At 63.5% G+C, this 56,918-nt stretch carries 50 protein-coding genes; 33 read left to right on the top strand and 17 right to left on the bottom strand.

The features are described from left to right. Window positions 1-12: 12 nt before the first annotated feature. The gene (locus CAG34_RS13140) at window positions 13-1,395 is read right to left on the bottom strand and encodes an amino acid permease (RefSeq protein WP_025339914.1); all 1,383 of its coding nucleotides are present in this window, start codon (window positions 1,393-1,395) and stop codon (window positions 13-15) included. Window positions 1,396-1,650: 255 nt separating this feature from the next. Here CAG34_RS13140 and gcvA point away from each other — a divergent pair, with 255 nt between their 5' ends. After that, window positions 1,651-2,547, top strand: coding sequence for a transcriptional regulator GcvA (gene gcvA, locus CAG34_RS13135; protein WP_015271044.1), 897 nt, complete (start codon window positions 1,651-1,653; stop codon window positions 2,545-2,547). Window positions 2,548-2,782: 235 nt separating this feature from the next. Next, on the top strand, window positions 2,783-4,036 hold the full coding sequence (locus CAG34_RS13130; protein WP_085590433.1) for an aspartate aminotransferase family protein: 1,254 nt from the start codon (window positions 2,783-2,785) through the stop codon (window positions 4,034-4,036). A gap of 13 nt (window positions 4,037-4,049) precedes the next feature. Here CAG34_RS13130 and CAG34_RS13125 read toward each other — a convergent pair whose 3' ends face one another. After that, window positions 4,050-4,352, bottom strand: coding sequence for a hypothetical protein (locus CAG34_RS13125; RefSeq protein ID WP_013973376.1), 303 nt, complete (start codon window positions 4,350-4,352; stop codon window positions 4,050-4,052). 245 nt (window positions 4,353-4,597) lie between these two features. Here CAG34_RS13125 and CAG34_RS13120 point away from each other — a divergent pair, with 245 nt between their 5' ends. Together CAG34_RS13120 and fusA are read left to right on the top strand one after the other, a co-directional pair. After that, the gene (locus CAG34_RS13120; protein ID WP_039613107.1) at window positions 4,598-5,023 is read left to right on the top strand and encodes a hypothetical protein; all 426 of its coding nucleotides are present in this window, start codon (window positions 4,598-4,600) and stop codon (window positions 5,021-5,023) included. Between the two features lie 73 nt (window positions 5,024-5,096). Next, entirely contained in the window at window positions 5,097-7,208 is a 2,112-nt protein-coding gene (fusA, locus tag CAG34_RS13115) for an elongation factor G (protein ID WP_085590431.1), read from the top strand. Between the two features lie 112 nt (window positions 7,209-7,320). Here the strand turns inward: fusA and CAG34_RS13110 are convergent, their stop codons facing one another. Further along, window positions 7,321-8,763 (bottom strand): SulP family inorganic anion transporter, encoded by a 1,443-nt coding sequence (locus CAG34_RS13110; protein WP_025339918.1) that lies wholly within the window; start codon window positions 8,761-8,763, stop codon window positions 7,321-7,323. Window positions 8,764-8,847: 84 nt separating this feature from the next. Continuing rightward, complete coding sequence (locus CAG34_RS13105; protein WP_085590429.1) at window positions 8,848-10,554, bottom strand: S8/S53 family peptidase; 1,707 nt, start codon at window positions 10,552-10,554, stop codon at window positions 8,848-8,850. 155 nt (window positions 10,555-10,709) lie between these two features. Here CAG34_RS13105 and CAG34_RS13100 point away from each other — a divergent pair, with 155 nt between their 5' ends. Together CAG34_RS13100 and aceA are read left to right on the top strand one after the other, a co-directional pair. Further along, window positions 10,710-11,480, top strand: a complete 771-nt coding sequence (locus CAG34_RS13100; protein WP_178080882.1) for a secretin N-terminal domain-containing protein — start codon at window positions 10,710-10,712, stop codon at window positions 11,478-11,480. Window positions 11,481-11,969: 489 nt separating this feature from the next. After that, on the top strand, window positions 11,970-13,295 hold the full coding sequence (gene aceA, locus CAG34_RS13095; RefSeq protein ID WP_013973380.1) for an isocitrate lyase: 1,326 nt from the start codon (window positions 11,970-11,972) through the stop codon (window positions 13,293-13,295). A 246-nt stretch (window positions 13,296-13,541) separates the two neighbouring features. Here aceA and CAG34_RS13090 read toward each other — a convergent pair whose 3' ends face one another. Both CAG34_RS13090 and CAG34_RS13085 read right to left on the bottom strand, forming a co-directional pair. After that, window positions 13,542-13,805: a DUF3077 domain-containing protein gene (locus CAG34_RS13090; RefSeq protein ID WP_023660664.1), complete on the bottom strand. Its 264-nt coding sequence runs from the start codon at window positions 13,803-13,805 to the stop codon at window positions 13,542-13,544. 155 nt (window positions 13,806-13,960) lie between these two features. Continuing rightward, window positions 13,961-14,203 carry a hypothetical protein gene (locus CAG34_RS13085; protein WP_085590426.1) on the bottom strand — a complete coding sequence of 81 codons (243 nt, stop codon included), beginning with the start codon at window positions 14,201-14,203 and terminating at the stop codon, window positions 13,961-13,963. Between the two features lie 494 nt (window positions 14,204-14,697). On the opposite strand from CAG34_RS13085, the gene CAG34_RS13080 reads away from it, so the two are divergent. The 14 genes from CAG34_RS13080 (at window position 14,698) to nuoN (ending at window position 30,709) form a co-directional block, all read left to right on the top strand. Further along, window positions 14,698-15,360, top strand: a complete 663-nt coding sequence (locus CAG34_RS13080; protein WP_085590424.1) for a lysoplasmalogenase — start codon at window positions 14,698-14,700, stop codon at window positions 15,358-15,360. 383 nt (window positions 15,361-15,743) lie between these two features. Further along, on the top strand, window positions 15,744-16,157 hold the full coding sequence (locus CAG34_RS13075; protein WP_003251427.1) for an NADH-quinone oxidoreductase subunit A: 414 nt from the start codon (window positions 15,744-15,746) through the stop codon (window positions 16,155-16,157). Between the two features lie 9 nt (window positions 16,158-16,166). Then, window positions 16,167-16,844 (top strand): NADH-quinone oxidoreductase subunit B family protein, encoded by a 678-nt coding sequence (locus CAG34_RS13070; RefSeq protein ID WP_003251429.1) that lies wholly within the window; start codon window positions 16,167-16,169, stop codon window positions 16,842-16,844. Window positions 16,845-16,922: 78 nt separating this feature from the next. Beyond that, window positions 16,923-18,704 (top strand): NADH-quinone oxidoreductase subunit C/D, encoded by a 1,782-nt coding sequence (gene nuoC, locus CAG34_RS13065; protein ID WP_085590422.1) that lies wholly within the window; start codon window positions 16,923-16,925, stop codon window positions 18,702-18,704. A gap of 2 nt (window positions 18,705-18,706) precedes the next feature. Then, the gene (nuoE, locus tag CAG34_RS13060) at window positions 18,707-19,204 is read left to right on the top strand and encodes an NADH-quinone oxidoreductase subunit NuoE (RefSeq protein WP_003251433.1); all 498 of its coding nucleotides are present in this window, start codon (window positions 18,707-18,709) and stop codon (window positions 19,202-19,204) included. Beyond that, entirely contained in the window at window positions 19,201-20,565 is a 1,365-nt protein-coding gene (gene nuoF, locus CAG34_RS13055; protein WP_025339923.1) for an NADH-quinone oxidoreductase subunit NuoF, read from the top strand. The genes nuoE and nuoF overlap by 4 nt, the downstream gene beginning before the upstream one ends. A gap of 133 nt (window positions 20,566-20,698) precedes the next feature. Beyond that, window positions 20,699-23,413 carry an NADH-quinone oxidoreductase subunit NuoG gene (gene nuoG / locus CAG34_RS13050; RefSeq protein ID WP_075045810.1) on the top strand — a complete coding sequence of 905 codons (2,715 nt, stop codon included), beginning with the start codon at window positions 20,699-20,701 and terminating at the stop codon, window positions 23,411-23,413. Beyond that, entirely contained in the window at window positions 23,410-24,417 is a 1,008-nt protein-coding gene (nuoH, locus tag CAG34_RS13045) for an NADH-quinone oxidoreductase subunit NuoH (RefSeq protein WP_003251440.1), read from the top strand. Before nuoG ends, nuoH begins: the two co-directional genes overlap by 4 nt. 11 nt (window positions 24,418-24,428) lie before the next feature. Then, the gene (nuoI, locus tag CAG34_RS13040) at window positions 24,429-24,977 is read left to right on the top strand and encodes an NADH-quinone oxidoreductase subunit NuoI (RefSeq protein WP_003251442.1); all 549 of its coding nucleotides are present in this window, start codon (window positions 24,429-24,431) and stop codon (window positions 24,975-24,977) included. A 10-nt stretch (window positions 24,978-24,987) separates the two neighbouring features. Continuing rightward, the gene (nuoJ, locus tag CAG34_RS13035; protein WP_003261007.1) at window positions 24,988-25,488 is read left to right on the top strand and encodes an NADH-quinone oxidoreductase subunit J; all 501 of its coding nucleotides are present in this window, start codon (window positions 24,988-24,990) and stop codon (window positions 25,486-25,488) included. Window positions 25,489-25,491: 3 nt separating this feature from the next. Continuing rightward, window positions 25,492-25,800 carry an NADH-quinone oxidoreductase subunit NuoK gene (gene nuoK / locus CAG34_RS13030; RefSeq protein ID WP_003251446.1) on the top strand — a complete coding sequence of 103 codons (309 nt, stop codon included), beginning with the start codon at window positions 25,492-25,494 and terminating at the stop codon, window positions 25,798-25,800. Beyond that, window positions 25,797-27,650 carry an NADH-quinone oxidoreductase subunit L gene (gene nuoL / locus CAG34_RS13025; RefSeq protein ID WP_025339925.1) on the top strand — a complete coding sequence of 618 codons (1,854 nt, stop codon included), beginning with the start codon at window positions 25,797-25,799 and terminating at the stop codon, window positions 27,648-27,650. The genes nuoK and nuoL overlap by 4 nt, the downstream gene beginning before the upstream one ends. 49 nt (window positions 27,651-27,699) lie before the next feature. Continuing rightward, a complete protein-coding gene (nuoM, locus tag CAG34_RS13020) occupies window positions 27,700-29,232 on the top strand; it encodes an NADH-quinone oxidoreductase subunit M (RefSeq protein ID WP_015271056.1) in 1,533 nt (510 codons plus the stop codon). Between the two features lie 7 nt (window positions 29,233-29,239). Then, a complete protein-coding gene (nuoN, locus tag CAG34_RS13015; RefSeq protein ID WP_085590420.1) occupies window positions 29,240-30,709 on the top strand; it encodes an NADH-quinone oxidoreductase subunit NuoN in 1,470 nt (489 codons plus the stop codon). Window positions 30,710-30,787: 78 nt separating this feature from the next. On the opposite strand, the gene CAG34_RS13010 is transcribed toward nuoN, so the two are convergent. After that, a complete protein-coding gene (locus CAG34_RS13010) occupies window positions 30,788-31,051 on the bottom strand; it encodes an ogr/Delta-like zinc finger family protein (protein ID WP_023662582.1) in 264 nt (87 codons plus the stop codon). A 200-nt stretch (window positions 31,052-31,251) separates the two neighbouring features. Here CAG34_RS13010 and CAG34_RS13005 point away from each other — a divergent pair, with 200 nt between their 5' ends. Further along, on the top strand, window positions 31,252-31,644 hold the full coding sequence (locus CAG34_RS13005; RefSeq protein WP_085590418.1) for a helix-turn-helix domain-containing protein: 393 nt from the start codon (window positions 31,252-31,254) through the stop codon (window positions 31,642-31,644). On the opposite strand, the gene CAG34_RS13000 is transcribed toward CAG34_RS13005, so the two are convergent. The 3 genes from CAG34_RS13000 to CAG34_RS12990 are packed head-to-tail and all read right to left on the bottom strand — an operon-like array spanning window position 31,641 to window position 32,603. Next, window positions 31,641-32,003, bottom strand: coding sequence for a hypothetical protein (locus CAG34_RS13000; protein ID WP_075045812.1), 363 nt, complete (start codon window positions 32,001-32,003; stop codon window positions 31,641-31,643). The genes CAG34_RS13005 and CAG34_RS13000 overlap by 4 nt on opposite strands. After that, on the bottom strand, window positions 31,996-32,343 hold the full coding sequence (locus CAG34_RS12995; protein ID WP_085590416.1) for a head completion/stabilization protein: 348 nt from the start codon (window positions 32,341-32,343) through the stop codon (window positions 31,996-31,998). The genes CAG34_RS13000 and CAG34_RS12995 overlap by 8 nt, the downstream gene beginning before the upstream one ends. A gap of 11 nt (window positions 32,344-32,354) precedes the next feature. Beyond that, the gene (locus CAG34_RS12990; protein ID WP_075045814.1) at window positions 32,355-32,603 is read right to left on the bottom strand and encodes a helix-turn-helix domain-containing protein; all 249 of its coding nucleotides are present in this window, start codon (window positions 32,601-32,603) and stop codon (window positions 32,355-32,357) included. Between the two features lie 220 nt (window positions 32,604-32,823). Between CAG34_RS12990 and CAG34_RS12985 the strand changes: the two genes are divergently transcribed. Next, the gene (locus tag CAG34_RS12985) at window positions 32,824-34,890 is read left to right on the top strand and encodes a TonB-dependent receptor domain-containing protein (protein WP_085590414.1); all 2,067 of its coding nucleotides are present in this window, start codon (window positions 32,824-32,826) and stop codon (window positions 34,888-34,890) included. Between the two features lie 187 nt (window positions 34,891-35,077). Here CAG34_RS12985 and chrR read toward each other — a convergent pair whose 3' ends face one another. Continuing rightward, complete coding sequence (gene chrR / locus CAG34_RS12980) at window positions 35,078-35,638, bottom strand: class I chromate reductase ChrR (RefSeq protein ID WP_085590412.1); 561 nt, start codon at window positions 35,636-35,638, stop codon at window positions 35,078-35,080. A gap of 157 nt (window positions 35,639-35,795) precedes the next feature. Between chrR and CAG34_RS12975 the strand changes: the two genes are divergently transcribed. After that, window positions 35,796-36,014, top strand: a complete 219-nt coding sequence (locus CAG34_RS12975; protein WP_003261019.1) for a hypothetical protein — start codon at window positions 35,796-35,798, stop codon at window positions 36,012-36,014. Here CAG34_RS12975 and CAG34_RS12970 read toward each other — a convergent pair. From CAG34_RS12970 to CAG34_RS12955, 4 genes are all read right to left on the bottom strand, one after another. Continuing rightward, a complete protein-coding gene (locus CAG34_RS12970) occupies window positions 35,998-38,247 on the bottom strand; it encodes an Orn/Lys/Arg decarboxylase N-terminal domain-containing protein (protein ID WP_085590410.1) in 2,250 nt (749 codons plus the stop codon). The genes CAG34_RS12975 and CAG34_RS12970 overlap by 17 nt on opposite strands. A gap of 174 nt (window positions 38,248-38,421) precedes the next feature. Further along, a complete protein-coding gene (gene dnaQ, locus CAG34_RS12965) occupies window positions 38,422-39,180 on the bottom strand; it encodes a DNA polymerase III subunit epsilon (protein WP_085590408.1) in 759 nt (252 codons plus the stop codon). Window positions 39,181-39,231: 51 nt separating this feature from the next. Beyond that, window positions 39,232-39,678, bottom strand: coding sequence for a ribonuclease HI (gene rnhA / locus CAG34_RS12960; RefSeq protein ID WP_003261021.1), 447 nt, complete (start codon window positions 39,676-39,678; stop codon window positions 39,232-39,234). A gap of 13 nt (window positions 39,679-39,691) precedes the next feature. Next, entirely contained in the window at window positions 39,692-40,465 is a 774-nt protein-coding gene (locus CAG34_RS12955; RefSeq protein WP_085590406.1) for a class I SAM-dependent methyltransferase, read from the bottom strand. A gap of 85 nt (window positions 40,466-40,550) precedes the next feature. Between CAG34_RS12955 and gloB the strand changes: the two genes are divergently transcribed. The 7 genes from gloB (at window position 40,551) to CAG34_RS12920 (ending at window position 50,453) form a co-directional block, all read left to right on the top strand. Continuing rightward, window positions 40,551-41,330: a hydroxyacylglutathione hydrolase gene (gene gloB / locus CAG34_RS12950; RefSeq protein ID WP_085590404.1), complete on the top strand. Its 780-nt coding sequence runs from the start codon at window positions 40,551-40,553 to the stop codon at window positions 41,328-41,330. A gap of 100 nt (window positions 41,331-41,430) precedes the next feature. After that, window positions 41,431-42,861 carry a lytic transglycosylase domain-containing protein gene (locus CAG34_RS12945; RefSeq protein ID WP_025339937.1) on the top strand — a complete coding sequence of 477 codons (1,431 nt, stop codon included), beginning with the start codon at window positions 41,431-41,433 and terminating at the stop codon, window positions 42,859-42,861. A 222-nt stretch (window positions 42,862-43,083) separates the two neighbouring features. Beyond that, window positions 43,084-44,913 (top strand): extracellular solute-binding protein, encoded by a 1,830-nt coding sequence (locus tag CAG34_RS12940; RefSeq protein ID WP_218191907.1) that lies wholly within the window; start codon window positions 43,084-43,086, stop codon window positions 44,911-44,913. Further along, on the top strand, window positions 44,910-46,745 hold the full coding sequence (locus CAG34_RS12935) for an extracellular solute-binding protein (RefSeq protein ID WP_085590400.1): 1,836 nt from the start codon (window positions 44,910-44,912) through the stop codon (window positions 46,743-46,745). Before CAG34_RS12940 ends, CAG34_RS12935 begins: the two co-directional genes overlap by 4 nt. A gap of 1 nt (window position 46,746) precedes the next feature. After that, window positions 46,747-47,820 (top strand): microcin C ABC transporter permease YejB, encoded by a 1,074-nt coding sequence (locus CAG34_RS12930; RefSeq protein ID WP_085590398.1) that lies wholly within the window; start codon window positions 46,747-46,749, stop codon window positions 47,818-47,820. A 1-nt stretch (window position 47,821) separates the two neighbouring features. After that, window positions 47,822-48,841: an ABC transporter permease gene (locus CAG34_RS12925; protein WP_085590396.1), complete on the top strand. Its 1,020-nt coding sequence runs from the start codon at window positions 47,822-47,824 to the stop codon at window positions 48,839-48,841. Window position 48,842: 1 nt separating this feature from the next. After that, window positions 48,843-50,453, top strand: coding sequence for an ABC transporter ATP-binding protein (locus tag CAG34_RS12920; RefSeq protein ID WP_038409989.1), 1,611 nt, complete (start codon window positions 48,843-48,845; stop codon window positions 50,451-50,453). 483 nt (window positions 50,454-50,936) lie between these two features. Here CAG34_RS12920 and CAG34_RS12915 read toward each other — a convergent pair whose 3' ends face one another. Together CAG34_RS12915 and CAG34_RS29450 are read right to left on the bottom strand one after the other, a co-directional pair. Beyond that, window positions 50,937-51,461, bottom strand: coding sequence for a hypothetical protein (locus tag CAG34_RS12915; protein ID WP_371858043.1), 525 nt, complete (start codon window positions 51,459-51,461; stop codon window positions 50,937-50,939). A 50-nt stretch (window positions 51,462-51,511) separates the two neighbouring features. Continuing rightward, entirely contained in the window at window positions 51,512-51,649 is a 138-nt protein-coding gene (locus CAG34_RS29450) for a hypothetical protein (protein WP_371858042.1), read from the bottom strand. A 181-nt stretch (window positions 51,650-51,830) separates the two neighbouring features. On the opposite strand from CAG34_RS29450, the gene CAG34_RS12910 reads away from it, so the two are divergent. From CAG34_RS12910 to CAG34_RS12900, 3 genes are all read left to right on the top strand, one after another. Then, complete coding sequence (locus CAG34_RS12910) at window positions 51,831-54,761, top strand: aminotransferase (protein ID WP_085590394.1); 2,931 nt, start codon at window positions 51,831-51,833, stop codon at window positions 54,759-54,761. Window positions 54,762-54,835: 74 nt separating this feature from the next. After that, complete coding sequence (locus CAG34_RS12905) at window positions 54,836-55,741, top strand: LysR family transcriptional regulator (protein ID WP_025339945.1); 906 nt, start codon at window positions 54,836-54,838, stop codon at window positions 55,739-55,741. A gap of 122 nt (window positions 55,742-55,863) precedes the next feature. Then, window positions 55,864-56,817 carry a hypothetical protein gene (locus tag CAG34_RS12900; protein WP_085590392.1) on the top strand — a complete coding sequence of 318 codons (954 nt, stop codon included), beginning with the start codon at window positions 55,864-55,866 and terminating at the stop codon, window positions 56,815-56,817. The last annotated feature ends 101 nt before the right edge of the window (window positions 56,818-56,918 follow it).

Below are 56,918 nucleotides of genomic sequence, written 5' to 3'. Positions count from 1 at the left end.
AAAGCAGAAACATCAGGCCGTCTGGGCAACTACCCTGGCGCGCCGCTGGGTCAGCGAAACCAGCAGGATGAACGCGGTCACCCCGGCGGTCATCAGCGTCTCGTAGCGGTAGGCATCGCTGAACAGCATGTAGCCCAGCACCATGACGATGGTGCCGATCACCAGCCAGGTCAGCCATGGGAACAGCCACATCTTCAGCTCCAGCGGCCGCCCTTCACGCTCGGCACGAGCCCGCATGCGCAGCTGCGAAACGGCAATCACCAGGTACACCAGCAAGGCGATGGCGCCGGTGGTGGACAGCAGGAAGCCGAATACCTTGCCCGGGAACACATAGTTGACGAAGCACCCGGCAAAGCCGGCCAGGGTCGAGAAGATGACCGCCACGGTCGGTACGCCAGAGCCGGAGATACGCTTGGTAACGCTCAGCGCCTGGCCGCGGGCACCCAGCGAATAGAGCATGCGCGACGCAGTGTACAGGCCCGAGTTCATGCAACTGGTCACGGCCACCAGCACCACGATATCCACCAGCAGCTTGGCGCCCGGCACGTTCAGCACTTCCAGCACGCGCTGGAACGAGCCCACTGCTTTCAGGCCCGGGTCGTTCCATGCCACCAGCGATACCACCAGGAAGATCGACGCCAGGTAGAAGATGGCGATGCGGTACACCACCAGGTTGGTAGCGCGGCGGATCTTGTCTTTCGGGTTGGCGGTTTCGTCAGCGGCAATGGTGACGATTTCGGCACCGAAGAACGAGAAGATGGTGATCAGCACGCCACCGAGCACGGTGCCGAAACCGTTGGGCATGAAGCCGCCGTTATCCCACAACCGGCTGACCCCGGACACCTCGGCCAGCGGCCAGACGCCAAACACCGCCAGGCTGCAGACCACGATGAAGGCGATGATCGCCACCACCTTGACCAGCGCGAACCAGTACTCGAACGCACCGAAGTTCTTCACGCTGATCAGGTTGGTACCCGACAGCACCAGCATGATCAGGAAGGCGAACAGCCACGACGGCACGCCAGGGAAGTAGGCATGCAGGATGTCGGCGCCGGCAATGGCCTCGACCGGAATGATCAGTACCCAGAACCACCAGTACAGCCAGCCGATGGTAAAGCCTGCCCAAGGGCCGATGGCTTCGGAGGCATAGGTGGAAAACGAGCCGCTGTTGGGGTTGGCGATGGCCATTTCGCCCAGCATGCGCATCACCAGCAAGACCAGCAGCCCGGTCATGGCGTAGGAGATGAGGATGGCCGGGCCGGCGGTGGCAATGGCGTTGGAGGAGCCGATGAACAGGCCGGCACCGATGATGCCGGCGATGGAGATCATGGATACCTGACGGGACGTCAGACCGTGCTGCAGGGAGCGCTGTTTGTTGTTGTGTAGCGAAGCCATGAAGAACCCTCGAATGGGTCGGCCGCAGCGGGGCGGCTGAAGACTGGAGCAGAATTCTTATAAATTTCTGATGTTCGTTGTTGTTGTTTTGCAGATGCCGGAAGCGGGTACTGACCTCCTCTTCGCACGACCGGTTGTAATCGTTGATCCAGGTCAGTATTAATCTATAGGCCGGGGTCAACAAACGACCTTTTCGAAACACATGATTCCGTTATGGAATGAACTCCTTCCTTTTTTGCTCGGTATTTGCCCGTCATGTCCAAACGCCTGATGCCTTCGACCACCGCCCTTCAGTGCTTCGAAGCGGCCGCCCGCCACCTCAGCTTCACCCGCGCGGCCCAGGAACTGCACCTGACCCAGAGCGCCGTCAGCAAGCAGGTGGCGCAGCTCGAGGACATGCTGTCGCACTCGCTGTTCCAGCGTATTCGCCGGCGCCTGCACCTGACCCCGGCAGGCGCGCTGTACCTCACCGAAGTGAACAAGATCCTCACCCAGATCGACATTTCCAGCCGCTACATCCTCAGCTACGGCGACGAGACCGAAGTGCTGCGCATCGCCACCCAGCCCACCTTCGGCGCGCGCTGGCTGGTACCCCGGCTGAAGGGTTTTGGCGACCGCTACCCGCGCATTCACCTGGATATCCGCAATGAGCTGGAGCCGTTCGACCTGGTGCAGGCCAAGGCCGACATTGCGTTTTTCTTCGGCCAGGGCACCTGGCCCGGGGCAACCTGCATCGAGCTGTTCAGCGAGGAAGTGGTGCCGGTGTGCAGCCCGCAGCTGCTGGCCAACCACCGGTTCGACAGCGCCCAGGCGCTGACCGAACACCGCCTGCTGCAGTGCGTGTCGCGCCCGGAGGCCTGGCACGAATGGTTCCTGGGGCTGGGGCTGCATAGCCAGAACAGCTACCACGGGCCCCGCTTCGACACGTTCTACCTGTGCATCCGCGCGGCCATTGCCGGCTGCGGTATCGCCCTGATTCCGCGCTACCTGGTGGCCGAAGAGCTGAGCGAGGGCAAACTGGTGGTGGCCTGGGACCACCCGGTGGCGAGCAATGGCCGGCACTTCATCGCCCATGCCGAGCATGCGGCCGAAGTGCCCAAGGTCAGGGCCTTCGTGCAGTGGATTCGGGAGCGGGTGGCCGAGGGGGATTGATTCCTCCTGCACTGGCCCTATCGCCGGCAAGCCAGCTCCCACAGGTACGGCAGAGGTCTTGATGGCTGTGGAGTACTTGTGGGAGCTGGCTTGCCGGCGATAGGGCCGGAATGGCAGATACAAAAACCACCTAGTTCAAGAATCCAGGGAATGACCGCAATCGAATAATTCGTTTGCGGAATAACCTGCCAACACGCTTGGATAATAAGAAACTCGAACAAAGGTCCGCGTGCCCATGAACCAGGAAAGTATCAGTCAATCCATTGCCATCGTTCACCCGATCACACTTTCCCATGGCCGTAATGCCGAAGTCTGGGACACCGACGGCAAACGTTACATCGACTTCGTCGGCGGTATCGGTGTACTCAACCTGGGCCACTGCAACCCGGCCGTGGTCGAGGCGATCCAGGCCCAGGCCGCTCGCCTGACCCACTACGCCTTCAACGCAGCCCCCCACGGCCCATACCTGGCGCTGATGGAACAACTGAGCCAATTCGTACCGGTCAGCTACCCATTGGCCGGCATGCTCACCAACAGCGGTGCGGAAGCTGCGGAAAACGCCCTGAAAGTGGCCCGTGGTGCCACCGGCAAACGCGCCATCATCGCCTTCGACGGCGGCTTCCACGGTCGCACCCTGGCCACCCTGAACCTCAACGGCAAGGTCGCCCCGTACAAGCAGCGGGTCGGTGAACTGCCGGGGCCGGTGTACCACCTGCCCTACCCCAGCGCCGACACCGGGGTTACCTGCGAACAGGCCCTCAAGGCCATGGACCGCCTGTTCAGCGTCGAGCTGGCAGTGGAGGACGTGGCGGCGTTCATCTTCGAACCGGTGCAGGGCGAAGGCGGCTTCCTCGCCCTTGACCCAGCCTTCGCCCAGGCCCTGCGCCGCTTCTGCGACGAGCGCGGCATCCTGATCATCATCGACGAGATCCAGTCGGGCTTCGGCCGCACCGGCCAGCGCTTCGCCTTCCCGCGTCTGGGCATCGAGCCCGACTTGCTGCTGTTGGCCAAGAGCATTGCCGGCGGCATGCCGCTGGGTGCGGTGGTCGGGCGCAAGGAGTTGATGGCAGCACTGCCCAAGGGCGGCCTGGGTGGCACCTACTCAGGCAACCCGATCGCCTGCGCAGCGGCCCTGGCCAGCCTGGCGCAGATGACCGACGAGAACATCGCTACCTGGGGTGAGCGCCAGGAGCAGGCAATCGTGCGCCGCTTCGAGCGCTGGAAAGCCTCGGGCCTGAGCCCGTTCCTCGGCCGCCTGACCGGCGTCGGCGCCATGCGCGGGATCGAGTTCGTCAATGCCGACGGCAGCCCGGCACCGGCGCAACTGGCCAAGGTGATGGAAGCGGCGCGGGCCAAGGGCCTGTTGCTGATGCCCAGCGGCAAGGCGCGGCACATCATCCGCCTGCTGGCACCGCTGACCATCGAGGCCGCAGTGCTCGAGGAAGGCCTGGATATCCTCGAGCAGTGCCTGGCGGAGCTGGGCGCCTGAGAGGAACGGGGGCTTAAAGACCCAGTTCCTGCGGGGTGAGCATGTCGGACTCGAAGGCAATCCAGCCGCCTTCGAGTTCGGCGTGGCCGTTGACGATCGGGCCGTAGTAGGTCAGGCCGTTCTCCAGGGTCACGCAGATGTGCGTGGCGTTCTTTTCGGGGGCTGCGAGCGTACCGACGAAATGCACCTTCTTCAGCGTTTCGGTCACCGCTTCCAGGCCAACGCGCATGTTGGGGTTTTCCGAGGCCTCGGCGTCGCCGCCGCGGTCTTCGGCGCTGACGGTGATGGTGGCGATGTACGGGTACTTGGTGCTCAAGCGGGTTACCTCTGTGGGTGTGTAGGCGTATGGGCGCGTAGAGTACGGCAGGTGATCTCTATTGTCTCTACCGGCCTCTTCGCGGGCACGCCCGCTCCCACAGGGATCGCATGTTGCTCAGGTTGTGCACAGCACCTGTGGGAGCGGGCGAGCCCGCGAAGAGGCCGGGCCTGCAAAAGGTGATCTGAAGGGCCCGATCTGTTAGGGTGCCCGCCGATGCACGCCACACCACACGAGGATCCCGAGTGAGCGCCGAAGAACCCCTTATCGCCGACCTGTTCGAGGTCGACAAACGCCTGTCCCTCAAGCCCGTGGTGGACTTCAACAGCTACCTGCGCAACGCCTTCGGCGAAGGCCCGTGCCGTTGCCATCGCTGCACCGAAGGTGGCGACCAAGGCACCTACAGCCACGCCCACACCTTCACCTTCGACGGCCGCCAATGGCACCGCCGCTTTGCCAGCACCTCCGGCAGCGACGTCGCCCAGGCCCTGAAAAAGGCCTGGCTTTCGTACACCAAGGCCGATCTCAACCTGATCGGCGCACTGGACCTGGCCACCCTCAAGACCTTCACCGAAGCCGCCCTGCACACGCGCCTGCTGGCCCTGCTGCCTGCCAGCGGCCTGGCCCGCGAAGTGGATGGCCAGTGGCTGCTGCAAGCCCAGGCCGACTGACGGCCCGGCGGTAAAGCAGGATTCTCCCGTTCTGCTACCGTGGGAGAATCCGCTCATCCGCAGGTAGTCCGCCATGGCCCGTACAACGCCCATCGAGCTGTACCGCAATATCGGTATCGTCGCCCACGTGGACGCCGGCAAGACCACGACCACCGAGCGGATCCTGTTCTACACCGGGGTCAACCACAAGATGGGCGAAGTGCACGATGGTGCCGCGACCATGGACTGGATGGCCCAGGAGCAGGAGCGCGGCATCACCATCACCTCGGCGGCGACCACTGCCTTCTGGCAGGGCTCGACCAAGCAGTTCGCCCACAAGTACCGCTTCAACATCATCGACACCCCGGGCCACGTCGACTTCACCATCGAGGTGGAGCGCTCACTGCGCGTGCTCGATGGCGCGGTAGTGGTGTTCAGCGGCGCGGACGGGGTCGAACCGCAGTCCGAAACCGTATGGCGCCAGGCCAACAAGTACCACGTGCCGCGCCTGGCCTACATCAACAAGATGGACCGGCAGGGCGCCGACTTCCTGCGCGTGGTCAAGCAGATCGACCAGCGCCTGGGCCACCACCCGGTGCCGATCCAGCTGGCCATCGGCAGCGAAGAGAACTTCATCGGCCAGATCGACCTGGTGAAGATGAAGGCCATCTACTGGAACGATGCCGACCAGGGCACCAGCTACCGCGAAGAAGACATCCCTGCCGAGCTGCAGGCGCTGGCCGACGAGTGGCGCGCGCACATGATCGAGGCCGCCGCCGAAGCCAATGACGAGCTCACCATGAAGTTTCTCGATGGCGAGGAACTGAGCATCGACGAGATCAAGGCCGCACTGCGCCAACGCACCATCGCCAATGAAATCGTCCCGACCATCCTCGGCTCGTCGTTCAAGAACAAGGGCGTGCCGCTGATGCTCGACGCGGTCATCGACTACCTGCCCGCCCCGTCGGAGATCCCGGCCATCAAGGGCACCGACCCGGATGACGAAGAAAAGCACCTGGAGCGCCACGCCGACGACAGCGAGCCGTTCTCGGCCCTGGCATTCAAGATCGCCACCGACCCGTTCGTCGGCACCCTGACCTTCGCCCGGGTCTACTCCGGCGTGCTCAGCTCCGGCAACGCGGTACTCAACTCGGTAAAGGGCAAGAAGGAACGCATCGGCCGCATGGTGCAGATGCATGCCAACCAGCGGGCTGAAATCAAGGATGTGTGCGCCGGCGACATCGCCGCGCTGATCGGCATGAAGGACGTGACCACCGGCGACACCCTGTGCGACATGGACAAGCCGATCATCCTCGAACGCATGGACTTCCCCGACCCGGTAATTTCCGTGGCGGTGGAGCCCAAGACCAAGGCCGACCAGGAAAAAATGGGCATCGCCTTGGGCAAGCTGGCCCAGGAAGACCCGTCATTCCGCGTGCGCACCGACGAGGAGACCGGCCAGACCATTATCTCGGGCATGGGCGAGTTGCACCTGGACATCATCGTCGACCGCATGCGCCGCGAGTTCAACGTCGAGGCCAACATCGGCAAGCCGCAGGTGGCCTACCGCGAGAAAATCCGCAATACCTGCGAGATCGAGGGCCGCTTCGTCCGCCAGTCCGGCGGCCGAGGCCAGTACGGCCACTGCTGGATCCGCTTCGCCCCCGGCGACGAGGGCAAGGAAGGCCTGGAGTTCATCAACGAGATCGTTGGCGGCGTGGTCCCACGCGAATACATCCCGGCTATCCAGAAAGGCATCGAGGAGCAGATGAAGAACGGCGTGCTGGCCGGCTACCCGCTGATCAACCTGAAGGCGGCGGTATTCGACGGCTCGTACCACGATGTCGACTCGAACGAAATGGCCTACAAGATCGCCGCCTCGATGGCCACCAAGCAGCTGTCGCAGAAAGGTGGGGCGGTGTTGCTGGAGCCGGTGATGAAGGTGGAAGTGGTGACCCCGGAGGAGTACCAGGGTGACATCCTCGGCGACCTGAGCCGGCGCCGCGGGATGATCCAGGACGGTGACGAAACGCCGGCCGGCAAGGTGATCCGTGCCGAGGTGCCGCTGGGCGAGATGTTCGGCTACGCCACCTCGATGCGCTCCATGACCCAGGGCCGGGCCAGCTTCTCGATGGAGTTCACCCGTTATGCCGAGGCACCGGCGAGCATTGCCGATGCCATCGTCAAGAAGAACCGCGGGGAATAAATCCTTCTCCTGCACTGGCCTCTTCGCGGGCATGCCCGCTCCCACAAGGGTTATGCGATCCCTGTGGGAGCGGGCGCGCCCGCGAAGGGGCCGGCACAGGCAACAACCCTTCTCAGTGCTGCTCCCCAGCCCGCTTCAGCAGCTTCTTGCAGCGCTCGGACAGATGCACCACCCGCAACTGCTTGCCCGCCCTCGCATACCGCTCCCGCAAGGTCTTCAACGCCGCAATCGCCGAATAATCGACAAAGCTCAAATGCTGGCAATCCAGGGTCACCTTGGCCGGGTCGTTAGCCGGGTCGAACTGGTTCAGGAACACCGTAGTCGAGGCAAAGAACAGCGTGCCATGCACCTGGTAATGCTTGCCCTCCTCTGCATCCTCATGGCTGTCGGCATACAGCTCCCGCGCATGCTGCCAGGCAAAGTTCACCGCCGCGATGACGATGCCGAACAGTACCGCCACCGCCAGGTCGGTGAGCACCGTTACCACGGTCACGGCAATGATCGCCAGCACATCGCTCAGCGGCACCTTGTGCAGCACCCGCAACGACGCCCAGGCAAAGGTCTGCTGCGCCACCACGAACATCACCCCGACCAGCGCCGCCAGCGGAATACGCTCGATCAGCGGCGACAGGAACAGCACGAACAGCAGGACCATCACCCCGGCCACCACGCCTGACAGCCGGCCACGGCCATTGGAGCTGAGGTTGATCACCGTCTGGCCGATCATCGCGCACCCCCCCATGCCGCCGCACAGGCCGGAAACCATGTTGGCCGCACCCAGTGCCACGCACTCGCGGTCCGGGTAGCCACGGCTCTCGGTGATTTCATCGGTCAGGTTGAGCGTAAGCAGGGTTTCCAGCAGGCCGACCATGGCCATCAGCACCGCGTAGGGGGCGATGATCTTCAGGGTCTCGAGGTTCCACGGCACGTCCGGCAGGGCCAGCTGCGGCAGGCCGCCGGCGATGCGCGCCATGTCGCCCAGGGTGCGCGTGGGCAGGCCGAGCAGGTACACCAGCAAACCAACGCCAAGGATCGCCACCAGCGCTGGCGGCACCGCACGGGTCAACTTCGGCAGCACGTAGACCACCGCCATGGTCAGCGCCACCAGGCCGATCATCAGGTACAGCGGCGTACCGCCGAGCCAGTGCCCGCCCTCTTTGAAGTGCTCCAGCTGGGCCATGGCAATGACGATCGCCAGGCCATTGACGAAGCCGAGCATCACCGGGTACGGCACCAACCGCACCAGCTTGCCCAGGCGCAGCAAGCCGAACAGGATCATCACCACGCCGCCCAGCAAAACCGTGGCCAGCAGGTACTGCGCACCGTGCTGCACCACCAGCGCAACGATTACCACCGCCATCGAGCCGGCGGCACCGGAAATCATCCCCGGCCGACCACCGAACAGCGCCGTCAGGGTGCAGATGATGAAGGCGCCATACAGGCCCATCAGCGGGTTGAGGTGAGCCACCAGGGCAAAGGCGATGCACTCGGGCACCAGGGCGAATGAGGTGGTCAGGCCGGCGAGCACGTCGGCGCGAAGTCGGGCGGGTTTCATGGGCATCCTGTGGTGCAGTCCGGATGGACGGATCGAAAACAAGCGGGCGCGATGTTACGGAATTTGTCTGGCAGCGGCCACCGTTCAGCGCACCCGCTCCCGGCTTTGCACGGCCAGGTCCAGAGCGCGCTGCATGTCCAGGCGCGCCGAACGCCCCAGGTCGGGGTGGTTCAGTTGGCCGCCACGCTCAGACGGCAGGATCGGCGCCGTCAGGTCCTCGGCGTCCATCGCTTCGAAATCCTGCTCGGCGCCCAGGGTCAAGGCGCTGCGCCGCAACAGCATGCGCACCTGTTCGGGGGTCAGCGCCGGGTTGATCGACAGCATCGTCGCCACGGTTGCAGTCACCAGCGGTGTTGCGTACGACGTGCCACAATGCGCAGCGCCCGCACCCGGGCGAATGCAGGCCGCCGCACTGACATCCACACGCATGTCGATGTTGGAGCTATGGCGCTTGCGCACATGGCCAGGGTGTTCGACCGCCACTGACTTGTCACTGCGCTGGTGCCCGCCCACCACCAGCAATTGTTCGGTGATGAACGACGATGGCAGGCGATATTCATCGGTACCCGACCAGGACGCACCATTACCCGCCGAGTTGACCACCACCACATCAGGGTGCTCGGCGCGCAGCCACAGGAAGAACTCCTCGAGCAGTTCCTCATAGCCACTCATGGCCAGCCCGGAACGCACCAGCGAATCGACTTCGTCACCTTTGACATCGCGCGCCCCTACCCGATGGATGCCCCAGCTCCAGTTCAACACCCGCACCCCATCCTCGACCAGGTTCACCGATGCAGCGATGTTGGCGGTGATACCGGCATCCGAGTTGCGCTCGACAATCACCTCGAAGCCAGGACTGTGCTTGCCCAGCCTTGGCAAAAAGCCTTCATCCGGGTTCGCCAGGATACCGGCCACATGGTTTCCGTGGCTGCCTGGGCGGTCACCGTCGCGCGCATACAGGCACGTCTGCGCCTGCTCGCAGCGCCCTCGATAATGGCTGAAGCCTGGCGCGTCGAAGTCCACCTCTCGCTCGATCACCCCGACCCGCACCGGTTGCACCGGCAAGCTGGAAGCGGCAATTCGCCGCTGGTAGTAGTACAGCGCGTCCATGAAGCGGTTGGCGGCCCATTCATCCGCCTGATCGATGGCCAGGGCGTCGCGCCCGCTGCCTTCCTCGCCACGCTCCGGGGCAGTCTCCTCGACAATCACTGCATCCACGCTGACTTCACTGCCCATGCGCAGGATCATCGCGTCGCGCTGCACCAGGTCGCCCACCGGCAAGCGCAACTGGTAGACATTCAGCGGCGGTATGGCACCCACGACCTGGGCGCCGTACTTCCCGGCGATCCGTCGGGCTTCGCCGAGGCCATCATGTTTTTCCTCGATCAAAAGGCTTACCAGGTCCACATAGGTGGTGAGGCCATCCATGTTCTTCGCCACTTCATCAGGCCCGGCGGCCACAACATGGCTGCGCTGGCGGGTCAGCCAAACCGGGTTGCTGGTGCGCTCGCCGTCCTCCAGCCACAGCGGAGCACTGCGCAGGGCTTGTTTGGCCAATTTCAGCGTAAGCCGGTCACCTTGCCGCTCGAAATCGGCTGTCGGCAGCCGCACACCACCGAGCCAGACCGTCGGCAGCTGCGCCCCAAGCCCCTCGGCGCGCAGGCACCATTGCTGCTGGCCATCGCCAAACAGGTCGCCACAACGCTGCAGCTGTTTGATGCGCAACGAATCAGCTGCAGCCTCGGCACCAAGGCTGCAAAGCCATAACAACAGGATCAGACCACGCTTCATGCCATCAGCCCCACTCACTCCCTGTGAATGCGACTGACGGGAAAGATCAAAGGTTCAGCTATGGCGGACAGCCGTCTCGCCCCAGGTGCTTTCGTAGCCACTTCCCCATCATCGACATGATCCAGACCCGGCAGGAAGTCAGTAAATTTGCCATCATGTCCATTCCACCTGCGGAGATCATGGACATGCCGCTACGCCCCCTATTCGCCGCCTTGCTGCTGGCCGCCAGCCTCACCGCCCAGGCCGCCACCGAGGTATTGCCGCTACAACACCGCAGCAGCGCCGAACTGCTGCCCGCCGCCCAGGCATTCATCGGCAAGGACGGCACGGTCAGCGCCTTCGAGAACAAGCTGATCGTCAACGCCAGCCCCGAGCGCATCGACGACCTGCGCACCCTGCTGCAACAGCTGGACACCGCACCCAAGCGCCTGCTGATCAGCGTCGACAACAACGACAGCAACTTCCAGGACAACCGTGGCAACGCACGTGTCATTCACTACGGCACCAGCAACCGTGACGGCGGCATGCAGCAGATTCAGGCCAGCGAAGGCCAGCCGGCGCTGATCCAGGTCGGCCAGAGCATCCCGATCACCAGCACCAGCACCAGCACCGACGGCTACGGGCGCATCCAGAGCAATACCGAATACCGCAACGTGACCCAGGGTTTCTACGTCACGCCCAGCTTGAGCGGCGATACGGTTCGTCTGCAAATAAGCACCAATAATGACCGCATCAGCCAGGAACGTGCTGATGTAGTGAAAGTGCAAAGCACCGACACGACAATCACCGGCAAGCTCGGAGAATGGATCACCCTGGCCGGCTACAACCAGCAGAGCCAAGCCGACCGTAGCGCGTCAAGCCACAGTTACAGCACCCAACGGGGTGAAAACATGACTTTGCGTGTCAAAGTCGACCTTCTCGACTGATCCCAGGCAATTCAAGGCCTCGACCAAAGGCCTTGAAACTGACTGCCAAGTCGCATTAGACCAAAGATGTAGTAAGTGAAAAAAACCACTACAAAACATTTGACAGGGTCTTTTTCCCAAGGGCATGATGGCCTCGCTCCCGCTAATCAGGGGCCCTGGCAAGGGCCTTCGAGGCGCACTCCTCCCACCCCTGGAGGCGTCTCGTGTCTATACGGCCCACAAGGCGGTTCGACGGGATTGCGACTGCAACGAAGAAGTTGTCCCGAGGGACGGAAGCGCATCACCGCAGTACTGGCAATCGCGTAGCACCGCAGCAAGGCAACCACGAGCCAACCTGCCGGAGCGCCCTTTCGCCTGGCCTGCACACCCTTCCCCTTCGAGCCTTCGCGTTCGCCGCCGCACTCCTGCGAACAGGACAGCCGCCAGCTCCTGATCTGCTCCGAGCATCAGCACAATTACCCCAAGATCGATGCGACGAGGTTTATTTCCATGGCACTGACACGCGAACAGCAAATTGCAGCCCTCGAGAAAGACTGGGCCGAGAACCCGCGCTGGAAAGGCGTGACCCGTACCTACACCGCCGCTGATGTCGTTCGCCTGCGTGGCTCCCTGCAGCCGGAGCACACCCTGGCCCGCCTGGGTGCAGAAAAACTGTGGAAGCTGGTCACCGAAGGTGCCCACCCGTCCTTCCGCCCAGAAAAAGATTTCGTCAACTGCATGGGCGCCCTGACCGGCGGCCAGGCAGTGCAGCAGGTCAAGGCCGGCATCCAGGCCATCTACCTGTCCGGCTGGCAGGTTGCCGCCGACAACAACTCCGCCGAGTCCATGTACCCTGACCAGTCGCTGTACCCGGTCGACTCGGTACCGACCGTGGTCAAGCGCATCAACAACGCCTTCCGCCGCGCCGACCAGATCCAGTGGAAAGCTGGCAAGAACCCGGGCGACGATGGCTACATCGACTACTTCGCACCGATCGTGGCCGACGCCGAAGCCGGTTTCGGCGGCGTACTGAACGCCTACGAGCTGATGAAGAACATGATCGAAGCAGGCGCCGCCGGCGTGCACTTCGAAGACCAGCTGGCCTCGGTGAAAAAATGCGGCCACATGGGTGGCAAGGTACTGGTACCGACCCAGGAAGCCGTGCAAAAGCTGGTGGCCGCGCGCCTGGCAGCTGACGTATCGGGCGTGCCGACCATCATCCTGGCCCGTACCGACGCCAACGCCGCCGACCTGCTGACCAGCGACTGCGACCCGTACGACCAGCCGTTCGTGATTGGCGAGCGCACCCGTGAAGGCTTCTACAAGGTACGCGCCGGCCTCGACCAGGCCATCGCCCGCGGCCTGGCCTACGCGCCGTACGCCGACCTGATCTGGTGCGAAACCGCCAAGCCGGACCTGGACGAAGCCCGCCGCTTCGCCGAAGCGATCAAGAAGGAGTACCCGGACCAGATCCTGTCGTACAACTGCTCGCCTTCCTTCAACTGGAAGAAGAACCTGGACGACGCGACCATCGCCAAGTTCCAGCGCGAACTGTCGGCAATGGGCTACAAGCACCAGTTCATCACCCTGGCCGGCATCCACAACATGTGGCACGGCATGTTCAACCTGGCGCACGACTACGCCCGCAACGACATGACCGCCTACGTGAAGCTGCAGGAGCAGGAATTCGCTGACGCCAACAAAGGCTACACCTTCGTGGCGCACCAGCAGGAAGTAGGCACTGGCTACTTCGACGACATGACCACCGTGATCCAGGGTGGCGCATCGTCGGTGACTGCACTGACCGGTTCGACCGAGGAAGAGCAGTTCCACTGATAGTGGGTTGCTGCTGAAGAAAGGCCCGAGGCTTGTTGAAGCCCCGGGCCTTTCTTTTTGGTCTGTACCACACCCTTCAAGGACAACAGGTTAGCGCCGAACATGTGGGAGCGGCCTTGCGTCGCGAAAGGGCCGCAAAGCGGCCCCGGCAATCTTGCGATGATGCACAAATTCCGGGGGCGCTTCGCACCCCAATCGCGACGCAAGGCCGCTCCCACAGGAGAAATCGCGCCTGTCGGTAGCACCTCAGTGCTTCATGCCCAGCTCCGCATCATCCATCAGCGCCTTAGCCATCGCGCTCAGATAGTGGGCGGCCCAGATCATCATCGGTTTCTCATCCATCAGGCCGGTGATGGTCAGTTCGCGCACATAGCCCATCAGCTCCGAGGACTGCTCGCGGGCATCCCGACAAGGAATGCCGGGCTCGATGCGGAACAGTGGGTGAGTACCGTTTTCACCTTGGTAGAAGGTGGTTTTGCCGACGGTGAACTGGGTATCTTCTGTTGTCATTGATCATTCCCCTGAAAACTCTCGACTGCCAGGGCCGGCCTCTTCGCGGGCTCGCCCGCTCCCACAAGTACCGTGCAAATCTTGAAGACTGCGGTGATCCTGTGGGAGCGGGCATGCCCGCGAAAGGGGCGGCCCGGGCAACGCATTAATCAGCCTTAGTGCAAAGTCCTGGGCTCGCCGGGCATCTGCACCTGAATCAATGCCGACTCAAGCAAAGCCCGCAGCGCCTCAAGCTCGTGCATCGAGGTCATCATCAGGATCGAAGCCGGGGATTTGGGCTGCAGCAGCAAGGCCTGATGCACCACGGTCGCCGCGCACAGCGCGTAGTCGGTGGCCTGGATCAGGGTGTCTTCGAGGGAATGGGGGTTGTGGGGTGGATCGGGGACAACTTTTAGCATGACTCGCTCCTTTCTTTCCTGTTTGGCCACCATCCGCCCGCTGTCAAACGGTTGGGTGGCAGCTATGCGCGGGTTGACAGACCGGTGGAAAGAAAGAAAGACCGGCGCACGCGAACGTGCCCACACGCACAGCCGCCATTGAGGCAAAGCGAGTGCACCTTCTTTCAATTCCGGCCTGTCAAAGCCGTGTCGTTGATGTGCAACGACACGCCGAGACTAGAGCGCTGCCACAGCAGCCGCAACGGAAAAAAGGCGGCAAGAGTATGTTTGGGAAATGGCCTACATGGAAGGGGACAAATCTGTTTTATGCCGCACTTCAGCAGCGCCTGCACCGGCCTATTCGCGGGTAAACCCGCCCCCACAGGGACTGTGCAAGTCTTGAAGACTGTGGTGATCCTGTGGGAGCGGGTTTACCCGCGAAAGGGCCGGTACAGGAGGAAGCAAAACCGGGGATCAGGTCTATGCTTGAGGCAGCACAGCCGCAAGGACCGCCCATGCTTCGTCCAAGCCACCTGATGATTCTCGCCCTGGTCGCCGCCGCCCTCTATATATATGCACTGGCCAGCGACAACACCCTGCTCGCCCTGCTGGCGAAACCGTTCCCGGTACTGGCCCTGATCGCCTGGCTGCGCAGTGCTCCCGCCACACCTTATCGCCGCTGGATCACCCTCGGCCTGGCATTCTCGGTACTCGGCGACATCCTGCTGGCCATCCCCGCCGACCTGTTCGTGTTCGGCCTGGCCGCCTTCCTCTGCGCCCACCTGGCCTACCTGCGCGCCTATTGCAGCCAGACCCTGCGCCCAGCCCTGCCCGCACTGCTGCTGAGCGCCATCACCGGTATCACTCTGCTCGGCGTACTGGCCAGCCACGGCCTCGGCCCGCTACTGATCCCGGTCGTGCTCTATGCCTTGGCCATCAGCGCCATGCTCTGGCGCGCCCTGGCCTGCGGCGGGCTCGCCGCGCTCGGCGCCTGCCTGTTCGTGCTCTCCGACAGCCTGATCGGTATCGACCGCTTCGTCAGCCCGTTCGCCGCCGCGCCGTACCTGATCATCCTCACCTACTGGCTCGGCCAGTGGGCGATCGCTTCATCAGCCAGTCATCGCTCAATCGATAAAGTATTGACCCAGAGCGGGGCAAGCGGCGTCGGAAGCTGCTAGAACAGGCGTTTTTCGCATTTGCAAGTAGGGGGAATCGCCAGATGAACTTTACAAGACGCAGAACAAGGGAAATATCAGGCATCAGGTCAAATGATATCAATTATCATTACGAAACTTGCAATTCGTTACCCGTCGCAAGAAACATAATTAACAAAACCGCACGCAATGCCCGAATCTCAAGGCTTTCAGCCAGTTACAAGCGGCTTTTGTACTTAATCCTACGAATAAATTTGCGACAGAAATTTTACTTGCACGGGGTTTACCCATAAAATCAGCGCGATTGATTCAGCTGCGACATTTGGTCACTGCATGTGCGACACCAAGTCGCCGCTCTACACTTATTTCAGACTGCAGAGCTGGGTCTCTGTATAAGGATCTCTAGCATGTCCGATTCGGCAGGACTCATCGCCCACAACTGGGGCTTTGCCATCTTCCTCCTGGGTGTCGTCGGCCTGTGCGCCTTCATGCTCGGCCTGTCCAGCCTGCTCGGTAGCAAGGCCTGGGGCCGCGCCAAGAACGAACCCTTCGAATCCGGCATGCTGCCCGTCGGCAGCGCCCGCCTGCGCCTGTCCGCCAAATTCTATCTGGTCGCGATGCTGTTCGTGATCTTCGATATCGAAGCCCTCTTTCTCTTTGCATGGTCTGTGTCCGTCCGCGAAAGCGGCTGGACCGGATTCGTCGAAGCACTCGTTTTCATAGCAATTCTGTTGGCTGGTCTTGTCTACCTATGGCGCGTCGGGGCACTTGATTGGGCTCCCGAAGGTCGCCGCAAGCGGCAAGCGAAGCTGAAACAATGAGGCTTTGGCATGCAATACAATCTCACCAGAATCGATCCGGATGCGCCCAACGAGCAGTACCCGGTCGGTGAACGGGAAACCGTCACCGATCAACTGCTGGAGGACCAGGTCCACAAGAACATCTTCATGGGCAAGCTTGAAGATGTGCTGCGTGGCGCGGTCAACTGGGGTCGCAAGAACTCCCTCTGGCCGTACAACTTCGGCCTGTCCTGCTGCTACGTGGAAATGACCACGGCCTTCACGGCACCCCACGACATCGCCCGCTTCGGCGCCGAAGTCATCCGGGCATCGCCGCGTCAGGCCGACTTCATGGTCATCGCCGGTACCTGCTTCGTCAAGATGGCGCCGATCATCCAGCGCCTGTACGAGCAGATGCTCGAGCCGAAATGGGTCATCTCCATGGGTTCGTGCGCCAACTCCGGCGGCATGTACGACATCTACTCGGTCGTTCAGGGGGTCGACAAGTTCCTCCCCGTGGACGTCTATGTGCCTGGCTGCCCGCCACGCCCTGAGGCTTTCCTGCAAGGCTTGATGCTGCTGCAGGAGTCGATCGGCCAAGAACGACGCCCGCTTTCCTGGGTTGTTGGTGATCAAGGTATTTACCGTGCCGAGATGCCAGCCCAGAAAGACCTGCGTCGTGAGCAGCGCATTGCAGTAACCAACCTGCGCAGCCCCGACGAAGTCTGATCCAGCGACCTGCCGCCCGCTCCCCTGGAGCCGGCGGCCTGGCTTCATTCTTAACGTTGACCCAAAGCGACCGAGACCATGACAGCGGACAACGCTATTTTCATTCCGCCCTACAAGGCTGACGACCAGGATGTGGTCGTCGAACTGCACAACCGTTTTGGCGCCGAAGCATTCGTCGCCCAGGAAACCCGCACCGGCATGCCCGTGCTGTGGGTCAAGCGCGAGCAGCTCAAGGAAGTGCTCAGCTTCCTGCGCGGCGTGGCCAAACCGTACAGCATGCTGTACGACCTGCACGGCGTCGACGAGCGCCTGCGCACCCAGCGCCGCGGCCTGCCAGCTGCCGACTTCAGCGTGTTCTACCACCTGCTGTCGATCGAGCGTAACAGCGATGTGATGATCAAGGTGTCGCTCAGCGAAGGCGACCTGAACCTGCCGACCGTGACCGGTATCTGGCCGAACGCCAACTGGTACGAGCGCGAAGTCTGGGACATGTTCGGCATCGACTTTGCCGGCCACCCGCACCTCAGCCGCATCATGATGCCGCCCACCTGGGAAGGCCACCCGCTGCGCAAGGACTACCCGGCCCGCGCCACCGAGTTCGATCCCTACAGCCTGACCCTGGCCAAGCAGCAGCTTGAAGAGGAATCGGCACGCTTCAACCCGGAAGCCTGGGGCATGAAGCGCCAGGGCGCCAACGAGGACTACATGTTCCTCAACCTCGGCCCCAACCACCCTTCCGCGCACGGTGCGTTCCGTATCGTCCTGCAGCTGGACGGTGAAGAGATCGTCGACTGCGTACCGGACATCGGCTACCACCACCGTGGCGCCGAGAAAATGGCCGAGCGCCAGTCCTGGCACAGCTTCATCCCCTACACCGACCGTATCGACTACCTCGGCGGGGTAATGAACAACCTGCCGTACGTGCTCGCGGTCGAGAAGCTGGCCGGCATCAAGGTGCCACAGAAGGTCGACACCATCCGCGTGATGCTGGCCGAGTTCTTCCGTATCACCAGCCACCTGCTGTTCCTGGGTACCTACATCCAGGACGTCGGCGCCATGACCCCGGTGTTCTTCACCTTCACCGACCGCCAGCGCGCCTACACCGTGATCGAAGCGATCACCGGTTTCCGCCTGCACCCGGCCTGGTACCGCATCGGTGGCGTCGCCCACGACCTGCCGCGCGGCTGGGACAAGCTGGTCAAGGACTTCGTCGAATGGCTGCCCAAGCGCCTCGACGAGTACGAAAAGGCTGCCCTGCAGAACAGCATCCTCAAGGGCCGTACCATCGGCGTTGCCGCGTACAACACCAAGGAAGCCCTGGCCTGGGGTACCACCGGTGCCGGCCTGCGTGCCACCGGTTGCGACTTCGACCTGCGTAAAGCCCGCCCCTACTCCGGCTACGAGAACTTCGAGTTCGAAGTACCGCTGGCCCACAACGGCGATGCCTACGATCGCTGCATGGTCCGTGTCGAGGAGATGCGCCAGAGTATCCGCATCATCGACCAGTGCCTGCGCAACATGCCGGAAGGCCCGTACAAGGCGGATCACCCGCTGACCACGCCGCCACCGAAAGAGCGCACCCTGCAGCACATCGAAACCCTGATCACGCACTTCCTGCAAGTCTCGTGGGGCCCGGTCATGCCGGCCAACGAGTCGTTCCAGATGATCGAGGCGACCAAGGGCATCAACAGTTACTACCTGACGAGCGATGGCGGCACCATGAGCTACCGCACCCGGATCCGCACCCCGAGCTACCTGCACCTGCAGCAGATCCCTTCGGTGATCAAAGGCAGCATGGTCGCCGACCTCATTGCGTACCTGGGCAGTATCGACTTCGTTATGGCTGACGTGGACCGCTAAGCATGAACAGCACGCTTATCCAGACAGACCGTTTCGCCCTGAGCGAAACCGAGCGCTCGGCCATCGAGCACGAAATGCATCACTACGAGGACCCGCGCGCGGCGTCCATCGAAGCCCTGAAGATCGTTCAGAAGGAACGTGGCTGGGTGCCGGACGGCGCCATCCACGCCATCGGCGAAGTACTGGGCATCCCGGCCAGCGACGTCGAAGGTGTCGCCACCTTCTACAGCCAGATTTTCCGTCAGCCGGTCGGCCGCCACATCATCCGCGTGTGCGACAGCATGGTCTGCTACATCGGCGGCCATGAATCCGTGGTCAGCCAGATTCAAAGCGAACTGGGCATCGGCCTGGGCCAGACCACCGCCGACGGGCGCTTCACCCTGCTGCCGGTATGCTGCCTGGGCAACTGCGACAAGGCCCCGGCGCTGATGATCGACGACGACACCTTCGGTGACGTGCAGCCGGCTGGCGTTTCCAAACTGCTGGAGGGTTACGTATGACCATTACTTCCTTCGGCCCGGCCAACCGCATCGCGCGCACGGCCGAAACCCACCCGCTGACCTGGCGCCTGCGTGACGACGGCGAGCCGGTCTGGCTTGCCGAGTACGAATCGAAGAACGGCTACGCTGCCGCCCGCAAGGCGCTGGCGCAGATGTCGGCCGACGACATCGTGCAAAGCGTCAAGGACTCCGGCCTCAAGGGCCGCGGTGGTGCGGGCTTCCCCACTGGCGTGAAGTGGGGCCTGATGCCCAAAGACGAATCCATGAACATCCGCTACCTGCTGTGCAACGCGGACGAAATGGAGCCGAACACCTGGAAGGACCGCATGCTGATGGAGCAACAGCCCCATCTGCTGGTCGAGGGCATGCTGATCAGCGCCCGCGCCCTGAAGGCCTACCGTGGCTACATCTTCCTGCGTGGCGAATACACCACCGCAGCGAAAAACCTCAACCGCGCCATCGAGGAAGCCAAGGCCGCCGGCCTGCTGGGCAAGAACATCCTCGGCAGCGGTTTCGATTTCGAGCTGTTCGTGCACACCGGTGCCGGCCGCTACATCTGTGGTGAAGAAACCGCACTGATCAACTCGCTGGAAGGCCGCCGCGCCAACCCGCGCTCCAAGCCGCCCTTCCCTGCCGCCGTTGGCGTGTGGGGCAAGCCGACTTGCGTGAACAACGTCGAAACCCTGTGCAACGTCCCGGCCATCGTCGCCAACGGCAACGACTGGTACAAGTCGCTGGCCCGCGAAGGCAGCGAAGACCACGGCACCAAGCTGATGGGCTTCTCCGGCAAGGTGAAGAACCCGGGCCTGTGGGAACTGCCGTTCGGCGTCACCGCCCGCGAACTGTTCGAAGACTATGCCGGCGGCATGCGCGACGGCTTCAAGCTCAAGTGCTGGCAGCCAGGCGGCGCCGGTACCGGCTTCCTGCTGCCCGAGCACCTCGACGCGCAGATGTACGCCGGCGGCATCGCCAAGGTCGGCACCCGTATGGGTACCGGTCTGGCCATGGCGGTGGACGACAGCATCAACATGGTTTCGCTGCTGCGCAACATGGAAGAGTTCTTCGCCCGCGAGTCGTGCGGCTGGTGCACTCCATGCCGTGACGGCCTGCCGTGGAGCGTGAAGATGCTGCGCGCACTGGAAAAAGGCCAGGGCCGCGCCGAAGACATCGAGACGCTGCTGGGCCTGGTCAACTTCCTCGGCCCTGGCCGTACCTTCTGTGCTCACGCACCAGGTGCCGTCGAGCCGCTGGGCAGTGCCATCAAATACTTCCGCTCGGAATTCGAGGCAGGTGTCGCTCCAGCTGGTGCTGGCGATGCGCTGCGTCCGAACCTGGCGAAGCCGATCGTGGTCGGCGCATAACAAGATGATTAAGGCGGGTGGTCCGTGCCACTCGCCAGCTTGCCGGCAGGCCCGAGAAATCGTGGCGTGTCGCAAGCTCACCGATTTCCATTAGCCACGCCCGCTCACGCGGGCCAACGAAGAACTTTGAACAATGGCCACTATCCACGTAGACGGCAAAGCGCTCGAAGTCAACGGTGCAGACAACCTGTTACAGGCCTGTCTGTCGCTCGGCCTCGACATCCCTTATTTCTGCTGGCACCCGGCGCTTGGTAGCGTTGGCGCCTGCCGGCAGTGCGCGGTCAAGCAGTACACCGACGAGAACGACACCCGCGGTCGTATCGTCATGTCCTGCATGACCCCTGCCTCCGACGGCACCTGGATCTCCATCGACGATGAAGAGTCCAAGGCGTTCCGCGCCAGCGTCGTCGAATGGCTGATGACCAACCACCCGCACGACTGCCCGGTGTGCGAGGAAGGCGGTCACTGCCACCTGCAGGACATGACGGTAATGACCGGCCACAACGAGCGCCGCTACCGTTTCACCAAGCGTACCCACCAGAACCAGGACCTCGGCCCGTTCATCGCCCATGAGATGAACCGCTGCATCGCCTGCTACCGCTGCGTGCGCTACTACAAGGACTATGCCGGTGGTACCGACCTGGGCGTTTACGGCGCCCACGACAACGTGTACTTCGGCCGCGTCGAAGACGGCGTGCTGGAAAGCGAATTCTCCGGCAACCTGACCGAGGTCTGCCCGACCGGCGTGTTCACCGACAAGACCCACTCCGAGCGCTACAACCGCAAGTGGGACATGCAGTTTGCCCCGAGCATCTGCCACGGCTGCTCCAGCGGCTGCAACATCAGCCCGGGCGAGCGCTACGGCGAACTGCGTCGGGTGGAAAACCGCTTCAACGGTTCGGTCAACCAGTACTTCCTGTGCGACCGTGGCCGCTTCGGCTATGGCTACGTCAACCGCAAGGATCGCCCACGCCAGCCACACCTGGCCGACGGCACCAAGCTGGGCCTGGACGCCGCCCTGGACAAAGCCGCCGACCTGCTGCGCGGCCGTACCATCGTCGGTATCGGCTCGCCACGCGCCAGCCTGGAAAGCAACTACGGCCTGCGTGAGCTGGTCGGTGCCGAGTACTTCTACTCGGGCATGGAAGCCGGTGAACTGGCCCGCGTACGCCTGGCCCTGAACGTGCTGAACAACAGCCCGCTGCCGGTCCCGACCCTGCGCGACATCGAAGACCACGACGCCGTGTTCGTGCTCGGTGAAGACCTGACCCAGACCGCTGCCCGCGTCGCCCTGGCCGTGCGCCAGGCCACCAAGGGCAAGGCCGAGGCCATGGCCGAAGCGATGAAGGTGCAGCCGTGGCTCGACGCCGCCGTGAAGAACATCGGCCAGCACGCGCTGTACCCACTGTTCATCGCTTCGCTGGCTGAGACCAAGCTGGACGACGTTGCCGAAGAATGCGTGCACGCCGCCCCGGCCGACCTGGCCCGCATCGGTTTCGCCGTGGCCCACGCCATCGACCCGAGCGCCCCTGCCGTAGAAGGCCTGGACGCCGAAGCGAAAGCCCTGGCCCAGCGCATCGCCGACGCCCTGGTCGCAGCCAAGCGCCCACTGGTCGTGGCCGGTACCTCGCTGGCCGACCCGGCGCTGATCGAAGCCGCCGCCAACATCGCCAAGGCGCTGAAGCTGCGCGAGAAGAACGGCTCGCTGAGCCTGGTGGTGCCTGAAGCCAACAGCCTCGGCCTGGCCATGCTCGGTGGCGAGTCGGTCGATGCCGCGCTGGACGCGGTCATCAGCGGCAAGGCCGACGCCATCGTCGTGCTGGAAAACGACCTGTACGCCCGCGTACCGGCCGCCAAGGTCGATGCAGCCCTGGCCGCGGCCAAGGTAGTGATCGTTGCCGACCACTCGAAAACCCCGACTGTCGACCGCGCCCACCTAGTGCTGCCGGCCGCCTCGTTCGCCGAAGGCGACGGTACCCTGGTCAGCCAGGAAGGCCGTGCCCAGCGCTTCTTCCAGGTATTCGACCCGCAATACCTGGACAGCAGCATCCAGATCCACGAAGGCTGGCGCTGGATGCACGCCCTGCGTGCCACCCTGCTGAACAAGCCGGTCGACTGGACCCAGCTGGACCACGTCACCAGCGCCTGCGCCGAAGCCGCCCCGCAACTGGCCGGCATCGTCAACGCCGCGCCAAGCGCCGCGTTCCGCATCAAGGGCATGAAACTGGCCCGTGAGCCGCTGCGCTACTCCGGCCGTACCGCCATGCGCGCCAACATCAGCGTGCACGAACCGCGTACCCCGCAAGACAAGGACACCGCGTTCGCCTTCTCCATGGAAGGCTATTCGGGTTCGGCCGAACCGCGCCAGCAGGTGCCGTTCGCCTGGTCGCCGGGCTGGAACTCGCCGCAAGCCTGGAACAAGTTCCAGGACGAGGTCGGTGGCCACCTGCGTGCCGGTGACCCGGGCGTTCGCCTGATCGAATCGCAAGGCGACCGCCTGCACTGGTTCAACGCCATTCCGGGCGCCTTCAACCCGGCCCGTGGCACCTGGACTGCCGTACCGTTCTTCCATCTGTTCGGCAGCGAAGAAAGCTCCTCGCGCGCCGCCCCGGTGCAAGAGCGCATCCCGGCAGCCTACGTGGCCCTGGCCAAGTCCGAAGCCGACCGCCTGGGCGTCAACGACGGTGCCCTGCTGAGCCTGAACGTTGCCGGTGTGGCCCTGCGCCTGCCGCTGCGTATCAATGAAGAGCTGGGCGCTGGCCTGGTCGCGTTGCCGAAAGGCCTGGCCGGCATTCCGCCTGCCATCTTCGGTGCATCCGTCGAAGGTCTGCAGGAGGCAGCACAATGAGCTGGTTCACCCCCGAAGTGATCGATGTGATCCTGACCGTACTGCGGGCCATCGTGGTCCTGCTGGCGGTGGTGGTCTGCGGCGCGCTGCTCAGCTTCGTCGAGCGCCGCCTGCTGGGCTGGTGGCAGGACCGTTACGGTCCGAACCGCGTCGGCCCGTTCGGCATGTTCCAGATCGCTGCCGACATGCTGAAGATGTTCTTCAAGGAAGACTGGAACCCGCCCTTCGTCGACCGCGTGATCTTCACCCTGGCACCGGTAGTGGCCATGAGCGCCCTGCTGATCGCCTTCGTGGTCATCCCGATCACCCCGACCTGGGGCGTCGCCGACCTGAACATCGGCCTGCTGTTCTTCTTCGCCATGGCCGGCCTGTCGGTCTACGCGGTGCTGTTCGCCGGCTGGTCGTCGAACAACAAGTACGCCCTGCTGGGCAGCTTGCGTGCCTCGGCACAGACCGTGTCGTACGAAGTGTTCCTGGGCCTGGCGCTGATGGGCGTGGTGGTGCAGGTGGGTTCGTTCAACATGCGCGACATCGTTGAATACCAGGCCCAGAACCTGTGGTTCATCATTCCGCAGTTCTTCGGCTTCTGCACCTTCTTCATCGCTGGCGTCGCCGTGACTCACCGTCACCCGTTCGACCAGCCAGAAGCGGAACAGGAACTGGCCGACGGCTACCACATCGAGTATGCCGGCATGAAATGGGGCATGTTCTTCGTCGGTGAGTACATCGGCATCATCCTCATCTCGGCGCTGCTGGTAACCCTGTTCTTCGGCGGCTGGCACGGCCCGTTCGGCATCCTGCCGCAACTGTCGTTCCTGTGGTTCGCGCTGAAGACCGCGTTCTTCATCATGCTGTTCATCCTGCTGCGCGCCTCGATCCCGCGCCCACGCTATGACCAGGTGATGGACTTCAGCTGGAAGTTCTGCCTGCCGCTGACCCTGATCAATTTGCTGGTGACCGCTGCGATCGTGCTCTACAACACGCCAGCCGTCGCGGCCCAGTGAGGATTTGACCCATGTTCAAGTATATCGGCGACATCGTTAAGGGCACCGGCACCCAGCTGCGCAGCCTGGCAATGGTGTTCTCCCACGGGTTCCGCAAGCGCGACACCCTGCAGTACCCAGAAGAACCCGTGTACCTGCCGCCGCGCTACCGCGGCCGCATCGTCCTCACCCGCGACCCCGATGGCGAGGAGCGCTGCGTAGCGTGCAACCTCTGCGCGGTGGCCTGCCCGGTCGGCTGCATCTCGCTGCAGAAGGCCGAGACCGAGGACGGCCGCTGGTACCCGGAGTTCTTCCGCATCAACTTCTCGCGCTGCATCTTCTGCGGCCTGTGTGAAGAAGCGTGCCCGACCACCGCGATCCAGCTGACTCCGGATTTCGAAATGGCCGAGTTCAAGCGTCAGGACCTGGTGTACGAGAAAGAAGATCTGCTGATCTCCGGCCCCGGCAAGAACCCTGACTACAACTTCTACCGTGTTGCCGGCATGGCAATCGCTGGCAAGCCGAAGGGCTCTGCACAGAACGAAGCCGAGCCGATCAACGTGAAGAGCTTGCTCCCATAAGGACAGAAAGATGGAATTCGCTTTCTACTTCGCATCCGGGATCGCCGTGGTCTCCACCCTTCGGGTGGTGACCGGCACCAACCCCGTGCACGCCTTGCTTTACCTGATCATTTCGCTGATTTCCGTGGCCATGATCTTCTTCGCCCTGGGTGCGCCGTTCGCCGGCGCCCTGGAAGTGATCGCCTACGCCGGCGCCATCATGGTGCTGTTCGTGTTCGTGGTGATGATGCTCAACCTCGGGCCGGCTTCGGTCGCCCAGGAACGGGGCTGGCTCAAGCCCGGTATCTGGGCCGGGCCGGTGATCCTCGCCGCCCTGCTGCTGCTGGAGCTGCTGTACGTGCTGTTCGTCACCCCGAGCGGCGCCGGCATCAGCGGTACCACCGTGGGCCCGAAAGAAGTCGGCATCAGCCTGTTCGGCCCTTACCTGCTGGTGGTCGAACTGGCTTCGATGCTGCTGCTGGCCGCGGCCGTCACCGCCTTCCACCTGGGCCGCAACGAGGCGAAGGAGTAAATCATGGGTGCTATCCCTCTCGAGCATGGTCTGGCGGTCGCCGGCATCCTGTTCTGCTTAGGTCTGGTTGGCCTGATGGTCCGCCGCAACATCCTCTTCGTGCTCATGAGCCTGGAAGTCATGATGAACGCCTCTGCCCTGGCGTTCGTCGTCGCCGGTGCCCGTTGGGTCCAGCCCGACGGCCAGGTGATGTTCATTCTGGTGATCAGCCTGGCAGCCGCCGAGGCCAGTATTGGCCTGGCCATCCTGCTGCAGCTGTATCGCCGCTTCCACACTCTCGACATCGATGCTGCCAGTGAGATGCGCGGATGAACCTTCTCTTCCTGACTTTCGTCTTCCCCCTCGTCGGCTTCCTGCTGCTGTCGTTCTCGCGCGGGCGGTTCTCGGAGAACCTGTCCGCCCTGATCGGCGTCGGCTCGGTAGGCCTTTCGGCCGCCACCGCCGCCTACGTCATCTGGCAATTCAACGTCGCCCCGCCTGAGGGCGGCGCGTACAGCCAGCTGCTGTGGCAGTGGATGTCGGTGGACGGCTTCGCGCCGAACTTCACCCTGTACCTGGACGGCCTGTCGGTCACCATGCTCGGCGTGGTCACCGGTGTCGGCTTCCTGATCCACCTGTTCGCCTCCTGGTACATGCGTGGCGAAGCCGGCTACTCGCGCTTCTTCGCGTACACCAACCTGTTCATCGCCAGCATGCTGTTCCTGGTGCTGGGCGACAACCTGCTGTTCATCTACTTCGGCTGGGAAGGCGTGGGCCTGTGCTCGTACCTGTTGATCGGTTTCTACTACAGCAACCGCAACAACGGTAACGCGGCACTCAAGGCATTCATCGTCACCCGTATCGGCGACGTGTTCATGGCCATCGGCCTGTTCATCCTGTTCGTCCAGCTGGGTACCCTGAACGTGCAGGAACTGCTGGTGCTGGCCCCGCAGAAGTTCCAGGCTGGCGACACCTGGATGGTACTGGCAACCCTGATGCTGCTGGGTGGTGCGGTCGGTAAATCGGCCCAGCTGCCACTGCAGACCTGGCTGGCCGACGCGATGGCCGGCCCTACTCCGGTCTCCGCACTGATCCACGCGGCAACCATGGTGACCGCGGGCGTGTACCTGATCGCCCGTACCAACGGCCTGTTCCTGCTGGCGCCGGACATCCTGCACCTGGTAGGCGTGGTCGGTGGCGTGACCCTGGTACTGGCCGGCTTCGCCGCGCTGGTGCAGACCGACATCAAGCGTATCCTCGCCTACTCGACCATGAGCCAGATCGGCTACATGTTCCTGGCCCTGGGCGTTGGCGCCTGGGACGCGGCGATCTTCCACCTGATGACCCACGCCTTCTTCAAGGCCCTGCTGTTCCTTGCCTCCGGTGCGGTGATCGTTGCCTGCCACCACGAGCAGGACATCTTCAAGATGGGCGGCCTGTGGAAGAAACTGCCGCTGGCCTACGCCAGCTTCGTGGTCGGTGGCGCTGCCCTGGCTGCCCTGCCGATCGTGACCGTGGGCTTCTACTCCAAGGACGAGATCCTCTGGGAAGCCTTCGCCAGCGGCAACACCGGCCTGCTGTACGCCGGCCTGGTCGGTGCGTTCATGACCTCGCTGTACACCTTCCGCCTGATCTTCATCGCCTTCCACGGCGAAGCCAAGACCGAAGCCCACGCTGGCCACGGCATCAGCCACTGGCTGCCGCTGGGCGTGCTGATCGTGCTGTCGACCTTCGTCGGCGCCTGGATCACCCCGCCGCTGGCAGGTGTGCTGCCTGAAAGCGCCGGCCACGCCGGTGGCGAAGCCAAGCATGCGCTGGAGCTCACTTCGGGCGCCATCGCCATCGCCGGTATCCTGCTGTCGGCCCTGCTGTTCCTGGGCAAGCGCCGCTTCGTCAGCGCCGTCGCCAACAGCGGTATCGGTCGTGTCCTGTCGGCCTGGTGGTTCGCCGCCTGGGGCTTCGACTGGATCTACGACAAGCTGTTCGTCAAACCTTACCTGCTGATCAGCCACATCCTGCGCAAGGACCCGGTTGACCGCAGCATCGGCCTGATCCCTCGCCTGGCTCGCGGCGGCCACGTCGCCATGAGCAAGACCGAGACCGGCCAGCTGCGCTGGTACACCGCTTCGATCGCCGTTGGCGCAGTGCTGGTACTCGGCGCTGTGGTAGTGGCCGCGGTATGACCATGAACCTTGTGAACCTTGCGACCCTGCAAAAGGAAACGAACCCGTCATGATTTTGCCTTGGCTGATCCTGATCCCCTTCATCGGCGGCTTCCTGTGCTGGCTGGGTGAGCGCTTCGGCGCCACCCTGCCGCGCTGGATCGCGCTGCTGACCATGTCCCTGCTGCTCGGCATCGGCCTGTGGCTGTGGGGTAACGGCGACTACACCCTGGCCCCCGCTCCGGGCGCCGAGCCTGCCTGGGCCCTGGAATACAAAGTCCAGTGGATCCAGCGCTTCGGCATCAGCATCCACCTGGCCCTCGACGGCCTGTCGCTGCTGATGATCCTGCTCACCGGCCTGCTCGGTGTGCTGTCGGTACTGTGCTCCTGGAAAGAGATCCAGCGTCACGTCGGCTTCTTCCACCTCAACCTGATGTGGATCCTCGGCGGCGTGGTCGGTGTGTTCCTGGCCCTGGACCTGTTCCTGTTCTTCTTCTTCTGGGAAATGATGCTGGTGCCGATGTACTTCCTCATCGCGCTCTGGGGTCACAGCTCGTCGGACGGCAAGAAGACCCGGATCTACGCGGCGACCAAGTTCTTCATCTTCACCCAGGCCAGCGGCCTGATCATGCTGGTGGCGATCCTCGGCCTGGTGCTGGTCAACTACACCAACACCGGCGTGATCACCTTCAACTACAGCGACCTGCTCAAGGCCGAACTGCCAGCCGGTACCGAGTACCTGCTGATGCTGGGCTTCTTCATCGCCTTCGCGGTGAAGCTGCCGGTGGTGCCGTTCCACTCCTGGCTGCCTGACGCTCACGCCCAGGCACCGACCGCAGGCTCCGTGGACCTGGCCGGTATCTTGCTGAAGACTGCGGCCTACGGCCTGCTGCGCTTCGCCCTGCCGCTGTTCCCGAACGCCTCGGCCGAGTTCGCGCCAATCGCCATGACCCTGGGCCTGATCGGTATCTTCTACGGTGCCTTCCTGGCCTTCGCGCAAACCGACATCAAGCGCCTGGTCGCCTTCTCCAGCGTCTCGCACATGGGCTTCGTGCTGATCGGTATCTACTCCGGCAGCCAGCAGGCCCTGCAAGGCGCGGTGATCCAGATGCTGGCCCACGGCCTGTCCGCTGCCGCGCTGTTCATCCTGGCCGGCCAGCTGTACGAGCGCCTGCATACCCGTGACATGCGCCAGATGGGTGGCCTGTGGCACCGCATCGCCTACCTGCCGGCCATCAGCCTGTTCTTCGCCGCCGCCTCCCTGGGCCTGCCCGGTACCGGCAACTTCGTCGGCGAGTTCCTGATCCTGATCGGCAGCTTCGCCAGCGTGCCGTGGATCACCGTGATCGCCACCACTGGCCTGGTGTTCGGTTCGGTGTACTCGCTGATCATGATCCACCGCGCCTACTTCGGCCCGGCCAAGACCGACACCGTGCTGGCCGGCATGGACGGTCGCGAGCTGATCATGGTCCTGGGTCTGGCGGTACTGCTGATCCTGCTGGGCGTGTATCCGCAACCGTTCCTCGACACCTCTGCCGCCACCATGAGTGGTGTGCAGCAGTGGCTCGGTTCCGCTTTCACTCAACTCGCTTCGGCCCGGTAAGAGCGCTATGGAATTCACCACTCAACACTTCATCGCATTGGCGCCGATGCTGATCACCACCATCACCACGGTGGTGGTGATGCTGGCGATCGCCTGGAAGCGCAACCACTCGCAGACCTTCCTGCTGTCCACCGTGGGCCTCAACCTGGCCCTGCTGTCGATCCTGCCGGCGCTGAAGGTTGCGCCGCTGGCGGTCACCCCGCTGATCACCATCGACAAGTTCGCCTGCCTGTACATGGCGATCATCCTGGTGGCGACGCTGGCCTGCGTCACCCTCGCCCACGCCTACCTCGGCGAAGGCTCCAAGGGCTTCCCGGGCAACCGTGAAGAACTGTACCTGCTGCTGCTGATGTCGGCCCTCGGTGGCCTGGTGCTGGTCAGCGCCAACCACCTGGCCGGCCTGTTCATCGGCCTGGAGCTGCTGTCGGTACCGGTCTACGGCCTGGTGGCGTATGCCTTCTTCAACAAGCGCTCGCTGGAAGCCGGCATCAAGTACATGGTGCTGTCGGCCGCTGGTTCGGCCTTCCTGCTGTTCGGCATGGCCCTGCTGTACGCCGACGCCGGCAGCCTGAGCTTCGACCAGATCGGCAAGGCCCTGGCCGCCACCAGCATGCCAAACCTGGTGGCCCAGCTGGGCCTGGGCATGATGCTGGTCGGCCTGGCCTTCAAGCTGTCGCTGGTACCGTTCCACCTGTGGACCCCGGACGTGTACGAAGGCGCCCCGGCACCGGTCGCCGCCTTCCTGGCCACCGCCAGCAAGGTCGCGGTGTTCGCCGTGGTCGTGCGCCTGTTCATGCTCTCCCCTGCTGCCAGCAGCGGCGTGCTGAGCACGGTACTGGCGGTGATTGCCGTGGCCTCGATCCTGATCGGTAACCTGCTGGCACTGACCCAGAGCAACCTCAAGCGCCTGCTCGGTTACTCGTCCATCGCCCACTTCGGTTACCTGGTCATCGCCCTGGTCGCCAGCAAGGGCCTGGCCCTGGAAGCCATGGGCGTGTACCTGGTCACCTACGTGATCACCAGCCTGGGCGCCTTCGGCGTCATCACCCTGATGTCCTCGCCTTACGGCGGCCGTGACGCCGATGCACTGTACGAGTACCGCGGCCTGTTCTGGCGCCGTCCGTACCTGACTGCGGTACTGACCGTGATGATGCTGTCGCTGGCGGGCATCCCGCTTACCGCCGGCTTCATCGGCAAGTTCTACATCATTGCCACTGGCGTCGAGTCGCACCTGTGGTGGCTGGTCGGTGCGCTGGTGATCGGTAGCGCCATCGGTGTCTACTACTACCTGCGCGTCATGGTCACCCTGTACCTGGTCGAGCCGAACCTGCGTCGCCACGACGCCCCGCTGAAGTGGGAACAGCGCACAGGCGGCGTCATGCTGCTGGCCATCGCCATTCTCGCCTTCGTGCTGGGTGTGTACCCGCAACCGCTGCTGGAAATGGTCCAGCAAGCCGGCCTGCAACTGATCGGCTGATCGCCCTGGCAAAACAAGACACCCCGCTTATGCGGGGTGTTTTTTTATCTGCACGCTTTTATCCGTGAGCATGAAGGCTTATTCACCAGGATTGTCCTGGACGGCCCCCGGCAGCGCTGCCTTGCGTAAATCACCGTTGGCCGAAGGCAGGTACACTTCCGGATTGGGCATGCCGCTGGGCGAGAGCTCATGGGTCATCTCGAACTCGGCACGCACCGACCAGCCACAGGCCTCGTTGGTGCATTGCAAATAGGCGATCCGCAGGAAAATATGACGCCCTTCACTGGTGCGTATGCGCATCCGGCTGTGGCAATGCGGGCAAACCAGCTTGTATGTACTCACGGCAAGTACCTGCAAGCATTGTTCAGGCTTACTTTCTGTGAGAATAGTCGTCCGGTTTTATCAGTATTGGCTGCATATATAGGTGTATTCTTCAGTTTGATGCTTCTCATTGCAGGAACGCTCCTTAAAACGCAGGGCTGTATTCATAACGAGTAGTTTAAGCCCATGGAATATCATTAAACCAGTCATGGATATTTGTTATGAGTACCCACGTACTTGCTTCGGTGCTGACCCGGCTGAAGCTTCTGACCGCTACGGAATCTGACGCCGAGCTGTCCAGAGCGCTTTCGATCAGCCCGCAGACATTGAGCAGCTGGAAGGTGCGCGACAGCATTCCTTATTCACTCTGCATAGACATCGCCAGGCAATATGCATGCTCACTGGACTGGCTTCTGCTGGGTGAACCCGAACGACATCGCGCAGGCCCGGACGAAGACGGCTGGGAACACGACATGCTCGCGCGCCTGCGCACCTTGTCGCTTGCCGATCGCCAGGCCGTTCTCCTGCTGGTCCAGGACAAGCAACGCATCCAGCAGCTGGAACGGCAATTGAGCGCGCTGACCAGTCGCTTGCCCAATGCCGCCAGCGGCTAGCCCCGGCGGCGCCAGCGCTGGATGAGTTCGCGCGGGTCCAGCGTATCCAGCCAGACCATCACCTTGAGGCTGATGGGGATCACCACCACGGCTGCCACGAACGCCGCCATGCCACGGCTCAGCAGGGGCACCAGTGACGAGACCAGCGGCTCGAACAGGTGGCCCACCCCCACGGTCACGAACACCAGCAACAATTTCTTGCCCAGCGTCAGGCGCCTGGCCTTGTTGGTGATCAACCGGTCACGCGCCGCGCTCACCAACAAAGCCCCCAGCAGCGCGGCGAACAGTACATTGCCATCCACGCCCAGCAACTCCACCAGCGCCGGGGCCAGGCTGTCGAAAACAGATTCTTCAGTCATGGGCAGCCCCTCGGTGTGCGGCGGGCTGGTAGGAGTTCGAGCCCAGGCTATGCATGACCGCAGCTTCGACAAAGCGGATGTAGCACACCCGCAATGCACGCCCCTGGTCATGCCCGGCCACATCCTCGAGGCGCTTGTAGCCCCGTTCTCGCAACACCGCGCGCCAGCGCGCGAACTCGCGTGCCGCGTCGATGGCGGCGCAGCGTGCGGCCACTTCCAGCGCAGCCTCACTGACAGGCCGCTGCAGGTTCAGGCGCTCACGCAACCTGCCCAGGTCCACCCGTGGCCAGAACGGGTCATGGCAGTCGGCAAAACGCGGTAACCGAGGATCGTTGCCCATGCTTCACCCCCTCACTGCTCGGCCAGCATGCCGTAGCGAATGGCCTTGATCACCGCAGCCACCCGCGTGGGCACATCGAACTTGCGCAGGATGTTCGACACATGGAAGTTCACCGTCGATTCCTTGCATTCCAGGATCCGGCCAATCTCCCACGAGCTCTTGCCGTAGGCACACCACAACAGCACTTGCCGTTCACGTGGCGTCAGGCGAACCGGGGCGTCCGCCAGGGGTTGCTGCGAGTGTCGTGCGTTGTCAGTCATGTTTGAACTCCACGGGTGATTGAGCGAGGCATCGCTGCCGGTCTGCAATCACCTTACGAAGCGCAGGTCGCCCTGCTCCATCGCTACGGCTTGTAAAGAACTTTCGTACAAAACCGTCTGACGAAGGTTGCGCGATATTTGTCGACTTTCCTCGTGCTCCAAGCGGCATTTCGCTCGTCTCAACGCCGTTGTCCATTCGCCTTTCGCCTGGAGTCGTACAATGCGTTGCGTTTTGCCCCCACCATCCTGCCTCGGCCTGCTGGCTGCTTTCGCTGCCTACCAGCCCGCCCTGGCGGCACCCTCGGTCGAGTTGGGCCAGGTGCTGATCACCGATGAGGAGCAGAACGACCTGACCGCCGCCAGCGAACGCCTGCACGAAGTGCCTGGCGCCAGCAACCTGGTGGACATGCAGCGTGTAGGGCAAGGCCGGGTTGCCAGCAACCAGGATGTACTTGCCTACCAGCCCGGGGTATTCGCGCAATCGGCGGGCAACGATGGCATCAAGCTGTCGATCCGCGGTTCGGGCATCAACCGCGCACCGGGGGCCCACGGCTCCGGGGTGTACACGATGTTCGACGGCCTGCCCCTGACCGGCCCGGGCGGTACGCCCTACGAGCTGTTCGAACCGCTGTGGCTGAGCCGTGCCGAAGTGCTGCGCGGCGCCAACGGCTTCGACCAGGGGGCCCTCGCCCTTGGCGGTGCAATCAACTACGTCACCCACACCGGCTACGACAGCGCGCCGCTGCAGGTGCGCTACGAAGTCGGCAGCCGCGGCTACCAGCATCGGCACATCAGCTCGGGGCAGGTGCTGGGCAACCTCGACTACTACGTGGCCCTGACCGATTCGGAATATGACGGCTACCAGGCGCACAGCAGCGGCAGCGCCAAGGGGGTTGCCGCCAACGTCGGCTACCGCTTCAACCCGAACCTGGAAACCCGCTTCTACCTGCGCTATCGGGAAACCGAGAACGAGTTGGCCGGGCGCCTGACCAAGGAGCAGATCAAGCACCACCCCCGCGCCGCGAACCCGGCGTACCTGGCCCGCGACGACAGCCGCCCGCAACCGGGCAGTACCTGGGTGGGCAACAAGACCACCTTCTACCTCGACGACGATGCGCGCCTGGAAGCTGGCCTGGTCTACCACGACTACCCGATGGACCTGCGCGAAGGCCCGATGCGCCTGAAGGTGGCCTATACCGATGTGAGCGGCACCTTGAACTACTTCCGCCGCGATACCCTGTTCGGCCACGAGAGCAAGACCACCGTCGGCTGGCGCACCACCAAGCACCTGCCCAACAGCGGTGCTTCGCAGTTCACCCGCAATGGCGACGTGTTCGGTGAGCGCACCCGCGACTTCACCTACCAGGGCTCGGACACCGTGTTGCATGTGGGCAATGACCTGGAGCTGGTACCGAACCTGTGGCTGACCACTGGCCTGGCGATGATCTATACCCGCCGTGAGAGTGATGTCACTTACCACCCTGCCGGGGGCGGCAAAGTGAGCCAGCATGACTGGGACTATGCACCACGCCTGGGGCTGCGCTATGACATCAGCCCGGACCTGCAGGTGTACGGCAACCTGAGCCGCTCGGTCGAACCACCCCATCCCTGGGCCCTGATCTGGAGTGCGCCCACAGCCAACCAACCGATCGAAATGCAAAACCAGACGGCCACCACACTGGAATTGGGCACACGCGGCGAATCGGCATTGGGGCATTGGGACCTGGCGTGGTACTACTCGCAGGTTCGCCATGAATTGCTGGCGGTGGAGATAGTGCAAGGCGCTCCGGCCAAGGAATTCAACGCCAGCGCCACCGTGCACCAAGGCGTGGAAGCCGGCCTCGACAGTACTCTGTGGGAACGTGCCGGTACTGGCAGGCTGAGCCTGCGCCAGGCCTACACCTTCAGTGACTTCCACTACCGCGATGACGACAAGTTCGGCGACAACCGCCTGCCGGGCATCCCGATGCACTACTACCAGGCCGAGCTGCGCTATGACTGGCCGAGCGGTTTCTACGCGGGGGTGAACACGCAGATGGCGTCGAAGGTGCAGGTGGACTACGCCAACAGTTACCACGCCGATGAATATGCCCTGCTCGGCGCACGTCTGGGCTGGGATTCACCGAAGCAGGACTGGCAGACCTGGCTGGACCTGCGCAACCTGACCAACAAGCGTTATGCGGCGACGGTGACACCTGGCTACAACGATGCTGGAAAGGATGAGGCCCGTTCGACGCCGGGCGAAGGCTTTGGCGTGTATGCCGGGGTTTCCTACAGCTTCCGCTAGGCCGCTGGGGCCGCTGTGCGGCCCATCGCCGGCAAGCCAGCTCCCACATCGACCGCATCGTTCTCAAGCCATGTGAATTTCCTGAAGAAGCAAATCTCCAAAGCCAACGCGGTCGGTGTGGGAGCTGGCTTGCCGGCGATGGGCTGCGCAGCAGCCCCTTTGAAAGCTGACACCGAATGAACAGGCCTCAAACCGCCCTGTTCAACTTCACCCAGGAAGCGAACTTGTCGACAAACGCCTGCAAGAACGGTCGGGTCTTGTCATTGAGCTTGCCCGAATCCTCGAACAGGCTAGCCGCGCCGCCAATGTAGGCCTCGGGCATCTGCATGCACGGCATGTCCAGAAACACCAGCGACTGGCGCACGGCATGGTTGGCACCAAAGCCACCAATGGCCCCAGGCGACACACTGACCACCGCCGCCGGCTTGCCACTCCAGGCGCTTTGCCCGTAAGGCCGCGAGCCCACATCAATGGCATTCTTCAGGCCGCCAGGCACCGAGCGGTTGTACTCCGGGGTAACGAACAGCACCGCATCACTGCGGCGGATCTCGTCGCGAAAACGCTTCCACGCTTCCGGCGGTGCTTCGGCCTCGACATCCTCGTTGTACAACGGCAAATCGCCAATCTCGACGATCTTCAGGGCAAGGCTGGACGGCGCCAGCTCCGAGAGTGCGCGGGCGATCTTGCGGTTGTAGGAGTCCTTGCGCAAGCTACCGACGACAACCGCTACCGAATACACCTGGCTCATGGCAATTTCCAACCTCTGCTGGGTAAAGGGACGTTGTAGTTATAGATGACCGTTCCTCGGCGCTTTGGTTTTTTTTCCGCGGGGCGAAAACTTCCGACGCTGTTCCACGGTCTATGCCTGCAGACATTTCCCACGTAATTCAGAGGTTTCCACCCAAATGGCAGCAGTAATGGTCGGCCAATTCCACGCCCGTGACGCCGAAGGCCGCATCTACCCCGTGCACGAGTTCCAGGAGTCGACCCTGCAAACCGACGGCAGCACGCTGGGCGCCCCCATCACCACCTATCGCCTGGCCATCGGCGACAAGGTGAACCACCTGGGTGAAAACCGCTTCGAACTGGCGCGCAGCGGCGTCGAGATCATTCGCATTCCTTGATGCAATCCACCGTGTAGCGGCCGCTTTCGTTCTGCAGGCCGTGCACGTCGGCGACGAAACCTGGGAAGCCTTGGTTGAACGCCCGGGCGAAGGCCAGGTAATCGACTATCGAGCGGGTCGCCTCGGTGAACCGCTCCCCCGGCATGATCAACGGAATACCAGGCGGGTACGGCACCAGCATCACCGCCGCCACCCGCCCCAGCAGCGCCTCGATCGGCACCGCCTCCACCTCACCGCGTACCATCTGGTCATAGGCTCGGGCCGGGCTCACGGCTACCTCCGGCAAGCGCGTGAACAGCCGCTTCAGCTGCTTGGCCGTGGCATTGGCGCGGTAGCAGCCATGCAACTGGTCGCACAGGTCGCGCAGGCCCATGCCCTGGTAGCGTGAGGCATCGGCAGCCACCACGCTCGGCAGGCAGTTGCTCAGGGCGGTATTGCCGTCATAGTGGCGCTTGAACTCCAGCAACTCGGTGAGCAAGGTGCTCCACTTGCCCTTGGTGATGCCCATGGAGAACAACACCAGGAAGCTGTACAAGCCGGTTTTTTCCACCACCAGCCCCCGCTCCCAGAGAAACTTGCTGACCACCGCCGCCGGGATGCCATGCTCGCCCAGCGCACCGCCCGCGCTCAGGCCCGGCATTACCAGGGTCACCTTCAGCGGGTCGAGCAGCACATAGTCGTCCGCCACTTCGCCAAAGCCATGCCACTCCGCCCCCGGCTGCAGCAGCCAGTCCTGCGCGGCCAGACGGTGGATGCCTTCGGCGCTCGGCGGCTGCCAGATGCTGAACCACCAGTCGTCGGCGGCGATGTGCTCGCGCAGGTTGGCCAGGGCACGGCGAAAGCTCAGCGCCTCGTCGAACATTTCTTGCAGCAGCGAACGCCCGGCCGGCCCTTCCATCATGGTCGAGGCCACGTCCAGCGAAGCGAGAATGCTGTACTGCGGCGAGGTCGAGATGTGCATCATGAACGCTTCGTTGAAGCGGTCACGGTCCAGCTGGCGCCTGGCCCCGTCCTGCACATGAATCATCGAGGCCTGGCTGAACGCGGCCAACAGCTTGTGGGTGGAATGGGTGCTGAACACCAGCGGGCTGTCTGCCGCGCAGGCCGTGCCCATGGCATAGCGCCCGGTGAAGAACTCGTGGAACGCCGCATAGGCGAACCAGGCCTCGTCGAAGTGCAGCACCTCGACACTGGCGCCCAGGGTCTGCTTGATCAGCCCGGCGTGGTAGCACAGGCCGTCGTAGGTGGAGTTGGTCACCACCGCCAGCTTGATGCGCTGCCCGCGATCACGGGCGAGAGGGTTGGCCTGGATCTTCGCCTTGATCGCCTCGGCGCTGAACTCGCTGAGCGGGATCGGGCCGATGATCCCGAGTTCGTTGCGCTCGGGGCACAGATAGAGGGGGATGGCACCGGTCATGATGATCGCATGCACCACCGACTTGTGGCAGTTGCGGTCCACCAGCACCAGGTCGTCGCGGCCGACCATGGCGTGCCAGACGATCTTGTTGGCCGTGGAGGTGCCATTGATGACGAAAAAGGTGTGGTCGGCGCCAAAGTTGCGCGCGGCCCTGGCTTCGGCTTCGGCCAAGGGGCCTGTGTGATCGAGCAGCGAGCCCAGCTCCGGCACGGAAACGGACAGGTCCGAGCGCAGGGTGTTTTCCCCGAAGAACTGGTGAAAGGCCTGGCCCACCGGGCTTTTGCGGTAGGCCACGCCGCCGCCGTGGCCCGGGGTGTGCCAGGAATAGTTGGACTGCGCGGTGTGCTGCACCAGGGCCTTGAAGAACGGCGGCAGCAGGCCGTCCAGGTAGATATGTGCGGCACGCGCCACCTGGCGCGCAAGAAACGGCACGGTGTCTTCGAACAGGTAGAGGATGCCGCGCAACTGGTTGAGCTCGCTCATGGCTTCGGCGGGGGCGTTTTCCAGGGTCACCTGCTCGCCCAGGGCGAAAATCGGCAGGTTGGGGGCGCGCAGGCGGGCCAGGCGGATCAGCTCGGCCATGTTCTGCAGCAGGTGGGTATTCTCGCCAACGCCCTCGGCGGCAATCAGCATGCAGGCCAGGCCATGGTGGGTGGCGGCGACCAGGCAGGCCTCGGCATGGTCGGCGGCGGCGAGGATGGCAAAGCCGTCCTGGCGCAGCTCCTCGGCGATGCCCCGCACACGCTCGCCAGCGACGCTGTCGGCCTTGATGGCGCGGTGCACGATGAGGATGGGGAACTTGAGGTCCTTGTACATCAGGTGGCTACCTCCGAAGGACATGGCGTCCATTTCAGGGTAGTAGAACCTGTGTGGTCAGGACCGGCCTCTTCGCGGGCTTGCCCGCTCCCACAGGATTTCCAACAGGCTCAAGGCCTGTGCAGTACCTGTGGGAGCGGGCGAGCCCGCGAAGAGGCCGGAGCAGGCGAAAAATCAGCCAGCAGGTGTCTCGGTCAAAGCCTGCCACATGGATGGCCCACCCGCCGACTTGGCAATGGCCGCCAGACGCTCGGCATGCGCCTCCAGCTCCTCGGCACTGGCCATGATCACCCGCCCGGGCGCCCGCCCGGTAATACGGCGAATCTCGCTGCCACCAGCACCCGCCCCTTCATCCCCGGCCTCTGCACCATGCCCGGCCAGCGACAGGCTGGTCTGGCCACCGGTCATTGCCAGGTAGACGTCAGCCAGCAGTTCCGAGTCGAGCAATGCGCCGTGCAACTCACGGCCCGAGTTGTCGATGTCGTAGCGTTTGCACAGCGCATCCAGGCTGTTGCGCTGCCCCGGGTGGCGCGAACGCGCCAGCAGCAGGGTGTCGAGGATGGTGCAGTGCTGGGAAATGTCCGCGCGGTCCTGCTGGCCCAGCAAGGCAAATTCGTTGTTGATGAAGCCAACGTCGAACGCCGCGTTGTGGATGACCAGCGTGGCGCCCTGGATGAACTCGAAGAACTCCTCGGCAACATCGCCAAAGCGTGGCTTGCCGACCAGGAAGGCATCGGTGATGCCGTGGACGTTGATGGCGCCCTCGTCACTCTCGCGGTCCGGCTGCAGGTAGACGTGGAAGTGCCGCCCGGTCAGGCGCCGGCCGATGACCTCGACACAGCCGATCTCGATGATCCGGTGGCCTTCGCTGACCGGCATACCCGTGGTTTCGGTATCGAGAATGACGAACCGTTTATCTTGCTGCTGCTCCACGCGGGGCGCTCCAACTTGCATCAGTTACAAAGGCCGGAATTGTACCCCAGCTCAACGCTTGGCGCGCACCTCATCGACCCCACGGTTGGCCAACTGGTCGGCGCGTTCGTTGCCGGGGTGGCCGATATGCCCGCGCACCCACTTCCAGGTCACCTTGTGGCGGTTGACCTGCTCATCCAGCTGCTGCCACAGGTCGGCGTTCTTCACCGGCTCCTTGGCCGCGGTTTTCCAGCCGCGCTTCTTCCAGTTGGTCATCCATTCGTTGATGCCCTTCATCACGTACTGCGAGTCGGTGGTCAGCACCACTTCGCATTCGCGCTTCAGCGCCATCAAGCCCTGAATCGCGGCCATCAGTTCCATGCGATTGTTGGTGGTTTCGCGTTCGCCGCCCCACAGTTCCTTCTCGACGCCCTTGTAGATCATAAGGACGCCCCAACCGCCAGGGCCAGGGTTGCCCTTGCAGGCACCATCGGTAAACATCTCGACGCTTTCGCTCATGTACCACTCATGTTCAGTGCTTTTCAGTATCCGGGTTGGCCGCCGCGCGGTTGACCTTGGCCAGTGGCAGCGGCAGCAGCTTGCCCATCGGCTCGCGACGCTCCTGGCGCAATGGCCGTAGGCCCACCACCATCTTGCGCGCTACCAGCAGGTACACCCCGCCACCGGAGCTCTGCCAGCCGCCGGCCACCCGTTCCCAGCCCGCCAGGCGCTGCTGCCAGGCCGGTGAGGCAAGCGGCGGACGATAGCACCCGAAGCGGCGTTTCTCCAGCGCGAAGCCCAGCAGGTTGAGCCAGTCGCCCACCCGTGACGGCGAGATGCAACGGGCCTTGCGCAAGGCGCCGTGGCTGAAGAAATGGCGCATGCCCCAGCTGCTCCAGGGGTTGATCCCGACGATCAGCAGGTGCCCGCCAGGGCGCACCGCGCTGGCCGCCTCGCGCAGCAGGCCGTGGGGAGAAAGGCAGAAATCCAGGCCATGCTGCAGCACCACCACGTCGGCGGCGTGCTCGCTCAGCGGCCAGGCCTGCTCCTCGCAGACAATCTCCACCCCCGGCAGCGGCGCGCCGAGGCGCACGTTGCGCTGCACCTGGGGCGCGCTGGGCGGTGGCTCGGCGCAGGGCCCGTAGTGCACAAGGTAACCCCCGAAGAAGCGCCCAAGCTCTTCTTCCAGCAGTTTTTCCTCCTCCTTGAGCATCAGTTGGCCGAGTGGGCCGTTGAACCACTCACGGGCCAGGCTGATCAGCTTGACCCAGTCCGGGTCGGCCTGGGCAAAGGCTTGGTCGGTCATTGCGCTCTCCCTCGAAGGTTCTCGCACCGCGCCATCGCGGATAAGATGCCTTCATGTGCCACGCTAGGCGAATCGGATCCGCACCATGATACAGATCGATGCTCTCCCCGCTTTCTCCGACAACTACATCTGGTTGTTACAGGATACTGCCAAACGCCGCTGCGCGGTGGTCGATCCGGGTGACGCCGGCCCAGTGGAACGCTGGCTGTCGGCCAACCCCGGCTGGGTACTGAGTGACATCCTGGTCACCCACCACCACAACGACCACGTCGGCGGCGTGGAACGGCTCAAGCAACTGACCGGCGCGCGGGTCTGCGGCCCGGCCCACGAGCGCATTCCCTGCCGTGACCTGGCGCTGGACGAAGGTGACCAGGTGACGGTGCTTGGCGTGACCTTCCAGGTGCTGGCGGTGCCCGGCCATACCCTGGGGCATATCGCCCTGTTCAGCGACCAGCCCGCAACGCCGGTGCTGTTCAGTGGTGACACGCTGTTCGCCGCCGGTTGCGGGCGCATGTTCGAAGGCAACCCCGAACAGATGCAGCCAGCCCTCGCCCGCCTGGCGGCCCTGCCAGAGCAGACCGAGGTGTACTGCGCCCACGAATACACCCTGAGCAACCTGCGTTTCGCCAAGGCGGTGGAACCCGACAACCCGCACGTTCAGCAGCGGTTCGAGGACGTTACCCGTTTGCGTGGCGACAATCGCATCACATTGCCATCAACGATCGGTCTGGAGCGCCTGACCAACCCCTTCCTGCGCACCTCTGAAACATTAGTTAAACAAAAAGCAGACGAATGGAAGGGACATTCAAACCCCTCGCATGTCGCTGTTTTTGCTGCCTTGAGGTCTTGGAAGGACACCTTCTGATAACCTCAAGATATATCGCAAGCGATGGTCAAAGGTTGACCAGGCCCGGAGCGGTTTCTAGAATCGCCGAAATTTTTCGCCCGGAAACCTGTGTCAGCCGATGTCTTCCCGTAGCCGCAGAACCTCTCATTCCGTCGCCCTGACGCGCCTGGCCCAAATCAGTGCGCTGGCCCTGGCCGCCACTTTGGTGGGCTGCCAGAGCACCCGTCAGCTCGACGAATCCGATAGCGTTCGCGCGCACAACTACCAGGCGCGGATCAAGCACAAGCCTTCACCGCTGCTGGTCAAGCCGGCCGAGCAGGCGCCACAGGACGTGTGGGAACGCATGCGCCAGGGCTTTGCCCTGCAGGACAACATCGACGTCAACCCGCGCATCGAGCAGCAGCGCCTGTGGTTCGCCAGCAACCCAAGCTACATCGAAAGCGCTGGCGAGCGTGGCAGCCTCTACCTGCACTACATCGTCGAGCGCCTCGAAGAACGCGACATGCCGCTGGAGCTGGCCCTGCTGCCAGCCATCGAAAGCGCCTACAACCCGATGGCCTACTCGCGCGCCCATGCCGCGGGCATGTGGCAGTTCATTCCGTCCACCGGCCGCCACTTCAACCTGCGCCAGACCAACTTCTACGATGGCCGTCGCGACGTCACCGCCTCGACCAACGCCGCGCTGGACTACCTCAGCCGCCTGCACGACATGTTCAACGGCGACTGGCTGCTGGCCCTGGCTGCCTACAACGCCGGCGAAGGCACGGTCAGTCGCGCCATCGAGCGCAACGAACGGCTCGGCCTGCCCACCGACTACTGGAACCTGCCGCTGCCGCAGGAAACCCGCGACTACGTGCCCAAGCTGCTGGCCCTGTCGCAGGTGGTACTCACGCCGGAAGCCTATGGCGTGAACCTGAACCCGATCGCCAACGAACCCTACTTCGAGGCGGTGGCCATCAACGACCGCCTCGACCTGTCACGGGTAGCGGCCTTCGCCAACATCGACGAAGACGAGCTGATCCAGCTCAACCCGGCATTCAAGAAGCGCATGACCGTGGATGGCCCGCAGCAGCTGCTGGTACCCACCGCCAAGGCGCAGCTGCTGAGCGACAGCCTGTCCAACCTCAAGCCCGAGCAGCTGGTCAGCCTGCAGCCGAACAAGGCGGTGTTCGCCCGCGCCGTGGCCGAAGCCAAAGCCCCGGTGGCGGCGCGCAGCTACCGGGTCAAGCGCGGCGACAACCTGGGCGCCATCGCCAAGGCCAACCGCGTTTCGGTCAAGGACATCAAGCGCTGGAACCGCCTCTCCGGCAACAGCGTGCGCGCTGGCCAGGTTCTGGCCCTGCGCGGAGGCAGCGCGCCGAGTGCTGCTGGCAATCGGGTAGCCGCCTCCGGGCAACGCTCCACGCAGTACAAGGTACGCAAAGGCGATTCGCTGTACCTGGTGGCCAAGCGCTTCAACGTGGAAATGAAGCACCTCAAACGCTGGAACCCGCGCAGCGGCCATGCCCTGAAGCCAGGCCAGACCCTCACCGTCTACCTCTCGCATTGATATAGTTACAGGGGCTGCTTTGCAGCCCATTCGCGGGCACGCCCGCTCCCACAGGTTTTTCACCGCCATCAAGGCCGGTGTTGTACCTGTGGGAGCGGGCGTGCCCGCGAATGGGCCTGAGAAATACCCACTGGAAAACCCCTGCCCCCTCTCTTTTTCCAACCCCACCAAGCTGTTACTGTACCCCGATCAAAGCCCAACGCCTCTGGATCGGATGCCGACTTGATACGTCCCCTCCTGCTGTCACTCAGCCTGGCCTTGAGCTTTCCCGCAGCCGCGATGGTGAGCGAAAGCCACGGATACGCGCAGTTCGGCACGCTCAAGTACCCAGCCACATTCACCCATTTCGACTGGGTCAACCCGCAAGCGCCCAAGGGCGGCACCTTGCGGGCCATGGCTTTCGGTACCTTCGACACCCTCAACCCCTACACCTTCAAGGGGTCGAGCCCGATTACCACGCCCAATTTCCAGCAATACGGCATCAGCGAGCTGAACGAGCCGCTGATGGTCGGCACCGGCCAGTACGACCCGTCCGGCGACGAGCCGACCTCCAGCTACGGCCTGATCGCCCGCTCGGTGGAGTACAGCGAGGACCGCAGCTGGGTGGTGTTCAACCTGCGCCCGGAAGCCCACTGGCATGACGGCAAGCCGATCACCTCGGCAGACGTGGCCTTCTCCTACCGCACGCTGCTCAAGGATGGCCACCCGATCTACCGCACCAACCTGCAGGAAGTGCAGCGGGTGGACATCCTCGGCCCGCTGCGCATCCGCTTCGTGTTCAAGCGCGCCGGCAACCCGCTGCTGATCCTGCGCCTGGGCGAGATGCCGGTGCTGCCCAAGCACTACTGGCAAAAGCGCGACTTCAAGGCCACCACCTTCGAGCCCCCGCTGGGCAGCGGCCCCTACCGCATCACCCAGGTCCAGCCTGGGCGCCGACTGGTGTTCGAACGGGTAAAGAACTACTGGGGCAAGGACCTGGCGGTAAACCGTGGCAAATACAACTTCAACCGCGTGGAATACGAGTTCTACCGTGACGCCACGGTCGCGTTCGAAGCGTTCAAGGCCGGCGAGTTCGACATCTATATCGAGCACCAGGCGAAGAACTGGGCCAACGGCTACAACTTCCCGGCCGTGCGCCGGGGCGAGGTAATCAAGGCGCAGATCCCGCACCGCATCCCCACGCAAACCCAGGGCCTGTTCATGAACAGCCGCCGGGCCACCTTCAGTGACCCACGGGTACGCCAGGCGCTGGGGCTGATGCTCGACTTCGAGTGGACCAACCGCGCCCTGTTCAGCGGCGCCTACCGCCGCTCGACCAGCTACTACCCCAACAGCGAATTCGCCGCTACCGGCCTGCCCACCGGCAAGGAGTGGCTGCTGCTGGCGCCGTTCCGTGACCAGTTGCCGGCCAGCTTGTTCAGCGAACCCTACAAGGTCAGCCAGACCGATGGCCGCGGCATCAGCCGCCAGACCCTGCGCCAGGCCCTCGGCCTGCTCGCCGAGGCCGGTTGGAAGCTGAACGGCCAGCGCCTGGTCGACAGCAAGGGCCAGCAGCTGCGCATGGAGCTGCTGCTGGTAAACCCCAACCTTGAACGCATCCTGCAACCGTATGTCGAAAACCTGGCCAGCATCGGCATCGATGCGCGCTTGCGTACCGTGGACCGCGCCCAGTACAAACAACGCCTGGACCAGTTCGATTTCGACATGATTCTGATGACCCTGAACCAGACCCTGAGCCCGGGCCTCGAACAGTGGCTGTACTTCCACTCCAGCCAGGCAACCACCAAGGGCAGCAAGAACTATGCTGGGGTCAAGGACCCGGTGGTCGACCATCTGCTCGACACCCTGCTCGCCGCCCGTACCCGCGATGACCAGGTCGCCGCCGCCCGCGCCCTGGACCGCGTGCTCTCATGGCAGTACTACATGATCCCCAACTGGTACCTCGACAATCATCGCCTGGCCTACCGCAACCGGTTCGCCTTCGTCACCACGCCGCCCTACACCCTTGGGCTGAACAGCTGGTGGATCAAGACTTCGGAGAAAGCCCAATGACGCCAACGCACCGACTGCGCCGGCTGGCCGGCAGCCTGTTGCTTGCCTGCCTGAGCCTTCCCGCCCTGGCCGCACCGCAACATGCGCTCACCCTGTACGACGAGCCACCCAAGTACCCCGCCGACTTCAAGCACTTCGCCTACGTCAACCCTGACGCACCCAAGGGTGGCACCTTCCGCCAGTCCAGCTTCGGCGGTTTCGACAGCCTCAACCCGTTCATCAACAAGGGCGTGCCGGCCGAGAACATCAGCAGCATCTACGACACCCTGATGCGCCAGAGCCAGGACGAGCCGTTCACCGAGTACGGCCTGGTGGCCGGCAAGATCGAAAAGGCCCCGGACAACAGCTGGGTGCGTTTCTACCTGCGCCCCGAGGCACGCTTCCACGACGGCCACCCGATGCGCGCCGACGACGTGGTGTTCACCTTCAATGCCCTGATCAAGGACGGTGCGCCGCTGTACCGCCAGTACTATGCCGACGTCGCCGAAGTGGTCGCCGAAGACCCGCTGACGGTGCTGTTCAGCTTCAAGCACAAGAACAACCGCGAGCTGCCGCTGATTCTTGGCCAACTGCCGGTATTGCCCAAGCACTGGTACGAAAGCCGCGATTTCAACCGCGGCAACCTGGAAATCCCGCTGGGCAGCGGCCCGTACAAGGTCGCCGAGGTCAAGGCCGGGCGCTCGGTGCGCTACGAGCGGGTCAAGGACTACTGGGCCAAGGACCTGCCGATCAACCGCGGCTTCTACAACTTCGACGTCATGACCTTCGACTCCTACCGCGACACCACCGTCGCCCTGGAAGCACTCAAGGCCGGGGCGTTCGACTATGCGCTGGAAGTCAGCGCGAAGAACTGGGCCACCGCCTACAACGTACCCGCCGTGCGCGATGGCCGCCTGATCAAGGAAGAATTGCCCAACGGCAACCCCACCGGCATGCAGGGCTTCATCTTCAACATCCGCCGCCCGGTGTTCCAGGACGTGCGCGTGCGCCAGGCGCTGAGCCTGCTGCTGGACTACGAGTGGACCAACAAGCAGCTGTTCAACGGCGCCTACACCCGCACCGACAGCTACTTCGAAAACTCGGAAATGGCCGCCCGCGGCCTGCCCGGCCCCAGCGAACTGAAAATCCTCGAACCGCTGCGCGGCAAGGTCCCCGAGCAGGTATTCAGCGAAGCCTTCCACAACCCGGTCAGCGACGGCAGCGGCATGATCCGCGAACAGCAGCGCCAGGCCTACAAGCTGCTGCAGGAAGCCGGCTGGAAAATCGTCGACGACAAGATGGTCGACGCCCAGGGCAAGCCGGTGAGCATCGAGTTCCTGCTGGCACAGACCGAGTTCGAACGCATCCTGCTGCCATTCAAGCGCAACCTCGCCGACCTTGGCATCGACCTGAACATCCGCCGGGTCGACGTGTCCCAGTACATCACCCGCTTGCGTTCGCGCGACTACGACATGATCGTCGGTGGCTACCCGCAGTCCAACTCGCCGGGCAACGAGCAGCGCGAGTTCTGGTCCAGTGCCGCCGCCGACAACCCAGGCAGCCGCAACTTCATCGGCCTGCGCGACCCGGCCATCGACCAGCTGGTGGAACAGCTGATCAATGCCGATTCGCGGCAGAGCCTGATCGACCACTGCCGGGCCCTCGACCGCGTACTGCTGTGGGGCTACTACGTGATCCCCAACTGGCACATCAAGACCTGGCGCGTGGCCTACTGGAACCACATCGGCCACCCGGACGTATCGCCCAAGTACGACATCGGCATCGACACCTGGTGGATCAAGCCCGGCGTAACCCCGGCCGTCAGCGAAACCACTGCGGACGAGGCCGAATAACATGCTGGCCTACATCCTGCGCCGCCTGCTGCTGATCATCCCGACCCTGTTCGGCATCCTGATCATCAACTTCATCATCGTCCAGGCCGCCCCCGGCGGCCCGGTCGAGCAGATGATCGCCAAGCTCGAAGGTTTCGAAGGCGCCACCAGCCGCATTGCCGGTGGCGGTGCCGAAGTGTCCGTGGCCGGCTCCAACTACCGGGGCGCCCAGGGCCTGGACCCAGCACTGATCGCCGAGATCGAACGCATGTACGGCTTCGACAAGTCGCCGCCCGAGCGCCTGTGGATCATGATCAAGAACTACGCCCGGCTGGACTTCGGCGACAGCTTCTTCCGCGATGCCAAGGTCATCGACCTGATCATCGAGAAGATGCCGGTGTCGATTTCGCTGGGGCTGTGGAGCACGCTGATCATGTACCTGGTGTCGATCCCGCTGGGCATTGCCAAGGCCGTGCGCCACGGCAGCCATTTCGACGTGTGGACCAGTTCGGCGATCATCGTCGGCTACGCCATCCCGGCGTTCCTGTTCGCCATCCTGCTGATCGTGCTGTTCGCCGGCGGAAGCTACTTCGACTGGTTCCCGCTGCGCGGCCTCACCTCCAACAACTTCGACGAGCTGACCACCACCGGCAAGGTGCTGGACTACTTCTGGCACCTGGTGCTGCCGATCACCGCGCTGGTCATCGGCAACTTTGCCACCATGACCTTGCTGACCAAGAACAGCTTCCTCGACGAGATCAACAAGCAATACGTGGTCACCGCCAAGGCCAAGGGCCTGAGCCGGCCACGGGTGCTGTACGGCCATGTGTTCCGCAACGCCATGCTGCTGGTGATTGCCGGTTTCCCTTCGGCGTTCATCGGCATCTTCTTCACCGGTTCCTTGCTGATCGAAGTGATTTTCAGCCTCGACGGCCTCGGCCTGATGAGTTTCGAGGCAGCCATCAACCGCGACTACCCGGTGGTCTTCGGCACCCTGTTCATCTTCACCCTGCTGGGGCTGGTGGTGAAACTGATCGGCGACCTGACCTACACCCTGGTCGATCCACGCATCGACTTCGCCAGCCGGGAGCACTGACATGGCCTTGTCCCCCCTCAACCGCCGGCGCTTCGAGCGCTTCAAGGCCAACCGCCGTGGCTGGTGGTCTCTGTGGCTGTTCCTGATCCTGTTCGGCCTGAGCCTGGGCGCCGAGCTGATCGCCAACGACAAGCCGATTGCCGTGCGCTACGACGACGCATGGTACTTCCCGGCGTTCAAGCGCTACCCGGAAACCACCTTTGGCGGCGAATTCCCGCTGGAAGCCAACTACAAGAGCCCGTACATCCGCGAACTGCTGGAGAAGAAAGACAGCTTCGTGCTGTGGGCACCGATCCCGTTCAGCTACCAGAGCATCAACTACGACTTGCGCGTACCCGCCCCGGCCCCACCGTCGGCGGACAACTGGCTGGGTACCGACGACCAGGGCCGCGACGTGCTGGCGCGGGTGATCTACGGCTTCCGCATTTCGGTGCTGTTCGCCCTGACCCTGACCGTGCTCAGCTCAATCGTCGGCGTGATCGCCGGTGCCTTGCAGGGCTTCTATGGCGGCTGGGTCGACTTGGCCGGGCAACGCTTCCTGGAAGTCTGGTCGGGCCTGCCGGTGCTGTACCTGCTGATCATCCTCGCCAGCTTCGTGCAGCCCAACTTCTGGTGGTTGCTGGGCATCATGCTGCTGTTCTCGTGGATGAGCCTGGTGGACGTGGTGCGCGCCGAGTTCCTGCGCGGGCGCAACCTGGAATACGTGCGCGCAGCCCGCGCGTTGGGGATGCGCAATGGCGCGATCATGTACCGGCACATCCTGCCGAACGCCATGATCTCGACCATGACCTTCATGCCGTTCATTCTCACCGGCGCCATCGGCACCCTCACCGCCCTGGACTTCCTCGGCTTCGGCCTGCCGCCGGGCGCACCGTCGCTAGGCGAACTGGTGGCCCAGGGCAAGTCCAACCTGCAGGCCCCATGGCTGGGCATCAGCGCCTTCGCCGTGCTGGCGCTGATGCTGAGCCTGCTGGTGTTCATCGGCGAATCCGCCCGCGATGCCTTCGACCCGAGGAAGTGACATGAGTGAACAAAACCTGATCGAAGTGCGCGACCTGGCGGTGGAGTTCGTCACCGGTGACCAGGCCCACCGTGTTGTGAACGGCATCAGCTTCGACATCCGCAAGGGTGAGACGCTGGCACTGGTGGGCGAGAGTGGCTCGGGCAAATCGGTTACCGCGCACTCGCTCCTGCGCCTGCTGCCCTACCCCCTGGCCCGCCACCCCAGCGGCAGCATCCGCTACGAGGGCAAGGACCTGCTGCAGCAGAACGAGAAGACCATGCAGCGCATTCGCGGCAACCGCATTGCAATGATCTTCCAAGAGCCGATGACCTCGCTGAACCCGTTGCACTGCATCGAGAAGCAGATCAACGAAATCCTCCTGCTGCACAAGGGCCTGACCGGCAAGGAGGCCACGGCGCGCACCCTGGAGCTGCTGGAGATGGTCGGCATTCCCGAGCCACGCAAGCGCCTGAAGGCCCTGCCCCACGAGCTGTCGGGCGGGCAGCGCCAGCGGGTGATGATCGCCATGGCCCTGGCCAACGAGCCGGAACTGCTGATTGCGGATGAGCCGACCACGGCGCTGGACGTGACCGTGCAGTTGAAGATTCTCGAACTGCTCAAGGAACTGCAGGCTCGTCTGGGCATGGCCCTGCTGCTGATCAGCCATGACCTGAACCTGGTGCGGCGCATCGCCCACCGTGTGTGCGTGATGCAGCACGGGCAGATTGTCGAGCAGGCCGAATGCGCCAGGCTGTTCAGCGCACCGCAGCACCACTACACGCAGATGCTGATCAATGCCGAGCCCAGCGGGCTACCGGCGCACAACCCGGTGGGCGCGCCATTGCTGGAGGTGGATGACCTCAAGGTGTGGTTCCCGATCAAGAAGGGCCTGCTGCGGCGCACGGTCGACCATGTGAAGGCGGTGGACGGGATCAACTTCAGCTTGCCGCAAGGGCAGACGCTGGGGATTGTCGGCGAGTCCGGGTCGGGCAAGTCGACTTTGGGTTTGGCGATCTTGCGGCTGATCTCCAGCCAGGGCGGCATTCGCTTTCATGGGCAGGACCTGGAAGGGCTGAACCAGAAGGCCGTGCGCCCGTTGCGCCGGGAAATGCAGGTGGTGTTCCAGGACCCGTTCGGCAGCCTGAGCCCGCGCATGTGCGTGGAGGACATTGTTGGCGAAGGGTTGCGCATCCACCGCATCGGCACGGCGCAGGAACAGGAAGCGGCGATTATTGCGGCCCTGGAGGAAGTGGGGCTGGACCCACGCACGCGGCATCGCTATCCGCATGAGTTTTCCGGTGGGCAGCGCCAGCGCATTGCCATTGCCCGGGCGTTGGTATTGAAGCCGGCGCTGATCCTGCTGGATGAACCTACCTCGGCGCTGGACCGCACGGTGCAGCGGCAAGTGGTGGAGTTGCTGCGCAATCTGCAGCAGAAATACAACCTGACCTACCTGTTCATCAGCCATGACCTGGCGGTGGTCAAGGCGTTGAGCCACCAGTTGATGGTGATCAAGCATGGGCATGTGGTGGAACAAGGGGATGCGCAGGCGATCTTCCATGCGCCGCAGCATCCGTATACCCGGCAGTTGCTGGAGGCGGCGTTCTTGGAAGTGGATGCGGCTAGTTAGCTTTTAGGGGCTGCTGCGCAGCCCATCGCCGGCAAGCCAGCTCCCACCCCGACCGCGCCGGCTTCAAGCCATGCGCTATCCCTGTGGGAGCGGGCTTGCCGGCGATGGGCCGCAAAGCGGCCCGCTTTCGGCGAGGTAAAAAATAGACTTATCCCCTTCCTTGTAGGCCATTTCCCAATCCTCGCCGAACCCAAGACTTGCACCAAGGCTGATTAATATGTCGCCAGGGCCGGCCCTTTCGCGGGCACGCCCGCTCCCACAGGGCCACCACAGGCTTCAAGACTTGCGCAGTACCTGTGGGAGCGGGCGTGCCCGCGAAGAGGCCGGTCCAGGCAGTCGAGAGTTTTCAGTGGATTCAAAATGACCACGGAATACACCCAATTCACTGTCGAGAAGCCGATGATGATCTGGGCTGCCCACTACCTGAGTGCGATAGCCAAGGCGCTGATGGATCCGGCGCCAGCTGGCCTAGGCTGATGCAGCTCAGAGCCGGCCCAACAACTCCTGCCGCTCGCGCCAGATCTCCTGTACAAAGGGGTCGGTCACCCCATACAGCCCATGCCCCCGACGCATGATCAGGTTAGCGGCCAGCAGTTCGTTGGCAACCGGCTGTATCTCTTCGACACGCACTTCACGCCCCACAGACTTCGAATACTCGGCCGCTGCTTCGTTGGAGAACACCCCACGCGCATCGCCTTCAACCGATGCGATCCGGGCGAAAATCGCCTCAGCCAGGACGCCCAGCTCTTCTACTTTCATCAACTCCAGGTCAGCAGCCGCCGAACGTAACGTTGATGCGATTACCGGCAGCACCTCATCCGGCCTCAACCCGGACGCAGGTGAGTGAACCAACTGCCGAAGTGCACGAATGAACTCCTCGGGCCTGCTGCCCAGCGTTTTGAATGCCTGTGCCGCGACATCCAGCGACGGCAAGTTGCCCAGGCCATCTTTTGCGAGCCGCTTGAGCCAGAATTCGACATAGTCCCTGTCCAGCACCGGATACGGCACGTTTGTGGCACCGGCAAAGGCCTGGTTACAGGGCAGGGATCAAGTCGTTCTTAAAAAGAGGCTTTGCCAGTCCTGCGCAGCCCGTAGAAAAACAGCCCTGATCTCAGGCCGATATCCAGGGCGGACGGTTTCAACAGCTGCCTGGCCATGTCGGCAGCCAATTCACGGCGCGGGAAGACGTCGATCATGGCTTTATTGAAAATTATTGAATACCAATAATTATTGGCAGCGAATAATTTAATGTAACGGTGTACAGGCAGGTCGGTTCGAAAGCCATCATCAAATTTTCTGACAACAATCGTCTTCCATCATCAGCCAGATCGGGCATAAATTCTCCACCGTCAACCCCAGCAGCAACGGTAGAGCCCCATGTCCAGCCCACAACACCAGCCCGCCTCCCCTGCCCTGACCACGCTGATCAAGCGCTCCGGCCTGCCCAGCCCTGCGCTCGGCGAAGCCCAGGCACATGCCGTGCTGCAAACGCACTACGGCATTGCCGGCAACCTCTCGGCATTGGGCAGCCAACAGGACCTGAACTTCCGTGTAGACGCACCACAAGGCCGTTTCGTGCTTAAGGCCTGCCACGGCAGCTACGCCCAGGTGGAGCTCGAGGCCCAGCACGCGGCCCTGGCCTACCTGCGCGAACAGGGCTTGCCAGTGCCCGCCGTGCGCCCGACCAGCGATGGCCAGATGCTGCTGGCGTTGGAAATAGACGGGCAACCGCTGCGCATGCGCCTGCTCGACTACATCGACGGCCAGCCACTGACCCGCCTCAAGCACATGGAACCACGCCTGATGGCCGAACTCGGCGGGCTCTGCGCGCGGCTGGACAAGGCCTTGGCCATTTTCGACCACCCGGGCCTGGCGCGCACCCTGCAATGGGACCCGCAACATGCCCAGGCACTGATCCAGCACCTGCTACCCGTGCTGGGCAACGCCGAGCAACGCGCCCGCATCGAGCAGGCCACCCAGCTGGCCGCCGAGCACCTGGCGCCGCTGGTCGACCAGCTGCCAAGCCAGGCCGTGCACCTGGACATCACCGACGACAACGCCGTCTGGGCCCGAGATGGCGAGCGCCAGTGGCAGCTGCAAGGGGTGATCGATTTCGGCGACCTGTTACGCACCTGGCGCATCGCCGACCTGTCGGTGACCTGCGCGGCGCTGTTGCACCACGCCGAGGGCGACCCGCTGCGCATCCTGCCGGCCGTGCGTGCCTACCAGGCGCTCAACCCTCTGAGCGAAGCCGAACTGCGGGCGCTGTGGCCGCTGGTGCTCAACCGCGCCGCCGTGCTGGTGCTGAGCAGCGAGCAGCAGCTCGCCGTCGACCCCGGCAACCAGTACACTCGCGACAACATCGCCCATGAATGGGAAATCTTCGACACGGCCACCGCCGTACCTTTCGCATTGATGGAAGCGGCCATCCTGCAGGCTGCGGGCTTGCAGCCTGCCACGCCGGACCTGAGCGGCTGCGTCCCCCTGCTCCCGGAACTGGATGGGCAGGTTGTGACGCGCGTCGACCTGGGCGTGCTCAGCGGGCATTGCGAGGCGGGCAACTGGGAGCAACCAGGCTTCGACCAGCACCTGCTGACCACGCAACCGGCCCCGGCCTGCAGCCTGCACGGGCAGTATCGCCTGTCGCAAACCCATATCGACCGCCCCGAAGAGCCCGCCACCTGTGCCCTGGGCGTCGAGCTGCATGTACCCAACGGCAGCCTGGTGCAAGCGCCAGATGCCGGCACCTGGCAGCGCCATGGCGACGGCCGTGGCTGTCTGCGCAGCGCGCACTGGGCGTTGTGGCTGCAAGGCCTGGAAGACGCGCCTGCAGATGGCCAGGCCGTGGAAAAAGGCCAGCCGCTGGGCAGCAGTTGTGGCTTCCTCAGCGTGCAGCTATGCCTGGATAGCGGCCTCCAGCCGCCGTTCTTCGCCACCCCATCCCAGGCGGCCGCCTGGCTGGCCCTGTGCCCGTCACCAGCTGCGTTGCTGGGCTTCGACTGCAATGCCGAGCCGCTGCCCGACCCACAGGCCCTGCTGGCCCGCCGCGATGCCAGCTTCGCCCGCTCGCAGAAGCACTACTACGCGCAACCGCCTCACATCGAACGCGGCTGGCGCAACTACCTGATCGACATGCAGGGCCGCTCGTACCTGGACATGCTCAACAACGTTGCTGTATTGGGCCACGGCCACCCACGCATGGTCGCCGAGTCGGCACGGCAGTGGTCGCTGCTGAACACCAACTCGCGCTTCCACTACGCGGCCATCACCGAGTTCTCCGAACGCCTGCTGGAGTTGGCACCCAAAGGCTTCGACCGGGTGTTCATGGTCAACAGCGGCACCGAAGCCAACGACCTGGCGATTCGCCTGGCCTGGGCCTACAGCGGCGGGCGCGACCTGCTCAGCGTGCTGGAGGCCTACCACGGCTGGTCGGTGGCCACCGATGCCATTTCCACTTCCATCGCCGACAACCCGCAGGCCCTGGAAACCCGCCCGGACTGGGTGCACCCGGTCGAGGCGCCGAACACCTTCCGCGGCCGCTTCCGTGGCGCCGACAGCGCCACCGACTACCTGCGCGACGTCGACGCCAAGCTGGCCGACCTCGACGCCCGTGGCCGCCAGTTGGCGGGCATCATCTGCGAGCCGGTGTACGGCAATGCCGGTGGTATTTCGTTGCCGGCCGGTTACCTGCGCGAAGCCTATGCCAAGGTCCGCGCCCGGGGCGGCGTGTGCATCGCCGACGAAGTGCAGGTCGGCTATGGCCGCCTGGGCGAGTACTTCTGGGGCTTCGAGGAACAGGGCGTGGTGCCCGACATCATCACCATGGCCAAGGGCATGGGCAACGGCCAGCCTCTGGGCGTAGTCATCACCCGCCGCGAGATCGCCGAAGCGCTGGAGGCCGAGGGCTACTTCTTCTCCTCGGCCGGCGGCAGCCCGGTCAGCTGCCGCATCGGCATGGCGGTGCTGGATGTGATGCAGGAAGAAGGCCTGTGGGACAACGCCCGCGACACCGGGCGCTATTTCAAGGCGCGCCTGCAGGCACTGGTGGACAAGCATCCGCTGGCCGGCGCGGCACATGGTTCGGGCTTCTACCTGGGGCTGGAACTGGTGCGCGACCGCGCAACGCTGGAACCGGCAACCGAGGAAACCATGGCCCTGTGCAACCGCCTGCGTGACCTGGGCATCTTCATGCAGCCGACCGGTGATTACCTGAACATCCTCAAGATCAAGCCGCCGATGTGCACCACCCGGGCGAGCGTGGACTACTTTGTCGACAGCATTGATCGGGTGCTCTCCGAAGACCTGTAAAGCATTGCGAAGCTGGCCGAGGAGTGTTCATACTTTTCGGCCACAACGCTTCCTCGTCATCAGGTTTACTGACAATGGCCTTTACCAGCGACTCCCTGGCAATCTTCCTCGCGGTGCTGGAGGCAGGCTCGTTCTCTGCCGCCGCGCGCAAGCTGGGGCGTGTGCCTTCGGCCGTGAGCATGGCCATCGCCCAACTGGAGGCTGAGCTGGACCTGGTGCTGTTCGACCGGGCCACGCGCAAAGCCTTGCCCACCAGTGCCGCCCTGGCCCTGGAGCCCCAGGCCAGGCAGGTGATCTGCCAGCTCAACCTGCTCGACGCCCAGGCCCTGCAACTGCACAAGGGCCTGGAAAAACGCCTGACCATCGCCATGGCCCCCGAGCTGCAGACCGGCCGCTGGAGCCAACCGCTGGAAACCCTCGCCCAGGAATTTCCCAGCCTGGAAATCGAAGTGCGCTCGGCCACCCAGGCAGAAGCCATCCGTTTGCTGCATGACGGCAGCGTGCAACTGGCACTGGTCTTCGAACGCCCTGGCATCGACGAGCGCGAGTCATTCCTGGAGGCCGGCAGCCAGTTGCTGGTGGCCGTCGCCTCCCCCCGCCATCCAGCCGGGCAGAACAACGGCATGCCGTTGCCGGAAGAGGCTTTCGCCGAACAGCGGCAGATCATCGTGGCTTCGGGCAAGGCCACCGGGTCGGACCCGCGCATGGTGCTGTCGCGGCGCATCTGGCTGACCGACAGCTACCTGGCCACGCTGGACCTGGTGCAATCGGGGCTCGGTTGGGCCTACCTGCCGCAGCCGTTGGTCGAGCCGTTGATTGCTTCGGGCGCGCTGGCGGAGGTGCGCTTCGACAACATGGCCAGCCGGTTGCGCTTGTGGGTGGACATCATCTGGGTCAAGTCGCGCCCGTTGGGCCTGGGCGCCCGGCGTTACCTTGACGTGATGCGCCAATGCTTTGAAACAGAATCCCCGAGGTCCTGAGCAATACGACTGACTCGTCCGAAAGCGAAAAATCCTACAACTGGTTAGGAAGCCAATAACTACCTGCGGCATTGATTCCCCGTTAGGTTTCTGCTCGCCATCAAGAAGAAAAGGAACTTCTCATGTCGAGCCAGTCCGCGCAGGGCTACGTGCAGTCGGTCGATCACTTCGCCAACCAGCAGCGCCAACCAGAAGAGACCCTCTACCTTTTACTGGACCCATTCGCCGGCTGCCCGCCTGAGCACCCGCTGGCCATCACTGCCCTCAGCGAAGCGCTGGGTAGTGATGCCGTAACGCGCGTCGACTGCAGCGGGCTGGTGCAGGATCCTGAGTGCTGGCCAGCTCTGGTGCGGCTCGCCAAACCCGGCGATGCGCCCACAGCCCTTGCCCCATTAAGCGCGACCTGCGCCGCTCGTGAATCGGCAGCTACCTGGCACTACGTGTGTGGCTGGCTGATCAGCGATCAACCCGCCGACCTCATCGCCCAGCACATCAGCCAGCAGTGTCAGGTGCTGCACCAACCAGAACCGCACGGTATCACCGCCTGGTTCGAACCCGTGCGGCTGGCGCTGCTGCGCGCGACTCTGAAAAACGCAGGCGAAGTCCTCGGGCCCGTTCGCAGCTGGCTACATCCCGATGGTTTTGGCAGTTGCGAGGTATTCGAGCGCGAACCCATGGCTGGCGAACTGGCCGTCCCAGAGGCCGTAAGGGCGACCCAGCACGTCGCACCACAGATCATTCAACTGCTCGGCGCCTGGCATCGCTTGAGTGCCGTGCAGCATCCCCATGCACCCTGGCACTTCGCAGGTTCCTCAGGCTTGCCGGAAAACGCCCCCACCCATGCCATGAACCTGATCCTCAAGGCGTTCAAGCAGGGCCTGCGCGACCGCGCCGATATCCAGTGCATGAGCCTGCACATGCTCATGATCCACCCACTGCTCCTTCAGCACCCGACCATCCAGCACGAGGTGGAAAAGGCAGCGGCCGGCGAGCAGCGCCTGGCGGACCGCTTCGCCAGCTACGACGACTGCACCTGGTCGCACATCGTCGCCGGCCTGCCAAAGGCAAGGAGTTAATCATGAGCATCAGCAAAGCCATCCACATCGCCATGCAGGAAGAGATCCCCAACACCTACGGCACCTGTAATGCCTGCGAACGCTCCGGCCTGCCGATTCTG

The sequence above is a fragment of the Pseudomonas sp. B14(2017) genome, assembly GCF_002113255.1.
Taxonomy (GTDB): domain Bacteria; phylum Pseudomonadota; class Gammaproteobacteria; order Pseudomonadales; family Pseudomonadaceae; genus Aquipseudomonas; species Aquipseudomonas putida_Z.
This window is presented reverse-complemented; position numbering and strand designations above follow the sequence as displayed.

Excerpts from the sequence above, each read along its gene's own strand:
- CAG34_RS13140 (WP_025339914.1), bottom strand. The coding sequence starts at position 1,395 with ATGGCTTCGCTACACAACAACAAACAGCGCTCCCTGCAGCACGGTCTG.
- gcvA (WP_015271044.1), top strand. The coding sequence starts at position 1,651 with ATGTCCAAACGCCTGATGCCTTCGACCACCGCCCTTCAGTGCTTCGAA.
- CAG34_RS13130 (WP_085590433.1), top strand. The coding sequence starts at position 2,783 with ATGAACCAGGAAAGTATCAGTCAATCCATTGCCATCGTTCACCCGATC.
- fusA (WP_085590431.1), top strand. The coding sequence starts at position 5,097 with ATGGCCCGTACAACGCCCATCGAGCTGTACCGCAATATCGGTATCGTC.
- CAG34_RS13110 (WP_025339918.1), bottom strand. The coding sequence starts at position 8,763 with ATGAAACCCGCCCGACTTCGCGCCGACGTGCTCGCCGGCCTGACCACC.
- CAG34_RS13105 (WP_085590429.1), bottom strand. The coding sequence starts at position 10,554 with ATGAAGCGTGGTCTGATCCTGTTGTTATGGCTTTGCAGCCTTGGTGCC.
- CAG34_RS13100 (WP_178080882.1), top strand. The coding sequence starts at position 10,710 with ATGTCCATTCCACCTGCGGAGATCATGGACATGCCGCTACGCCCCCTA.
- aceA (WP_013973380.1), top strand. The coding sequence starts at position 11,970 with ATGGCACTGACACGCGAACAGCAAATTGCAGCCCTCGAGAAAGACTGG.
- CAG34_RS13090 (WP_023660664.1), bottom strand. The coding sequence starts at position 13,805 with ATGACAACAGAAGATACCCAGTTCACCGTCGGCAAAACCACCTTCTAC.
- CAG34_RS13085 (WP_085590426.1), bottom strand. The coding sequence starts at position 14,203 with ATGCTAAAAGTTGTCCCCGATCCACCCCACAACCCCCATTCCCTCGAA.
- CAG34_RS13080 (WP_085590424.1), top strand. The coding sequence starts at position 14,698 with ATGCTTCGTCCAAGCCACCTGATGATTCTCGCCCTGGTCGCCGCCGCC.
- CAG34_RS13075 (WP_003251427.1), top strand. The coding sequence starts at position 15,744 with ATGTCCGATTCGGCAGGACTCATCGCCCACAACTGGGGCTTTGCCATC.
- CAG34_RS13070 (WP_003251429.1), top strand. The coding sequence starts at position 16,167 with ATGCAATACAATCTCACCAGAATCGATCCGGATGCGCCCAACGAGCAG.
- nuoC (WP_085590422.1), top strand. The coding sequence starts at position 16,923 with ATGACAGCGGACAACGCTATTTTCATTCCGCCCTACAAGGCTGACGAC.
- nuoE (WP_003251433.1), top strand. The coding sequence starts at position 18,707 with ATGAACAGCACGCTTATCCAGACAGACCGTTTCGCCCTGAGCGAAACC.
- nuoF (WP_025339923.1), top strand. The coding sequence starts at position 19,201 with ATGACCATTACTTCCTTCGGCCCGGCCAACCGCATCGCGCGCACGGCC.
- nuoG (WP_075045810.1), top strand. The coding sequence starts at position 20,699 with ATGGCCACTATCCACGTAGACGGCAAAGCGCTCGAAGTCAACGGTGCA.
- nuoH (WP_003251440.1), top strand. The coding sequence starts at position 23,410 with ATGAGCTGGTTCACCCCCGAAGTGATCGATGTGATCCTGACCGTACTG.
- nuoI (WP_003251442.1), top strand. The coding sequence starts at position 24,429 with ATGTTCAAGTATATCGGCGACATCGTTAAGGGCACCGGCACCCAGCTG.
- nuoJ (WP_003261007.1), top strand. The coding sequence starts at position 24,988 with ATGGAATTCGCTTTCTACTTCGCATCCGGGATCGCCGTGGTCTCCACC.
- nuoK (WP_003251446.1), top strand. The coding sequence starts at position 25,492 with ATGGGTGCTATCCCTCTCGAGCATGGTCTGGCGGTCGCCGGCATCCTG.
- nuoL (WP_025339925.1), top strand. The coding sequence starts at position 25,797 with ATGAACCTTCTCTTCCTGACTTTCGTCTTCCCCCTCGTCGGCTTCCTG.
- nuoM (WP_015271056.1), top strand. The coding sequence starts at position 27,700 with ATGATTTTGCCTTGGCTGATCCTGATCCCCTTCATCGGCGGCTTCCTG.
- nuoN (WP_085590420.1), top strand. The coding sequence starts at position 29,240 with ATGGAATTCACCACTCAACACTTCATCGCATTGGCGCCGATGCTGATC.
- CAG34_RS13005 (WP_085590418.1), top strand. The coding sequence starts at position 31,252 with ATGAGTACCCACGTACTTGCTTCGGTGCTGACCCGGCTGAAGCTTCTG.
- CAG34_RS13000 (WP_075045812.1), bottom strand. The coding sequence starts at position 32,003 with ATGACTGAAGAATCTGTTTTCGACAGCCTGGCCCCGGCGCTGGTGGAG.
- CAG34_RS12995 (WP_085590416.1), bottom strand. The coding sequence starts at position 32,343 with ATGGGCAACGATCCTCGGTTACCGCGTTTTGCCGACTGCCATGACCCG.
- CAG34_RS12990 (WP_075045814.1), bottom strand. The coding sequence starts at position 32,603 with ATGACTGACAACGCACGACACTCGCAGCAACCCCTGGCGGACGCCCCG.
- CAG34_RS12985 (WP_085590414.1), top strand. The coding sequence starts at position 32,824 with ATGCGTTGCGTTTTGCCCCCACCATCCTGCCTCGGCCTGCTGGCTGCT.
- chrR (WP_085590412.1), bottom strand. The coding sequence starts at position 35,638 with ATGAGCCAGGTGTATTCGGTAGCGGTTGTCGTCGGTAGCTTGCGCAAG.
- CAG34_RS12975 (WP_003261019.1), top strand. The coding sequence starts at position 35,796 with ATGGCAGCAGTAATGGTCGGCCAATTCCACGCCCGTGACGCCGAAGGC.
- CAG34_RS12970 (WP_085590410.1), bottom strand. The coding sequence starts at position 38,247 with ATGTACAAGGACCTCAAGTTCCCCATCCTCATCGTGCACCGCGCCATC.
- rnhA (WP_003261021.1), bottom strand. The coding sequence starts at position 39,678 with ATGAGCGAAAGCGTCGAGATGTTTACCGATGGTGCCTGCAAGGGCAAC.
- CAG34_RS12955 (WP_085590406.1), bottom strand. The coding sequence starts at position 40,465 with ATGACCGACCAAGCCTTTGCCCAGGCCGACCCGGACTGGGTCAAGCTG.
- gloB (WP_085590404.1), top strand. The coding sequence starts at position 40,551 with ATGATACAGATCGATGCTCTCCCCGCTTTCTCCGACAACTACATCTGG.
- CAG34_RS12945 (WP_025339937.1), top strand. The coding sequence starts at position 41,431 with ATGTCTTCCCGTAGCCGCAGAACCTCTCATTCCGTCGCCCTGACGCGC.
- CAG34_RS12935 (WP_085590400.1), top strand. The coding sequence starts at position 44,910 with ATGACGCCAACGCACCGACTGCGCCGGCTGGCCGGCAGCCTGTTGCTT.
- CAG34_RS12930 (WP_085590398.1), top strand. The coding sequence starts at position 46,747 with ATGCTGGCCTACATCCTGCGCCGCCTGCTGCTGATCATCCCGACCCTG.
- CAG34_RS12925 (WP_085590396.1), top strand. The coding sequence starts at position 47,822 with ATGGCCTTGTCCCCCCTCAACCGCCGGCGCTTCGAGCGCTTCAAGGCC.
- CAG34_RS12920 (WP_038409989.1), top strand. The coding sequence starts at position 48,843 with ATGAGTGAACAAAACCTGATCGAAGTGCGCGACCTGGCGGTGGAGTTC.
- CAG34_RS29450 (WP_371858042.1), bottom strand. The coding sequence starts at position 51,649 with ATGATCGACGTCTTCCCGCGCCGTGAATTGGCTGCCGACATGGCCAGG.
- CAG34_RS12910 (WP_085590394.1), top strand. The coding sequence starts at position 51,831 with ATGTCCAGCCCACAACACCAGCCCGCCTCCCCTGCCCTGACCACGCTG.
- CAG34_RS12905 (WP_025339945.1), top strand. The coding sequence starts at position 54,836 with ATGGCCTTTACCAGCGACTCCCTGGCAATCTTCCTCGCGGTGCTGGAG.
- CAG34_RS12900 (WP_085590392.1), top strand. The coding sequence starts at position 55,864 with ATGTCGAGCCAGTCCGCGCAGGGCTACGTGCAGTCGGTCGATCACTTC.